This is a genomic window from Marinomonas sp. CT5 (genome assembly GCF_018336975.1).
In the GTDB taxonomy this organism is placed as follows: domain Bacteria; phylum Pseudomonadota; class Gammaproteobacteria; order Pseudomonadales; family Marinomonadaceae; genus Marinomonas.
The window spans coordinates 1,358,259-1,415,929 of the sequence record NZ_CP025572.1 but is presented as its reverse complement, the minus strand read 5'-3'; the positions used below and the strand labels follow the sequence as shown (position 1 = coordinate 1,415,929).

At 42.3% G+C, this 57,671-nt stretch carries 57 protein-coding genes (2 of these 57 cut by a window edge); 17 read left to right on the top strand and 40 right to left on the bottom strand.

Going from position 1 to position 57,671, the window contains the following annotated elements; all coding sequences use genetic code 11:
• The 6 genes from C0J08_RS06665 to C0J08_RS06640 all read right to left on the bottom strand — a co-directional run.
• Positions 1-601, bottom strand: the 5' end (the start) of a protein-coding gene (locus C0J08_RS06665) for a HEPN domain-containing protein (protein WP_212655318.1). The gene continues 677 nt to the left of window position 1, outside the view; 601 of the gene's 1,278 nt are visible here — the first part of the coding sequence; its start codon is at positions 599-601; the stop codon falls past the left edge of the window.
• A 125-nt stretch (positions 602-726) separates the two neighbouring features.
• Positions 727-2,541, bottom strand: a complete 1,815-nt coding sequence (locus C0J08_RS06660; protein WP_212655317.1) for a DUF4365 domain-containing protein — start codon at positions 2,539-2,541, stop codon at positions 727-729.
• Between the two features lie 374 nt (positions 2,542-2,915).
• Positions 2,916-3,710: a DEAD/DEAH box helicase gene (locus C0J08_RS06655; protein WP_212655316.1), complete on the bottom strand. Its 795-nt coding sequence runs from the start codon at positions 3,708-3,710 to the stop codon at positions 2,916-2,918.
• Positions 3,711-3,765: 55 nt separating this feature from the next.
• Positions 3,766-4,922, bottom strand: a protein-coding gene (locus tag C0J08_RS06650) for an IS3 family transposase (protein WP_374058263.1) whose coding sequence is annotated in 2 segments (ribosomal slippage) — positions 3,766-4,674 and positions 4,677-4,922 — 1,155 coding nt in all. Because the reading frame shifts where the segments join, the coding sequence is not laid out codon by codon here.
• Between the two features lie 57 nt (positions 4,923-4,979).
• On the bottom strand, positions 4,980-5,288 hold the full coding sequence (locus tag C0J08_RS06645; RefSeq protein WP_212655315.1) for a DEAD/DEAH box helicase family protein: 309 nt from the start codon (positions 5,286-5,288) through the stop codon (positions 4,980-4,982).
• Positions 5,288-5,815 carry a VspR family transcription factor gene (locus C0J08_RS06640; protein WP_212655314.1) on the bottom strand — a complete coding sequence of 176 codons (528 nt, stop codon included), beginning with the start codon at positions 5,813-5,815 and terminating at the stop codon, positions 5,288-5,290. Before C0J08_RS06640 ends, C0J08_RS06645 begins: the two co-directional genes overlap by 1 nt.
• Positions 5,816-5,915: 100 nt before the next feature.
• On the opposite strand from C0J08_RS06640, the gene C0J08_RS06635 reads away from it, so the two are divergent.
• The 6 genes from C0J08_RS06635 (at position 5,916) to C0J08_RS06610 (ending at position 13,447) form a co-directional block, all read left to right on the top strand.
• Positions 5,916-6,293, top strand: a complete 378-nt coding sequence (locus C0J08_RS06635; RefSeq protein WP_249344539.1) for a helix-turn-helix domain-containing protein — start codon at positions 5,916-5,918, stop codon at positions 6,291-6,293.
• Between the two features lie 162 nt (positions 6,294-6,455).
• Entirely contained in the window at positions 6,456-7,694 is a 1,239-nt protein-coding gene (locus C0J08_RS06630; protein WP_212655313.1) for an ABC-three component system protein, read from the top strand.
• The gene (locus tag C0J08_RS06625) at positions 7,675-8,340 is read left to right on the top strand and encodes an ABC-three component system middle component 1 (RefSeq protein WP_100187477.1); all 666 of its coding nucleotides are present in this window, start codon (positions 7,675-7,677) and stop codon (positions 8,338-8,340) included. The genes C0J08_RS06630 and C0J08_RS06625 overlap by 20 nt, the downstream gene beginning before the upstream one ends.
• Positions 8,315-10,648: an AAA family ATPase gene (locus C0J08_RS06620; protein WP_212655312.1), complete on the top strand. Its 2,334-nt coding sequence runs from the start codon at positions 8,315-8,317 to the stop codon at positions 10,646-10,648. The genes C0J08_RS06625 and C0J08_RS06620 overlap by 26 nt, the downstream gene beginning before the upstream one ends.
• Before the next feature lie 423 nt (positions 10,649-11,071).
• Positions 11,072-12,403 carry a sensor histidine kinase gene (locus tag C0J08_RS06615; RefSeq protein ID WP_212655311.1) on the top strand — a complete coding sequence of 444 codons (1,332 nt, stop codon included), beginning with the start codon at positions 11,072-11,074 and terminating at the stop codon, positions 12,401-12,403.
• Positions 12,404-13,447, top strand: coding sequence for a response regulator transcription factor (locus C0J08_RS06610; RefSeq protein WP_212655310.1), 1,044 nt, complete (start codon positions 12,404-12,406; stop codon positions 13,445-13,447).
• A 79-nt stretch (positions 13,448-13,526) separates the two neighbouring features.
• Here the strand turns inward: C0J08_RS06610 and cqsA are convergent, their stop codons facing one another.
• Positions 13,527-14,753: an alpha-hydroxyketone-type quorum-sensing autoinducer synthase gene (cqsA, locus tag C0J08_RS06605; RefSeq protein WP_212655309.1), complete on the bottom strand. Its 1,227-nt coding sequence runs from the start codon at positions 14,751-14,753 to the stop codon at positions 13,527-13,529.
• Positions 14,754-15,321: 568 nt separating this feature from the next.
• Between cqsA and aptA the strand changes: the two genes are divergently transcribed.
• Both aptA and C0J08_RS06595 read left to right on the top strand, forming a co-directional pair.
• A complete protein-coding gene (gene aptA, locus C0J08_RS06600; protein ID WP_212655308.1) occupies positions 15,322-16,647 on the top strand; it encodes an omega-aminotransferase AptA in 1,326 nt (441 codons plus the stop codon).
• Positions 16,648-16,824: 177 nt separating this feature from the next.
• Complete coding sequence (locus C0J08_RS06595; protein WP_212655307.1) at positions 16,825-17,151, top strand: hypothetical protein; 327 nt, start codon at positions 16,825-16,827, stop codon at positions 17,149-17,151.
• Between the two features lie 58 nt (positions 17,152-17,209).
• Here C0J08_RS06595 and C0J08_RS06590 read toward each other — a convergent pair whose 3' ends face one another.
• Positions 17,210-17,479, bottom strand: coding sequence for an RNA recognition motif domain-containing protein (locus tag C0J08_RS06590; protein ID WP_212655306.1), 270 nt, complete (start codon positions 17,477-17,479; stop codon positions 17,210-17,212).
• Between the two features lie 212 nt (positions 17,480-17,691).
• Between C0J08_RS06590 and C0J08_RS06585 the strand changes: the two genes are divergently transcribed.
• Positions 17,692-19,509 carry an amidohydrolase gene (locus C0J08_RS06585; RefSeq protein ID WP_212655305.1) on the top strand — a complete coding sequence of 606 codons (1,818 nt, stop codon included), beginning with the start codon at positions 17,692-17,694 and terminating at the stop codon, positions 19,507-19,509.
• A gap of 76 nt (positions 19,510-19,585) precedes the next feature.
• Here the strand turns inward: C0J08_RS06585 and C0J08_RS06580 are convergent, their stop codons facing one another.
• From C0J08_RS06580 to C0J08_RS06565, 4 genes are all read right to left on the bottom strand, one after another.
• Complete coding sequence (locus C0J08_RS06580) at positions 19,586-20,530, bottom strand: nucleoside hydrolase (protein ID WP_212655304.1); 945 nt, start codon at positions 20,528-20,530, stop codon at positions 19,586-19,588.
• Positions 20,531-20,567: 37 nt separating this feature from the next.
• Positions 20,568-21,461, bottom strand: a complete 894-nt coding sequence (locus C0J08_RS06575) for a ribokinase (RefSeq protein WP_212655303.1) — start codon at positions 21,459-21,461, stop codon at positions 20,568-20,570.
• Between the two features lie 186 nt (positions 21,462-21,647).
• Positions 21,648-22,880 (bottom strand): argininosuccinate synthase, encoded by a 1,233-nt coding sequence (locus tag C0J08_RS06570; protein WP_212655302.1) that lies wholly within the window; start codon positions 22,878-22,880, stop codon positions 21,648-21,650.
• Between the two features lie 201 nt (positions 22,881-23,081).
• The gene (locus C0J08_RS06565) at positions 23,082-23,972 is read right to left on the bottom strand and encodes a flagellar protein MotY (RefSeq protein WP_212655301.1); all 891 of its coding nucleotides are present in this window, start codon (positions 23,970-23,972) and stop codon (positions 23,082-23,084) included.
• 95 nt (positions 23,973-24,067) lie between these two features.
• Here C0J08_RS06565 and rnt point away from each other — a divergent pair, with 95 nt between their 5' ends.
• From rnt to C0J08_RS06530, 7 genes are all read left to right on the top strand, one after another.
• Positions 24,068-24,736, top strand: a complete 669-nt coding sequence (gene rnt / locus C0J08_RS06560) for a ribonuclease T (protein WP_212655300.1) — start codon at positions 24,068-24,070, stop codon at positions 24,734-24,736.
• Between the two features lie 67 nt (positions 24,737-24,803).
• Entirely contained in the window at positions 24,804-25,226 is a 423-nt protein-coding gene (locus C0J08_RS06555; protein WP_212655299.1) for a YbaN family protein, read from the top strand.
• A gap of 42 nt (positions 25,227-25,268) precedes the next feature.
• Positions 25,269-28,535, top strand: a complete 3,267-nt coding sequence (locus C0J08_RS06550) for a DUF748 domain-containing protein (protein WP_212655298.1) — start codon at positions 25,269-25,271, stop codon at positions 28,533-28,535.
• A 334-nt stretch (positions 28,536-28,869) separates the two neighbouring features.
• Positions 28,870-29,130 carry an HP1242/YdcH family protein gene (locus tag C0J08_RS06545; protein ID WP_212655297.1) on the top strand — a complete coding sequence of 87 codons (261 nt, stop codon included), beginning with the start codon at positions 28,870-28,872 and terminating at the stop codon, positions 29,128-29,130.
• A 218-nt stretch (positions 29,131-29,348) separates the two neighbouring features.
• Positions 29,349-31,457, top strand: a complete 2,109-nt coding sequence (locus tag C0J08_RS06540) for a TonB-dependent siderophore receptor (RefSeq protein ID WP_212655296.1) — start codon at positions 29,349-29,351, stop codon at positions 31,455-31,457.
• Between the two features lie 194 nt (positions 31,458-31,651).
• Positions 31,652-33,025, top strand: a complete 1,374-nt coding sequence (gene trhP, locus C0J08_RS06535) for a prephenate-dependent tRNA uridine(34) hydroxylase TrhP (protein WP_249344537.1) — start codon at positions 31,652-31,654, stop codon at positions 33,023-33,025.
• Positions 33,026-33,032: 7 nt separating this feature from the next.
• On the top strand, positions 33,033-33,290 hold the full coding sequence (locus C0J08_RS06530; RefSeq protein WP_012069238.1) for a YfhL family 4Fe-4S dicluster ferredoxin: 258 nt from the start codon (positions 33,033-33,035) through the stop codon (positions 33,288-33,290).
• A gap of 16 nt (positions 33,291-33,306) precedes the next feature.
• Here C0J08_RS06530 and trxC read toward each other — a convergent pair whose 3' ends face one another.
• The 19 genes from trxC to C0J08_RS06435 form a co-directional block, all read right to left on the bottom strand.
• The gene (trxC, locus tag C0J08_RS06525; protein WP_212655295.1) at positions 33,307-33,753 is read right to left on the bottom strand and encodes a thioredoxin TrxC; all 447 of its coding nucleotides are present in this window, start codon (positions 33,751-33,753) and stop codon (positions 33,307-33,309) included.
• Between the two features lie 150 nt (positions 33,754-33,903).
• Positions 33,904-34,593, bottom strand: coding sequence for a hypothetical protein (locus tag C0J08_RS06520; RefSeq protein ID WP_212655294.1), 690 nt, complete (start codon positions 34,591-34,593; stop codon positions 33,904-33,906).
• A gap of 397 nt (positions 34,594-34,990) precedes the next feature.
• Positions 34,991-35,395, bottom strand: a complete 405-nt coding sequence (locus C0J08_RS06515) for a GFA family protein (protein ID WP_212655293.1) — start codon at positions 35,393-35,395, stop codon at positions 34,991-34,993.
• Between the two features lie 128 nt (positions 35,396-35,523).
• Positions 35,524-35,859: an AzlD domain-containing protein gene (locus tag C0J08_RS06510; protein WP_212655292.1), complete on the bottom strand. Its 336-nt coding sequence runs from the start codon at positions 35,857-35,859 to the stop codon at positions 35,524-35,526.
• Positions 35,860-35,861: 2 nt separating this feature from the next.
• On the bottom strand, positions 35,862-36,584 hold the full coding sequence (locus C0J08_RS06505) for an AzlC family ABC transporter permease (RefSeq protein WP_212655291.1): 723 nt from the start codon (positions 36,582-36,584) through the stop codon (positions 35,862-35,864).
• Entirely contained in the window at positions 36,581-37,126 is a 546-nt protein-coding gene (locus C0J08_RS06500; RefSeq protein ID WP_212655290.1) for a helix-turn-helix domain-containing protein, read from the bottom strand. Before C0J08_RS06500 ends, C0J08_RS06505 begins: the two co-directional genes overlap by 4 nt.
• A gap of 147 nt (positions 37,127-37,273) precedes the next feature.
• Positions 37,274-37,663: an MAPEG family protein gene (locus C0J08_RS06495; RefSeq protein ID WP_212655289.1), complete on the bottom strand. Its 390-nt coding sequence runs from the start codon at positions 37,661-37,663 to the stop codon at positions 37,274-37,276.
• Between the two features lie 68 nt (positions 37,664-37,731).
• On the bottom strand, positions 37,732-39,306 hold the full coding sequence (locus tag C0J08_RS06490; protein ID WP_212655288.1) for a serine hydrolase domain-containing protein: 1,575 nt from the start codon (positions 39,304-39,306) through the stop codon (positions 37,732-37,734).
• 193 nt (positions 39,307-39,499) lie between these two features.
• Positions 39,500-39,784, bottom strand: a complete 285-nt coding sequence (locus C0J08_RS06485) for a GNAT family N-acetyltransferase (protein WP_212655287.1) — start codon at positions 39,782-39,784, stop codon at positions 39,500-39,502.
• Positions 39,785-39,794: 10 nt separating this feature from the next.
• On the bottom strand, positions 39,795-40,007 hold the full coding sequence (locus tag C0J08_RS06480; RefSeq protein WP_212655286.1) for a GNAT family N-acetyltransferase: 213 nt from the start codon (positions 40,005-40,007) through the stop codon (positions 39,795-39,797).
• A gap of 91 nt (positions 40,008-40,098) precedes the next feature.
• A complete protein-coding gene (gene dfrA / locus C0J08_RS06475; RefSeq protein WP_212655285.1) occupies positions 40,099-40,575 on the bottom strand; it encodes a trimethoprim-resistant dihydrofolate reductase DfrA in 477 nt (158 codons plus the stop codon).
• 105 nt (positions 40,576-40,680) lie between these two features.
• The gene (locus C0J08_RS06470) at positions 40,681-41,172 is read right to left on the bottom strand and encodes a DUF7000 family protein (RefSeq protein ID WP_212655284.1); all 492 of its coding nucleotides are present in this window, start codon (positions 41,170-41,172) and stop codon (positions 40,681-40,683) included.
• 37 nt (positions 41,173-41,209) lie between these two features.
• Positions 41,210-41,725 carry a hypothetical protein gene (locus C0J08_RS06465; protein WP_212655283.1) on the bottom strand — a complete coding sequence of 172 codons (516 nt, stop codon included), beginning with the start codon at positions 41,723-41,725 and terminating at the stop codon, positions 41,210-41,212.
• Positions 41,726-41,806: 81 nt separating this feature from the next.
• On the bottom strand, positions 41,807-42,436 hold the full coding sequence (locus C0J08_RS06460) for a hypothetical protein (protein ID WP_212655282.1): 630 nt from the start codon (positions 42,434-42,436) through the stop codon (positions 41,807-41,809).
• A 645-nt stretch (positions 42,437-43,081) separates the two neighbouring features.
• Complete coding sequence (locus C0J08_RS06455) at positions 43,082-44,749, bottom strand: amino acid ABC transporter ATP-binding/permease protein (RefSeq protein WP_249344535.1); 1,668 nt, start codon at positions 44,747-44,749, stop codon at positions 43,082-43,084.
• Positions 44,709-46,484, bottom strand: coding sequence for a thiol reductant ABC exporter subunit CydD (cydD, locus tag C0J08_RS06450; protein WP_212655281.1), 1,776 nt, complete (start codon positions 46,482-46,484; stop codon positions 44,709-44,711). The genes C0J08_RS06455 and cydD overlap by 41 nt, the downstream gene beginning before the upstream one ends.
• A gap of 6 nt (positions 46,485-46,490) precedes the next feature.
• The gene (gene cydX / locus C0J08_RS06445) at positions 46,491-46,601 is read right to left on the bottom strand and encodes a cytochrome bd-I oxidase subunit CydX (RefSeq protein WP_012069220.1); all 111 of its coding nucleotides are present in this window, start codon (positions 46,599-46,601) and stop codon (positions 46,491-46,493) included.
• A gap of 63 nt (positions 46,602-46,664) precedes the next feature.
• On the bottom strand, positions 46,665-47,801 hold the full coding sequence (gene cydB, locus C0J08_RS06440; RefSeq protein ID WP_212655280.1) for a cytochrome d ubiquinol oxidase subunit II: 1,137 nt from the start codon (positions 47,799-47,801) through the stop codon (positions 46,665-46,667).
• A 1-nt stretch (position 47,802) separates the two neighbouring features.
• Positions 47,803-49,377, bottom strand: coding sequence for a cytochrome ubiquinol oxidase subunit I (locus tag C0J08_RS06435; RefSeq protein ID WP_212655279.1), 1,575 nt, complete (start codon positions 49,375-49,377; stop codon positions 47,803-47,805).
• 429 nt (positions 49,378-49,806) lie between these two features.
• Here C0J08_RS06435 and C0J08_RS06430 point away from each other — a divergent pair, with 429 nt between their 5' ends.
• Positions 49,807-50,628 (top strand): alpha/beta fold hydrolase, encoded by an 822-nt coding sequence (locus C0J08_RS06430; RefSeq protein WP_212655278.1) that lies wholly within the window; start codon positions 49,807-49,809, stop codon positions 50,626-50,628.
• Positions 50,629-50,733: 105 nt separating this feature from the next.
• Here the strand turns inward: C0J08_RS06430 and C0J08_RS06425 are convergent, their stop codons facing one another.
• The 9 genes from C0J08_RS06425 to C0J08_RS06385 form a co-directional block, all read right to left on the bottom strand.
• The gene (locus C0J08_RS06425; protein ID WP_212655277.1) at positions 50,734-52,530 is read right to left on the bottom strand and encodes a bifunctional lysophospholipid acyltransferase family protein/GNAT family N-acetyltransferase; all 1,797 of its coding nucleotides are present in this window, start codon (positions 52,528-52,530) and stop codon (positions 50,734-50,736) included.
• 2 nt (positions 52,531-52,532) lie between these two features.
• Entirely contained in the window at positions 52,533-52,985 is a 453-nt protein-coding gene (locus C0J08_RS06420; protein ID WP_212655276.1) for a hypothetical protein, read from the bottom strand.
• A gap of 24 nt (positions 52,986-53,009) precedes the next feature.
• Positions 53,010-53,453 (bottom strand): YHS domain-containing (seleno)protein, encoded by a 444-nt coding sequence (locus C0J08_RS06415; RefSeq protein WP_212655275.1) that lies wholly within the window; start codon positions 53,451-53,453, stop codon positions 53,010-53,012.
• Between the two features lie 19 nt (positions 53,454-53,472).
• Positions 53,473-54,228 (bottom strand): NRDE family protein, encoded by a 756-nt coding sequence (locus C0J08_RS06410; protein WP_212655274.1) that lies wholly within the window; start codon positions 54,226-54,228, stop codon positions 53,473-53,475.
• Positions 54,228-54,785, bottom strand: a complete 558-nt coding sequence (locus C0J08_RS06405) for a hypothetical protein (protein WP_212655273.1) — start codon at positions 54,783-54,785, stop codon at positions 54,228-54,230. The genes C0J08_RS06410 and C0J08_RS06405 overlap by 1 nt, the downstream gene beginning before the upstream one ends.
• Positions 54,786-54,843: 58 nt before the next feature.
• Entirely contained in the window at positions 54,844-55,977 is a 1,134-nt protein-coding gene (locus C0J08_RS06400; protein ID WP_212655272.1) for a D-alanine--D-alanine ligase, read from the bottom strand.
• Positions 55,974-56,555 carry a DedA family protein gene (locus C0J08_RS06395; protein WP_212655271.1) on the bottom strand — a complete coding sequence of 194 codons (582 nt, stop codon included), beginning with the start codon at positions 56,553-56,555 and terminating at the stop codon, positions 55,974-55,976. The genes C0J08_RS06400 and C0J08_RS06395 overlap by 4 nt, the downstream gene beginning before the upstream one ends.
• A 174-nt stretch (positions 56,556-56,729) precedes the next feature.
• Entirely contained in the window at positions 56,730-56,933 is a 204-nt protein-coding gene (locus C0J08_RS06390) for a DUF1289 domain-containing protein (RefSeq protein ID WP_212655270.1), read from the bottom strand.
• An 85-nt stretch (positions 56,934-57,018) separates the two neighbouring features.
• Positions 57,019-57,671, bottom strand: partial view of an O-acetylhomoserine aminocarboxypropyltransferase/cysteine synthase family protein gene (locus tag C0J08_RS06385; RefSeq protein ID WP_212655269.1) — the 3' portion only. 625 nt of this gene lie beyond the right edge of the window; the window shows 653 of its 1,278 coding nt (coding positions 626-1,278); its start codon lies off the right edge, out of view; its stop codon occupies positions 57,019-57,021.

Sequence of the window (57,671 nt, the reverse complement as noted above, 5' to 3'; positions counted from 1 at the left end):
CCAAAACAGCAGAACTATCAGACTGTAGCTTGTATCTCCCGATAGGAATACGGCGCAAGTTTTTATCATCCTGTGCTTCTAAAGGATAGTTTATTCCAGTTCGCGCTCTCATATCGCCAAGTAGGTTTTCTATTTGACCTGAGCCATAAATACATAAGTTATTAGTGAACCTATGCACCCCGTCTGTATTAGCATACCGAATAGTGTAGACGTAAGGTTTAAGAGTTTTTTGAGAGTCGATGTGGTCTACAAACAAATCACTTAGAATATTGCGATGCTGTTGTGAGAATATGGTACTTACCGGCTCATCCAGACTAGTTAACGAAAAAAAATCCGCATCAATCGTATTAAATGCATCCGAGCAGAATTTTAGAAGTATCTTCTTTGCGCTCTGAATATTATTGACACCCAATTCATGACCTAGCTCTTTAATCAGTCTACTAGCACATCTGTTTACATCTTCATTATTATATTTGAGCCAGAAAACTATATCTCCAGCCATGGGTTTACCTACCTGAATAGATGGAACTCCATCCTTAGGACAGTAAAAGAAAGCGTTAGACAAATCGGAAGTTATGCTGCTAGCGAATAAAGTATCCAATGGTTAACCCCTATAAATTGTGACAAAAAGTCAGAAGCTGAAGTAGGAAGTAGACGCAGCTTAAATTGCCCATATAGAGGTGATCGCATCTCTATTTTGATTTCTAGATGGATTGCTTAAGTTGTTTAAAAGTCTATCTTATCAAGCCAATCGACATGCTTTGTGCGTTCTTCTTGATGCCATTTCAAATTCCAAACCCAATCATCTGCTCTTGGTGAGCAATCACAGCACTTATCACAATGGCTTTGCTTAAATCCTAACGCAAACTCTGATCCATCAGAGTTATCGAATGCCTTGATTAGCAAGTTACCAGTTCCAACAGTATGCTTATGCTTTAAGCAAGTCATGATAGACATACTTAGAGAGTGCATTCTTAACTGCTGGGCTATCATCCCTCTCGGTCGGTAATCAACAAACATATGCTCACAATGACCAATAACATTCGTAGGGTCATAGTTGGCTAAACCTATTGAGACGAACTGTCCCTCTCTCGAAGTAGGATCGTCTGGATCCATACCAAGGTTTTTAGCCATATCAGCAAAGAATTGCTTTTGCTCTTCAATGCTGGTTTCAAAAAGTGGCTCTGGTTTCTTCTGGTTAGCAATTATATGATCCAGACAGTCAAGGAACTCGTGTGAGTCAGGGAAATGTTCGAGAATCAACTTTCTCATATCAAACTGAACAATTTCTTTTAGCTCTTTTTGTATGCTAATGAATAGATACAAGTGTTCAATTTTTCCAAGATCTTTAACCATTGCCAGATAAGTTAAAGACATGTAGATCATGCTTTCAAACCACTCGTCTAGAAATGTAATCGCATCATCCGTACCCCGAGCCTTGTGAATCGACTTAAACATGCCAATAGACATTGTTAAGTCTTTCATCACATCAGCCAAAATGTTGAACTGACTTTGTCTAATCAAGCGATGGCACAAGTTAATGATTTTCTGTAAACGCACGCACGCTTCATGGTATTGAGTGTTAGCTGCTCGATTCATATACAAAAATTCAAAGCTATCTGTTTCGAAGTGATCACTTGTATGATGAAGTGCATTCAACTGTTCAATTTTAATAAAGAACACTGTACATCTGGCTTTAGCTATCGCAGTTAGACGGTAAGCTGACTCTCTTTGCTCTCTAGCGCTGCGTACAAGATAATCACATAGCTTTAGCTTCTCTAAAGCTTCATCGCTTTTAAGTTGTGTGTAGGGCTGAATATCAAAAGCAAAAAAGTAGTACAAAGCCGCAATGAATCTGTCTTTTGACGGTACGACTGGAGAGTTAATAAGATCACTCGCTTGTTTAAACACTTGGGAGTATGCCCCTCTAACCATCAACTGCTCTAACTTGATATGGTAAGCCTTGAACAAAGCATCACCAACTTGTTCGATACATGTATTTAAAGCTTCTGGTTGCAGGGTTTTACAATTGTTAACCGCAAGCTTAAGATCTCTTAAAGACAGAAAGTTCCAACATTCTTGAACAGCCACAAGCAATTTATCAAATGCTGTGGAATCGTTTCTTTCTAGCTTATTTTCAACAGGTAAATGAACAGTCAAAGTATCAGTTGATGAGTCTCTTACTTTCTCCAAGATCTCTTGATTGTCAGTCACAGAAACCCAGTAAATCTCTTCGCTAGACACTTCAACAACCACCAATATCACTGGAATATTGAACTTGAGATAATACTGAAGACGGGCGCGAGAGACCGAGAAAGACAGCTTCTGTCCGTCCTCAATAAATGAACAGTTCTCTTGACCTTTAAGCTGAATTTTAAACACGCTCTCTTGACCAAGAGCTTTACCGTTTGAATCTTTCAGCTCAATTTCACAATCAATACCATGATCATCCTGGTCTTCTTGACTGCGGATAATCCAATTAAGCGGCGCTTTGTAGTTAAATATTCGCCCTGCGGCTGCGCCAATCTCACCTGCATTCATAGTGAACCCTGATAATCTTGAAGGTTTTTACTCTAACAGGAAGCTACAATAATTCAAATTACATAGAGCAAATAATGCCGAGAGTTATGTCAGATTATTTTACCACTCGACTCATCCCTCTTTTAGTATACCAATTATATGCAATTATATTTTTTCTTATAAATTATATGTTTTCTTATAATTGGCTACTTTCCTATAGAGGTATGACATAAAACAACAAAGCTTCATCTTCTAAAAATTAATCATATAATTGATTTGTGAGGTTTTTTATTAAATCTGAGTTGTGGGGTAATGACCAAGTGAATTTTTGTCACAAGGGAGAAAGCACGATTTTTCGACCAAAAATGAGGCGGGATTTCAAGAGTGGCGAATTCCTATAAATAGTAAGAAATGATTTTCGATCTGAATGAAGACATTGTCAGTTCATTCAAGCATGTCTGTTTCAATAGATCATGATCGTTACTCAAGATAAATTCACCAAGATCAGTCTCGGGTTGCAAAACGTCGTCTCTGTATGAGTTTCGACTACCACCATTTTTTGAGTCTGGAGTGTCTATACTATTCAGCAATTCTTCTGTTTTTTGATAGTTGTAAGTGCCGGGGATTGCTTTGTTCAGCCGCTCTGCGAACTCCACCAAGTTTGGCTCTGCCAACATGTACATATTAGCGATAGGTGGCTGATCTTTGGTCATTCGTATGATGCGCCCAAGGATCTGACGGAAGTAAAGTTCAGTAGTGACATCGGTAAGACTACAGCAAACTTGCAGCCTTGGTATGTCTGTCCCTTCGCTGATCATGGCAATACTGATTATCCATTCGCTGTTGTTTTTACGGAAACGGTTAATAAGCTCTGGTGAGTCATCATGCCTACAGGATACTAAAGTAGACTCTTTATTGAAGAGGTCCAATAGAATGGATTGAATCTGTAAAGCATGTTCGTATGAAGATGCGACTATTAAGCCGCCAGCATTAGATGAGCTCTTTCTAAGAATATTCAGCCGATGAACGCTTAATGAAAGTAAGTGTTTGATGACTTCAGGATGTCTGATCACAGTTTGATAGCTTACTTCACCCTCGTTTAGCAATGACTGCAAACTAGTGTAGGTTTCAAATTTACCTAACCCTTTTACTGTTACTTTTTCAATATCAATTGCGGTGATCTGAGGCATCCGACAGACTTTGTCTTTTATTGCATCAACAAGATCATACGAGTATGAATCGCCACTAGTTCAGTAGACACTTCTCAATCATCTTTTCGAACAGTTTTTCATACTCAACAGGTGACAGCATATCATTGGCACTGTGGCGTCTGACAGGGTTATAAAACATTTCGATATAATTAAAAATGTCTTGTTTTGCTTCGCTCCTTGTCGAGTAAATCTTCCGCTTCACTCGTTCTCTCTTTAAAAGCTGGAAAAAGCTTTCAGCAACAGCATTGTCATGGCAGTTCCCTCGTCGACTCATACTGGCTTGTAAGTTGTGATCGTCCAAAAAACTGTGCCAATCATAGCTTGTGAACTGACTGCCTTGGTCTGAGTGAATCGTCACCCTATGCTTTGGCTTTCTTCTCCATACCGCCATTATCAGTGAATCAAGAACAAGTTCTTTCACCATTCTCGGGCCCATACTCCAGCCTATTATTCGACGCGAATAGAGATCGAGTACGACGGATAAATACAGCCAGCCTTCATGAGTTCGGATATACGTAATATCAGTAACCCAAGCTGTATTCGGGCTTTCTGGATTAAACTGCCTTTCAAGCACATTGCTAGCTATCGTATGTGTTTCTCCTGTACGAGCCCTAGGCTTGCGGTAACCCACTTGAGCCTTGAGTCCTGCTCTTCGCATCAGATAATGCACTCGATTAATACCACAAGATTCATTCAAGGATCTCAGGTCGTGATAGATCTTTCGATAACCGTAGACACAACCCGACTCCAGCCACAGTTGTTTGACAAGACCTGTTAGCCTCTCATTTTCCTTAGCCAGCTTTGATTTTGGCTCTTTCAGCCAAACATAATAGCCACTAGGGTGAACATCGAAGAGATTGCATAGTCGTCTTACTGAAAAATCGACACTGTGATCCCTGATAAAGGCGTATCTTAGTCTGGGTGGCTTGCGAAGTACGCCGCGGCTTTTTTTAACAGGTCGCGCTCTTCCGTTACTCGTTTGAGTTCTTTTCGAAGACGAAGAATCTCGCTCGACTCAGCAGAGGCCTCTGCAAAAGATTCTGCCTCTGGGCCATATCGTTTAATCCAAGCGTATAAACTGTGGGTGGTGGTGCCTAAGCGATTAGCGACTTCAGCAACACTAAAGCCTGCTTCTGTCACTTGCTTAACCGCTTCAATTTTGAATTGTTCTGGGTAACGTACTTTGCTCATAAATACCTCTCACTTAGATCATTTTATCTAACTAAAAGGTGTCTAGCTAACTAGTGGCTATTCAATTAGCTCAGCTGCGTTACTAAGAGAGTGATAAGTGCGAGATGCTCCGATTGCCCCAAGTCTGCCATTAAACTTTCGCTTCAATGTTTTTTCAAATGTTTCTTCGATACTCTGTGAAACGATTCGAGAAGGGGAAAAGCATACTACATAGTCGATATCTCCATTGTTGATAAGAGCTTTTGCTATATACGCAGCAAGCAGGGTTTTACCTGCACCAGGGGAAGCCAATACTAAGAATTGAGACTGTTTTCTATAAGATGTTTTAGCTTGAGAGAGGCACTGTTCTTGCCATGTCCTAAGCATTAGACATTCCCCTCAGGCTGAGTTGATTTAATAATTTTTTTGATGGCGTTTAATCGACCGTAGAACCTTGTCGCTTTCTCTCTAGACTCATCTAGCAATTTCAAAATAGCTGGTCGCTTATGTGGGAATAGTCCTAAATATTCCTGATAAGCATCAATCTCTCCCAACAGTAGTTTTAATTCAGCATTGGCTTTCTTTTCTTCATCTAGAAGATGCACCTCATTTGAGCTTTGACTTGTATCTATAGTTTCTTCGTCTGACGGCTCACGAGAGCTTCTGTTTAGCATTAAAATCAATTCAGAAGTAAGGTGGTAGGTTCGAGCGTTTCGCTCTCCACTGGCACTCAGGAGGCCTTTAGATGTCAGCCTGCTCACGTTCCTTGCTACTAGTCTAGTAGATTGGACTATGTCTAGGTCTGTTGTACTTGATGCTAATTGAATGAGTTCTTTTCGTCTGATGCTGGTTCCTTCCACGCGTTGCAAGAGTTCTTTGAACTGTTTATTCAAAGAAAATGGTTTAGATGTCATGTTTGTGTCTCAAAAACTAAATACTTAGGATTGCTAAGTATACAGAAATAAGTAAAACTTAGACAATCTAAGTACATGAGACTTTAAAGATGAAACTATTTTGTCAGATAACCCAATACCACGGCGACTTAAGCAAGCTCGCAATAAAATCGGCATATCCCAGAAAGAACTTGGGATAAAAATCGGTATGGACGAAAGCTCTGCCAGCGGCCGTATGAACCACTATGAAAAGGGACGACATGTTCCTGATGTCGAGACTTTGAGAAAAATTGCTCAAGAACTCAATGTCCCTCTGAACTACTTTTTGTGTGAGGACGACCTAAGTGCTGAACTGGCGTGCTTGATTTCCCGCTTGGATGATAATTCCAAGAAAGCATTAATCACTGAGCTGGAGAAGTTGGAAGACTTAGAGTTAGAAAAAGTCGTAGAACAGCGTAAAAACTCACATGAGATTGCTATAGATATTAAAGATTTATAGTTGCTTGATCTTTACTAGTGGTATCTTGTAGACAGTTTATTCAGTTGACAACTATTCCATTAAGGGTTTATCTAAGAACACTTCTCGTACGCAAATACCTTGAAATACTATAATATATAATTCCGCAACACTGGCTGCTCGCTAACAGTAAAAGGAGTTCATGTGAGTCAAGAAGATGATGAAAAATATCCAGCCAGCGCCGTATCCTCGTGGAGCGGCTTCGTTTATCAAGGGAAAATTGCGCTATATCACTCGCTTAAGCTTATTCACGATGGAGAATTAGATTTCGAACTTCAGCTAGACAGTAGTGACGACTTCGCTATTTATAAAAATGAAAAACTACACTCCGCCCATCAAGTCAAAGCAAAGATAAGTAAATATCGAAGTGGCTACACCGCAGCATTGGAACAATCCACTTTAATCGAACATGACAAAATAAAGGGGACGACTCGTTACTTTCACGTATCTGTCCAGCTAAACAATACTGATGATCATAAAGGCGCTAGCGGAGAAACAGTAAAATTCTACCGTTACGGAGACTACTATCATTGCGGGCTGGGTGAAATTGAAGGGCAGACCAAAGAACTCATAAAAAAAATATGCGAGAAACAGTTCATCACTGCCAGTGATAACCTTATCAATTTTAACTACTGTTTACTGTCAGAAAAAATAAGCACCACGGCAGTACATAACCACAAGTTAAATCAAGTTGATGGGCTCTCAGAAAATAAAGCCGCATACGAGGGCCGTATTAAGGCCAGAGATATTTTAAATGACCTGCTGACCGAAAATCCTTATCAGAATAGGGACTACTATGCAGTTGAATTAAAGGCCAGGCTCCAAACTCACCTAGAAGAAAGACTGGATCAGGCGCTACCAACAATGAGTGACGCCACTTATGAAAGAGCCAGGGGTCTGTGTGAGCACATTCGCGAAACGCACATCAACGAATTAAAGACCTTATGCCAGATGATGAAGCCATCCGAGCGGTTTCAAGACGTTCAGACTAACGATATCAGGCGATACACTAAGCTTATCCAGGCTATTTCAGCAGAGCCCATATTCAACCATAACTATCTCCCACACTATCTTGACGGAGAAAATCGATTCTACGTGCCTACCGCTCTTGACGTAGATGAAAGCGAAGAGTGTGAGTCTGATATGATCCGTGAAATGAAAAACAACGGGGATCTGCTGAGACTACTTTTTGAGTACAACCATCTAATTGCTAGTAAAGCAGAAGACTCATTCACCTTTAATACAAAATTCACAAACTCAGATGATTTCAATAACAAACCTGCCACTGAGAAGCTTGAAAGCAACATCACCAAGTCGCTATGCATTAGCGTAATGACAAAAGACGACGCTGAGGGACGACTGAATGATAAAACAGCTTATTGATGAAGCACTTGTTAGCCATGGCTTTGTAAGTAAATGTGAAATGGACACCACAAGCTTTTATGTTCGTGAATCTGGATCAGCTATCAGATTCGCAGTCGTACATAATCTTGACGACCTCCCTGACCCAGCCGAGCTGAATAACCGAATCAATCAACTTGCTCCTGAGGACTTTCTCAGGAACCCAAGCTTCAAGAAGAATTGCGATCTGATTTGCATTCATCGCCTTGACGTTCTGGCCGAGTTCAAGGATCACGAAGAAGAAATCTTCGCAATTGAGGAAGACCCGCATTTTTATAAAAAATATGTCCTCTACTACAGCATTGCGGAAGAAAGCGCTCTCTCCAATTTCACCTATGAAAAACTTGAGACTGTTATTGCTGACAAAAAGGAATTTCTTAATTACAAAGAAAACCCCCTTGTCGCCACACAATACAGCTTCGCTGCGAAGACCTTTATCAAACTTCCTTTCCTAGTGCTACCTAGCCATCAAGGAAATCTTGTGTCATTGAGGTTACAAGCAACTGAGGCCGTTGCTGAAGCCGACTTGAACGATACGTATTCGACTATCCAGAAAGTCACAAACAAAAACGCCGACGCAATTATCAAGGAAATGATTAACCATGAAATGGAAAATATCCAAGATTGAAGTCTCTAGCTTCAAAGCATTCAAGCATATCTACTTAGATCTTGGCGAATCGTCCTTGCTAACTCTGGATGGACCTAACGGCTATGGTAAAACAAGTATCTTCGACGCAATTGAACTACTGCTGACCGGCCAGATCAATCGAATACAAAACCTATTCGATACATTATTAACCAGTAACAAGAGAAATTACGCGGACAATCTATTCTGGAACAGTCGCTCCGGCGATAACGACCTATGCATTAAAATTGAATTCATTAACGATGATCGCAAACTTGCTTTGGCCAGACATTGCCCAGCCGCGATATTCAAAAAACCAGTAAACAATCGTGCGGACAAGTACGAAAACTTCAAACTTTACGAGTTACCAGAGTTCGAGTCGTCCGACTTCACGGAGATCAATCAGCGCGACAACAACTTCCTTGATGAAATTTTCGGAAAAAATTTCAGGGAGAACTTTTCCTTCCTTAACTATCTGGAGCAAGGGCAAAACAGGCTGTTACACACTCGGGTAGACGAACGTAAGGATAAACTAGGAAACCTCTTCAACATCAGCGATATCGAAACTGAGATCGAAAGCTGTAACACCATATACAATAAACTCACAAGGTACATCAACAATCCTGAATACGCGGCAAAAGCTTTATCACTTAAAGAAGAGATAGCCACACTAAAAGATACATTGCAGGCAGAGACTGGGATAATTGAGTACAAAAAACTCTCAACGACTGATGCCCAACCAATATGGGACAAGGAGATTCTATTCTCAACATACTCAGCATCAGATCATGCTGCCTACCTGGAATCAGTTCGCAAAATTATTGCCCTTTTACCGCTCAAAGCCACGATAAAAACCAGGGTTCACAACGAGGCAATTGATGCCGACATCGAACGTAACGAAGAATCTCTGAGAAGCTTAGCTCAGTTCGGTAAAGACCTTGAGAAGCTTGATGGGCTTGAAGTCATTAAGAAGGGGATCAATGAACTGAATCGTTCAGCGGCCACCATCAAGCGCGGAGCCTCGATGATCAAGGTCGAAGAAGCCCAATCACTACCAAACTGGGCGGATGGGCGCCTTGAGTGGTTTGAGTTACAAATTGAATCCCGAAACAGCCTAAGCGAAAAAAGCAGCGCCAATGCGAACGTTATAGCCGAGTTGGAACACCTGAAAAGGCAGCTGATTGATGAACACAAGAAGTCCTATCCAGATGATCAGTTGTGCCCTCTCTGTGGCACTGACTGGGAAGATCACAAATCGATGGTGGATGCCATTGAAGAAAGAACCAAGCAGATCTCTGAATCACTAAGCAAGGATGGTAAGGACCTAGTTAACCTAATCGCTGCTATGGACGCTGAGCTGAAGCTCATCGACATCCCTATCCAAGACAGATTGAAGGCTCTCAAGCCTACATTTAAACCAAATCTTCATGCAGAGCTGACCAAAATTAAGCTTCGGCTCCCAGCAATAACCCAGCTAATGGAGAAGTTGAAAAACGACAATATTCAATTTACTGACTCATTTACGGAAAGTGATGATGTAGTAAATGAGCGACTTGAAAAGCTCAAAGCGATTCTAAGGAATAAAAAACAGGTTGAAGCTGATGCTTTAGCACTGCCGGAGGACTGGCGAGAAACAACAAACAGCGCCTTCAAAGACCTGCAGGATTTCTACATAATAACGGCTGAAGATCTAAAGAACAAAGAGCAGTACATATCGATTAAAGCAAACGAGGCTCAAAACTCTCGGCTCCAAACCTGTATTTCCGATCTTAAGCTTATCGAAAAAGAAATCCTGGCGGCTCAAAAAGCACAAGGTAAAATTGAAAAGCTCCGCAGCACACTGAAGAAAACAGAGCAGAATTATACCGATCAGACAATTTCGGCTATCGAATTCATATTCCACATCTACAGTGGCAGGCTGATCCAAAACTACCAGCGCGGCCTCGGTCTGTTTATCGAGAGCCGAGAGGGTACACAGTTGAGATTTCTGACTGCCGAAAAATCTGAACACGACGCAGTCATGTCTATGAGTTCTGGCCAGGTGTCCGCTCTTAGTCTTGCCTTCTTTCTTTCACTTAATAAGGTCTACGCTAAGGTACCTCTCATCCTGATTGATGACCCGTCACAATCTCTGGATGAAATCAACATTGCTTCCTTGACAGACCTACTCCGTTGCGAACTCAAGCATTGCCAGTTGATTGTCTCTTCTCACGAGGATGATATCTCTGCTTATATGCGCTACAGGTTCGACAGAGCAGGCCTTAAAACAAGTTCACTCAACATGCAAACCTTAGCAAAACATGCTATGTAAAAGCGGCCTGTGGACTCATAGTAGAACTGCTTATTTAAGCATGTGAATCAGTTTTAACTTCCTGACATTTTGTAAAGAATAATGGGGTTGATTTTATAAAGATTTCAGCCGATAAAGGACTTAACTTACAAATCTTGAAATTTTCGTAAAGAATATTTAAGGATTAAAGGCATAACAATCCATTGTATAAAAGGGATCCCACTCACTCACCCACTAATTAAAATGGATTTTAGTAGGTATAAAGTTATTACAAAGACAAGACATCCAGTTAACTATCTCTAAATTCTTAAATAAACTAAGCCTTATCAATCGGTTTTCAAGCTTAAGAAGACAATAAAATAATTACACTAACTCGATACTAAAGAAGTGCAAAGCATGTATTATGCCTCTATGTAAATTTAATTGCTTTCAAGGAGGAAAAGAGTGCGATACATTAAGATGCAATTCCATGCCATCTATAGCTTTATCAGGCGATCATTTTCAGAAAGTGCTGAATATTCTTTTCCCTATGCTTTTTATATCGGCCTCGTTGGCGCAATTGGTTTCCCTTTGTACTATTACCTATGGACTTATGTTTTTCCACAACCCTATGAGAACTTCTCTCTACGACTTTTAGGTAGTCTTCTTTTTTTAGGAATTGCTTTTATTCCTGTTTGGCCTGCGGCACTACGCCCTTATAGTCACCTTTACTGGTTCATTACTATGACCTATTCACTTCCTTTTTTCTTCATCTATATGTTATTGATGAATAAAGGAAATATTGTTTGGGCAATGTCAACGATGGCGGGTTTAAGTTTACTAATATTGATTACTTATAATTGGATATTAACAATAACTATGTTTTTTATAGGGTCATTATTTGCCTTATTAGTTTATACATTAACAATAAATAAAATAGAGTTAAGTAACTACCTCATACAATTACCTATCTACCTGTTTCTAGTGAGTGCTGGAAGCATTTTTAACTATAAATCGATTCGACTTAAACAAGAAAAGCTCAAGGTATTAGCTTCGGTAGGAGCAGAAATTTGCCATGAGCTAAGAACCCCTTTAATGACTATACAAAACAATGTTTATGGATTAAATACAAACTTACCTAAACTAATACATGCCTATGAATTGGCTAAGTCACACAATTTGGTAACGGATCAAATCAGACCAGATATTTTTAAAGTTCTAGCACACTCGGTAGAACAAATTGAAAAAGAAACCATACACTCTAACACTGTGATCGATATATTTTTGATGAACTTATCAAAATCCAAAGTTGATACAGAGCAATTCAAGCGAATCTGGATGGCAGATGTAATCAAAGAAGCGATTCATCGATATCCATACGACTCAGACCGAGAGCGAAGAACTATCAAAATGAACCTAACCAAGGACTTTGAGTTTTTCGGATCAGATATACTGATGATGCATGTTGTTTTCAATTTAATAAAAAATGCCTTAGCATTTACGAAAGATGCCAAGGGAGCTACTATTGAAATTACTCTAAGTAAGGACGCCAAAGCAAACCACGTATTCTTCAAAGATAATGGTAAAGGAATCCCCTTACAGGATAGATTTTTGATTTTTGAAAATTTTTATTCTTCCAGTAACCAGAGCAGAGGTTCAGGTACTGGAATTGGTTTAGCTTTTTGCAAAAGAGTATTAATAAGTTTTAATGCCCAAATTAAGTGTTACTCTGAGCTTGGAAAATACACAGAATTTGTGTTGAGCTTTCCTAAGCAACTCAAAAAAGATGGAATTTAAATGATGCTTAACTCTGATAAAAAAATGATTGATGCCTATTACCATCCAACTACAGTGGTTTTTCTAGACGATCACCAAGCTTTTTTGAATAGTATCCCTTTAGCACTTGAAGCCAATGTGGCTTACAAACCTTTTATTGATCCTAAAGCTGCTATCAACTACATAAATGGTAGGACTCAATATCAACCTTTGGTTGAAAAAGATGACTCTTGGGCTGATAACCATGTTTCTTACCACTATAAACTCAATGTAGAATCTATTCTAAACAAAACCCATGATGGCAAACGTTTTTCCGAGCCTTCCATTCTTGTGACTGACTATGCAATGCCTAGTCATGACTACAACGGTTTAGACGTGTGTAAAGCTATTGATAACCCTTATGTAAAAAAAATCCTTCTCACTGGCGTAGCGGATGAACAGATAGCTATTGAAGCCTTAAATAATAAGGTAATAGATTATTATTTGAAAAAAAGTACTCAAAATGTTTTTACACAAGTAAATCAATTAATCCATCGTTATCAGCAAGAGTATTTTCATGATATGACTCGAGTCATCAGAGAAAGCCTAAAAGTGAGCTGTCCTTTGATTGATGATCCCGAAATAGTGGCATATTTTTTTGCCATTATTGAGCAAGAAAATATCGTAGAATATCATCTAAACATAGAATCAAAAGCGGCATCATTAGATTTTTTAATGGTAGACGAGCAAGGTAAATCCCATAGGCTACTGATACTAAATCAAGATGATTTAAGAGCACATAGGGACGTTGCAACGGATGTTAATGCACCAGAAGCATTACTGGACGCTTTACAAAATCAAACTAAAGTACCTCTCTTCTCAAGCGCAGATGGTTTTTATCATCCAGATATGCAAACAAACTGGGAAAAATACTTACACTCAAGCATCAGAATTGATGGTCGAGAATCCTATATTGCTTCTTTTATCAGTGAAGTAGATATAAACCCTACCTTAACAAACACTACTCGAATTTTTTCTTTCCTACAGTATTTACAGAATGATACTTCAGCTGGCTCTTTAACCTAAAAAAGTTCTTCAGGGCCTGTAATACAAAGCCCTGAAGATAAAAGTTAAATTAAGACCAAACCTTTATCTTTGCCCACTATCAATCGATAGAAAGCGAGAGAGGTATAGCAGATTGTTTTCTAGTTGAACGCCACTGACTTAACCCTACTGCTTCTCGAATACTTTTACATGCATCCACAATAAGGTTTAACTCACTATCAGTTAAACTGGAATTAACAGAAAAACGCACTAATGCACGCTTCTTAGCCGTTGCAGGGGCACAAAATACCGAACCAAATACCCCTTTTGATTCTAGTGCATCTTTTAATACCATAGTCTGTCGCTCCGTTCCTGATTCAAGCGCTATAATTTGCGATTGTGAATCATCCGTTTTGTAACCTAAATCACTCAGAGCTTGCCTCAAAAAATTGGCATTATAATGAAGTCGCTCACGTCTATCGTCCGCATCAATAATTAAATCCAGCGTTTTATTCAAACCTGCAATTTCATAAGGCAACAAAGCAGAGCTAAAAATAGATGGTTTAGCTGTGAATTTAAAGTATTCAGAAAACCCCTCAGGACAAGTGATAATACCAGCACGCCCAGCAAAGGCCTTAGCCAAGCTTGCTGTTCTAAACATCACCTTATCTTGTAAACCATAATCTACCACCATTCCTCGTCCATTCGGGCCATGTGTTCCCAATGAGTGAGATTCATCCACTAGCAATATGCAGTCTTTTTTATAGGCTTTCTCCACTAACTCTTTTAAAGGACATACGCTGCCATTGGTACTGTATACAGAATCCACCATCACCAAACCGGGCCCATGACGGTCAATCAAGGATATGAGGTGATCAACATTATTGTGTCGAAATTGATGGACGGAGGCTTTACTAAAATGAGAGCCATCCCAAAGAGACATATGCGCCATCATATCAATGTAAATAGGAGCATCAGTCCCTTCAACAATAGCCTGTATCAAACCGACATTGGCGTTATACCCAGATTGACAAAGAACGGATTCTTCTGCCTCCATGTAATCTGCCATACGACTTTCAAAATTGAGCTGCGGATTATCGCCATGCATAAAAATAGAAGACATAAGCACAAGGTTTTCTAAACTATTCAATACATCGTGCTGCGCTGCAACTATTTCTGGGTTATTAGCTAAAGCTAAATAATCATTACTAATCATCTTAATCGATGATTTTTCTGGATTAAGACCATGCATAATATGACGCCCTCCCCATTCTTGAGAATAACGCTTTACGTGCTTATTAACTTTTTCTGCTAGATAACTTGGGTATTTATTGGTATTGATCGTCATTAATCTTCTCCAAATACTAAATGGAACTTTTAATTTGAAAGCCCCAAAAAAGAAGAAAAAGGCACTTAACGAATTGAAAAACCAGATATCAAAACCCTGTCCACGAGCCTTATATAGAAAGAGGAAAGAAGCGGCTAAAAAGCATTATTGCTACTTCATAAAGTAAAAAATGAATTTAGGCTTCATCCTGATCCTTATTAGCGACAAGCTACAATAAAATTTATCAAAACTGATCTATAGCATCCGCAAGCAGCTTTTCAGTTTTTTGAGGAGTGTTGTGGCCTCTTACAAAGAAAGACCACAACTTATTGTAATGAGGAATTGATAGGGTTATTTACAAGAAGAGCCAAAAAACAAAAAATCAATATTAAATACACACGATAATATTTAATAAATAGTAAAAATGGCACACAGCAAATTTTCACGAAAAATCTAAACACATATGCTAGATCCAGAAAAATAAGTTAACTAAAAGATTAAGTAAGATTAAATAACATCACATTTACTAAACATTATTTACTCGGCACTCTTACTCTATTAAGACTTAACTTTATAGAGGGAAAATGCCATGAGTCACCGTTTAACCCAAGCCCAACTTGATGCACATTGGATGGCCTACACGGGCAATCGCCAATTCAAAAAAGATCCTCGCATTATCACCTCTGCAGCAGGAAATTATTACACCGACAGCGATGGCAGAAAGGTTTTTGACGGACTTTCTGGGTTATGGACTTGCGGCTTAGGTCATAGCGTTCCCGCTATTAACGAAGCCGTGGCACAGCAAGTCAAAACCCTCGATTACTCCCCTGCTTTTCAATTCGGTCATGAAAAATCCTTCTTGTTAGCAGAGCAAATTACAGAGTTTATGCCAGCTGGGTTAAACCGTATTTTCTTTACAGGCTCCGGCTCAGAATCGGTTGATACGGCATTAAAAGTCGCTCGCGCTTATTGGCGTAAAAAAGGCATGGGCACAAAAACCAAGTTTATTGGCCGTGCTAAAGGCTATCATGGTGCTGGGATTTCCGGTTTCAGCGTTGGCGGCATTCCAGCAAACCGCACGCTTTATGGACAAGGTTTAGAGTCTTATCACCTTCCTCACACCCAAGTTCCGGGCAGTGAATTTTCCAAAGGTATGGCTGAGCAAGGCAAAGAACGCGCAGATGATCTGCTTAACCTAATCATGATGCACGATGCTTCGAACATTGCTGCCGTTATTGTCGAGCCGATGTCTGGCTCGGCTGGTGTGATCGTGCCACCAAAAGGTTACTTACAACGTTTACGGGAGATTTGTGATCAGCATAATATCTTGCTGATCTTTGATGAAGTCATTACCGCGTTTGGTCGCATGGGGGCTAAAACAGGCTCAGAGGCCTTTGGGGTCACGCCAGACGTGATTACCATGGCAAAACAAGTCACTAATGGTGTCATCCCAATGGGCGCTGTGGCTTTTAAACAAGAGATTTACGACACCTTCATGGATAATGGTGGCCCAGACTACATGCTGGAAATACCGCATGGCTATACTTACTCAGCACACCCTATTGCCTGTGCCGCCGGATTGGCTTCTCTTGAGGAGATTAAGAAGCAAGGTTTAATCGAGCGCGTTAACAGCATGAGTTCAGTATGGGAAAACAGCGTGCATCAACTTAAAGACGCCAGTTCGATGATTACCGATATTCGAAATTATGGTTTTGCGGCTGGGATTAGCATTGCTCCAGTAGACGGCGAACCAGCAAAACGCCCATTCCAAATTGCTATGGCCATGTGGGAAAAAGGCTATTATGTTCGTTATGGCGCTGACACTATCCAATTGGCGCCACCTTTTACAACAGAAGCGCCTGAGATCGACAGCTTAATCAATGCGCTAGGAGATACAATCAAACAACAAGCTTAAATTATTCATTTCCTTTATACTGTCAATTCAAATCGAGATGCTGCACATTAAAAATCAACGGCATCTCGACTTGTATTCACCCTTTCAAGCTATCACTCTTCTATTCTATTGCACTATAATGACCGCCTAATAAAGTCATCATGACTCAATTATTTCATCATCTATAGGATAAACATTGTGTCTATTTCAAGTTCACCTTATGTCCGCTGTTTTTGGACAGGCTCCTTGTATCTTACTAATGGCGTGACCATGCCAATACATTGCACTCATATTTCAACCGACATGATAGAAATAGAAGCACCGGATGGTTTGCAAGGATCAAAAATAGTGAAGCTGGAATTAAAAGCCATACATGAGGGAAAAACCGCTACCCTTAAAATACTATGTGACCCCAAATTAGACGTCTTTAACGAACATAATAAACACTATATAAGGCTTAGTTATCACACTATTTCAAGTAAAGACCGAGCATTTATAAAAGCGTTTGCTGACGCACATTCCTAGCTCGTCACAAAACAGGCTAGAAATATAGCTGCTAATTCAACACCTAGATCAATTCCATTTATTCCGAATCACTTGCCGCTTTTTTGGCTGTGTCTTCCGCTTTTTTCACTCGCACTTTAGAGCCATCAAGATCCAAACCATTTAGAGCTTTGATGGCTAATTTAGCCTCTCCCACCTTTGGCATCTCAACAAAAGCAAAGCCCTTCGATTCTCCTGTTTCCTTGTCCAATACAAGAGTACAAGACTGCAAAGTACCATGAACGGCAAACAAGTTTCTTAATTCATCTTCCGTGGTATTACGAGCAAGATTTCTTACTAAAATTTTCATTATTATCTCTGTAATTAATTTAAAGACCCAGCTAGGACATGAGGCCTGCTTTCCATTTGCACCATTCTAGTTGCTTAAACCAAACTTGTCTCAAATAGTTTATGCCACTCCCTTAATAATAAGCTTTTGAATACCCTATTAGAGGTATTTATCTTTGTTTTTTAAACTCCTTACACTGGAAGACTTAATAATTAAACAAAAGGAACATAATAATGACATTTGCTCTAAAGCGATTAGCAACGTCACTTGCACTAACAAGCGGCATACTGCTTACAGCAGGTTGCAGCTCTATTGGCACAAGCACATCCACAGGCGCAGATACCGTCTTTATGGGCGGCCCCATTTACACATTAGATAAAACAAACCGCGTTGTTGAAGCCCTAGCCATTAAAAATGGAGCCATTATTGGCGTAGGTTCTAAACAAGAGGTAAACAAATTAATCGACTCAAACACAAGTATTGTTGATTTGGATGGAAAGACATTAATGCCCGGCTTAGTGGATGCACATATGCACCCAATGGCTGGCGGTGAACAGTTAAACACCTGCTCTCTTAATTACGCACCACTTTCTGTCGATCAAGTGTTAGCCAAAATCACGACTTGTGTAGAAGAAAGCAGTGAAAAAGATCCATCGCGCTGGTTAAAAGTGGGTGGCTGGTACCGTCAAGCTATGACACCTGAGGGAGCAGATTTAACCGCAAAAATCCTAGACAGAATTCCTACTGATCGCCCTATCTACGTGTTTGGTAGCGACTTCCATTCTCTAGTCACCAATACTGCTGCGCTAAAAGCAGCTGGCATTAATAAATCCACACCTTCACCAGAAGGTGGAAGCATTGAAAAAGATGCGAAAGGCAATCCAACAGGTATATTTTTAGACAGTGCCATGTGGGCACTAGCATCACATGTGCCACCATTACCAGAAGAGGAAGAAAAACAAAAAAACCTTAACGATATGCACATGGCTGTCAAAGCGATTTCAGCACAAGGCGTCACCACTATTTTAGATGCGGCCGCCAGTGAATCGTCTATTTCTGCATTTAGTCAATTAGCAGAGCAAGGCCAATTAAATGTACGAGCTAATTTAGCGCCTAATTTTGGACCAGAACGCTTAGAAGAGCCTGAAGGCATCGTCGCTGAAGTAAAAGGCTTTGCAGATACATTTAATTTGCAAAACACGGCAACTCAACCAGGCATTCAAGTCAATACGGTAAAAGTATTTATGGACGGCGTTATTCAGGCACCAGCCCAAACGGGTGCAATGATGGCCCCTTACCTTCATAACACAGGAAGCAGCAGTAACCCTGCTTGGAGTGACAGCGATAATGATGGTGAGCTTTATGTCAGTGAGGAAACCCTCTCTAACGCTATGATCGCTTTCTCTGATGCAGGCTTTAATGTTCATATGCACACCGATGGTGACCGAGCGGTGCACACAGCCCTAAACTCGCTAGAAACTTTAAAGGCAAATCGACCTGACTCGACCCTACGCCCAGCCCTAGCCCATTGTGAAGTGATGGTGCCTGAAGATTATGCGCGCATTACTAAATTAAACGCTTTGCCTGTTATCTCGTTCCAATGGGGTAAACCTGCACAAGACACCATTGATACAGTAAAAAATTATATGGGCGAAGAGCGCTTTAATTATGTGGAAACCGCGGGTAAGTTTAAACAAGCCAACGCAACAATCGTCTACGGCAGCGACTGGCCTGTTGACGCTTTGAACGAATGGTTTGCCATGGAAGTTGCGTTAACTCGTATGAATGAAAATGCCACGGAGCCAAAATACCAAGGTCGCCTTGGGGATGACCCAGGCCTAGATATTCAGACCGTACTTCGTGCCTTCACCATAAATGCGGCTTATTCACTAAACATGGAAGATAAAGTGGGTTCATTGGAGGTTGGCAAATACGCTGACATGATCATCATTGACAGAGACCTTTTGAATATTCCATCTGATCAAGTCAGTGAGACCCAAGTACTAAAAACCTACCTTGGTGGTAGAGAAGTTTACACAGCACCAATGTAACTTCTACAGAAAAGTAATACACAAAAAACGCAGGTAAAATACCTGCGTTTTTTGTTTTACTAAGCGCTTAATAATATTAAGACACCATAGCGGATTCAAATAGTGCGAGAAGACGATCGCTGTCTACTTCCATACATACCTGTGTCATTGGTACATCGTTCCAATGCGGCTCTGGGAAGGTCATGCCTTGTGGCGCAAAAATTGTTTGCCCAATACCAATACCGTCACAAGTAACACGAACCGCACCCAGTTCCACACCGAAAATGCTTGGATCCAAAATGTAAGCAATAGTCGATGCATCATGGAAGTAACAACCATCCATATCAAAGCGACTGCTGTAGAAGTTGATGTAATGCTGGGCGCAATCGTACAAGAAAGTGCCTTCTGTCGGATTGGCTTGTTTAATACGCTCTAGCACAGTGTTGTCCAAAAGCACCTGATGGGTTACATCTAGGCCAATCATGGTCACTTGCCATGCTGCGGTGAAGACTTTATCTGCCGCGTGAGGGTCGTTCATGATGTTGGCTTCAGCAACAGGAGACACATTACCGTACTCAATCGCTGTGCCACCCATCAATACCACTTCATCGACTAAATTAGCCACTTCCGGGTCAAGCTCAAGCGCTTTTGCTAAGTTACCCAATGGACCAAGCGCGATAATTGTTACTTCACCAGGATATTGGCGAACAGTGTCCACAATAAACTGTGCCGCACTTTTCTCGATTGCCTTACCTTGTGGTTCTGGCCAATTAATATTACCAAAGCCATCAGCGCCATGAACAAAATCAGGGTGCGGACGGGGTGCGATTTCGCTTGGAACCGCCACGCCTTTTGCGACAGGAACATTTACTTTGGCAATTTCCGTTAATCTGATGGCATTTTGCGTTGCCAAGTCCACAGACACATTACCAAATGTCGTTGTTAAACCTAATACTTCAAGCTGTGGGGCTTGGAAGGCAAAGAAGATCGCCATAGCATCATCTATGCCGGGATCCGTATCTATAATAATTTTACGAGCCATGTTTTATGTCCTCTTACTTATATCTATGCATTGTTCGCTAACTGTTTTTGGCAAGAAAGTCGCTTACTTCTTGCTGTGTAGGTATTGCTGAAGCGGCCCCTAATCGAGTGACACAAATTGCAGAGGCGGCACAAGCGCGCTTTATGGACTGCGTCATATCTTCACCCTTCATAATGGAAGACAAGCAGAAACCAATAAAGGTGTCACCCGCTGCTGTCGTATCTACGGCATCGACTGAAAAGGCGTCTACCTTCACGCTTTCCTCGCCACTAAAATAACAAACACCGGCTTTCCCAAGAGTCATCAATACTTCCAACTCAGGGTACGCTTTTGGGAACGCTTCAATCGTGCTATCAATATCTTTGGTGCCAATTAAATCCATGGCCTCTACTTCATTAACAATAAGCAGATCAACAAAACCAAGCACTTTCTTAGTCAGCTCTGCGTCCATTGGAGCTGGATTAAAAGCCACTTTGACTTTATTTTCTTGCGCCTTGCGCATGATGTATTCAATCAAGTTGGTTTCATTCTGTAGCAGCACCCAATCACCCGCATTTGCATTGGATAATACCTGATCCACTTGCTCTTCCGTCAGCGCATGATTGGCACCTTGATACAGAATAATGGAGTTTTCAGCTTCTTTGGTTAATTGAATAATCGCATGACCTGTTGGCACATCAATTCGGTTAATCAAGGCGGTATCCACACCAAGTGATTCCAGCTGATCAATGACCGCTTGATCACTATGGTGAACGGCTCCAACGTGTTTTACATCTGCCCCCGCTTTCGCCAGTGCAACAGATTGGTTAGCCCCTTTTCCGCCCAATAAACACTGATAGCTATCAGACGCCATGGTCTCGCCTGGTCGAACAAAATGATCTAACTGATAAAGGTGATCAAGGTTAATAGAACCAAAGTTGTAGATTGTCATAATTCTTTCCTTCAAGATCATTGCGCTCATGGCTCATGCGCATTGCTAGCACCACGGTTAGCGCAAAGCGACTGACTTTGTCACTGTCTGAATAAATACTGACCAAGTGTACAAAAAATAAAAAACGCCCCAATTCTGCAAGAATGGAGCGTTTATTGAAAGCTAATTTTCTAAATGAACAAGCAATTACTCGTTGTTATCTAGAAAACCACGGCCTTTTTGAGCAGCAATACGCATGCGTAGCGCGTTCAGCTTGATAAATCCTGCTGCATCTTTCTGATCGTAAGCGCCTGCATCGTCTTCAAACGTTGCCACTTTGCTATCGAACAAGCTGTTATCAGACTGACGACCAACAACGGTGATGTTGCCTTTGTACAATTTAAGACGAACAGTACCGTTTACGTATTTTTGAGATGTGTCGATCAAAGCTTGCATCATACGACGCTCTTCAGACCACCAAAAACCGTTGTAAATCAGCTTAGCGTAACGAGGCATGATTTCATCTTTCAAGTGCGCCGCTTCACGGTCTAGAGTGATAGACTCGATTGCACGGTGTGCTTTCATCATGATGGTGCCGCCAGGTGTTTCATAACAACCACGAGCTTTCATACCAACAAAACGGTTTTCTACAATATCAACACGACCAATACCGTTCGCACCACCTACTTTGTTCAAGGTTTCCAAAATAGTGGCAGGAGACATAGCTTCACCATTGATAGAAACTGGGTCGCCTTTTTCATAACCGATTTCGATGTAAGTCGCTTCGTTTGGCGCATCTTCTGGAGATACAGACCAACGCCACATATCGTCTTCTGGCTCTGTCCATGGATCTTCAAGCTGATCACCTTCAAAAGAGATGTGTAGCAAGTTCGCATCCATAGAATAAGGAGACTTTTTCTTCTTGGTAGAGAAATCAACTGGGATATTATGTTTTTCACAGTAAGCCATTAGCGTTTCACGAGACGTTAAATCCCATTCACGCCAAGGAGCGATCACTTTAACTCCTGGTTTCAATGCGTATGCACCAAGTTCAAAACGCACTTGGTCATTACCTTTACCCGTTGCGCCGTGAGCAATCGCATCAGCGCCTGTTTCATTGGCAATCTCGATCAATCGTTTTGAGATCAGAGGACGCGCAATAGACGTACCCAATAGGTATTCGCCTTCATAAATCGTATTAGCACGGAACATTGGGAAAACGAAGTCGCGGACAAATTCTTCACGCAAATCTTCAATGTAGATTTCCTTAATACCCAACGCTTGAGCTTTAGCACGAGCTGGTTCAACTTCCTCACCCTGACCCAAATCAGCGGTAAAGGTAACCACTTCACAGTTATACTCTTCTTGAAGCCACTTCGCGATTACGGAAGTATCCAGGCCGCCCGAATAGGCAAGCACTACCTTCTTCACGTCAGACATTATCTCTATTCTCCTCAACGAGCTCGCGCTCCCTCACCAGTGCTTTAAAACCAGAACATGGCGGCGCAAATAATTAAAAAAAGGGGATGTAAGTGTAAGATCTCGGTACTTGCTTAGCAAGTAAAAAGCCTTGTTTTACGCAATATTCTGAGTAAAACAAGGCTGTTTAATAGATAACAGAACACAAAAAGAATACCTGAATCAGCCAGACTCAGTGGTTCTCTCTAGACGGATGGTAACACGTCGATTTCGCTCACGTCCTTTTGCCGTATTATTGGTGGTAGAAGGATATCGCTCACCATGATATCGAGAGATGATTTTCCCTGCTGGCACGCCTTTTTCCAATAAATAAGAGGTCACCTTTTCGGCCCGCACTTTAGACAGTTCGCGGTTTTCTCGACGAGACCCGATGGAATCAGTGTGACCATCAATATAAATATATTCCACACTTGGATCAGAAGACACATACAAAGCGACAAGATCCAAGCGTGCTTTAATTCGATCAGTAAGATTCACGCCATTGGTGGGGAATAAAGCTGCGGTTCTAGCGATTTGATCATAATTAACCGGTAATAAACTCGACAAACAACGACGAAACTCATTATAGGCAGGAGCAAAGTTAATATTTGATAAACCGACCTCTACCGTTTCGCGCCTATTTTCCCAAGCCGTACCCGCGACAACGGGATGACGACCACGGTCCAAACTCGTTAACATTCGTTCAGCTACTTTCCCCCCCACTTCTACGGTTAAGCCGTAACCAGGATAAGGAAGAATTTCAAGTGTTTCAGGTTTTACCCCCGGTGACCAATCAGGTGCTTGAGAAATAATATATACCTGACCTGGACCCAACTTTTCATTTTGCGGCTGCAAAATGAATTTCATTGGCTCGCCCGCTTCTTTTATAAAGTGACCTTCACCGTAATTGGGTACAGGATGCGTTAAACTGCATGAAAAAATATCGCCCGAAAGTAACCACTTGGAGTCCGAAATACCGGATTGATAGTGGGTAATAGCGTATGCCTTCACAAATGGCATGCAAGCAGCCAATAAAAAAGTCGTACGAATTAAAAGTTGTTGGGCAATTCCCATTTAGACATCTCGTTCAAGCATTATCAAATGTGTTATGATCCGATCCTATTGTACACCGTTAATACTGTTCAAGCGGTAGAATTAAGGACCTTCTTTTGTCAAACCATGAAATCAAAGATAGATTCCGCGGCTTCCTACCTGTTGTTATCGACGTAGAAACCGCAGGCTTTAATCAAAAAACAGATGCTTTATTAGAAATGGCCGCCAGTATCCTAAGAATGGATGAAAATGGTGACTTGTATATCCATGAAACACTGGAGTTTTTGATCAAACCTTTTGAAGGAGCAAACCTAGAAAAAGCGGCTCTAGACTTTACAGGAATAGACCCATTTGCTCCTGACAGACAAGACATTTCGGAAACAGAAGCGCTAACTCAGATGTTTAGCAAAGTTCGCAAAGAACTGAAATCAGTAGGTTGTAAGCGTGCTATTTTGGTTGGTCATAACGCGGCATTTGACCATGGTTTTCTCAATGCGGCGATAGAACGAGCCGATATTAAACGAAACCCATTTCACCCTTTTTCAAGTTTCGATACGGCAAGCTTGGCAGGATTGGTGTTTGGTCAGACCGTGTTAGCAAAAGCTTGTGAAGCCGCTTCTATCTCGTTTAGTAATTCTGAAGCGCACTCAGCCAAATACGACACTGAAAAAACCGCTGAACTTTTTTGCGAAATGGTCAACCGTTTAAAACGTCTGGGTGGCTGGCCTCTAGTTGAAAATGAAGCTGAAAACAGTATGGCGGCTATTTTTAATTCTGGGAAATAGCCTAATTTGAAATCGCGTTTTTTCGTTAAAGCGCGCTTTTTATTTACCATTTTGAGAGTACCCTTACATGCAAGGAAAGCGAATTTTATATTTGATGCTAGGTTGGTTCTCTCTGATCACTGGCATTATTGGAATTTTCCTTCCCTTGCTTCCCACAACACCACTGGTGTTATTAGCGGCTTGGTGTTTTTCTAAATCATCCGAACGTTTCCACACTTGGCTCATTGAACACAAGTTCTTTGGTCCTATTGTGCGTGACTGGCAATCTTCAGACGGCATTCCACGTAAATCCAGAAATCGAGCTATCCTTTTCATGTGGTCAGGGATGTTGATCTCTATTTTTATTGTTGGTCGTTTCTGGGCGACGATTGGGCTTGTTATTATCGGAGTTTGTGTCAGCACCTATTTGTTACGTATGCCCATTCGCTCCGAAAGCACAACCAGCACACAAGCATTAAAAGATACCCAAAAAAAAGACAAAACACGTTAATCTATATTCCTTTATTTACTTATAAAAGCAGAAAGGCACTTCATGATGACACGCCGACATTTTCAATACTTTATCTTTTACCCTTTCGCCATTCTAACTGCTTTAATCACTGCGCTTTGGTTAGCGACCCCTTTTGTTGCTGAACACTACCTAACGGCTTTTGTCAAAGAGCAAGGACAAGAACTGACAATTGGAAAGTTATCTGTCGACTTTTTCCCCCCGAAAGTTGACTTAAAAAACATTGGGATAACAGACCAAGAACAAGACAAGCTCAACCTAAAAAGAGCTGTTATTGAGGTTAAAATATGGCCTCTTTTCACCAAGACATTGCACATTTCAGAAGCATACATTGAAGGCTTAAAATTAACCGTTGCGCAAAAGCAGAAGGATTGGATAGTAGCAGGCATCAACACCACACAATTCCTTAGCCCTGCTAACACAAAAAAATCAGATCCAAACGCCAATTCAGAAAAAGCATCAACGCCAGAAACAAACAGCACAGCATGGGCAATAAAGCTGCCATCATTCTCATTTACTGATAGCCAAGTTATTCTGACTCGCCAACCCAACGCAGATACTCCTACGCAGTCTGATACCTTTACGTTATCTAAAGCAACCATTGACGATCTATATGGCCAAGGCCTCAACTGGAAAGGCAAAGTGTCCTTATCAGCGATGATAAACAAAGCTTCCTTATCAGTTGATAGCAAATTTGATTATTCACCAAAACACACCAACGCCAACCTCAATATTAAAAATGCTGACCTATCCATTGAAAGCCTCCGTCATTTTATTCCTGCTCCTTACAATGAAGGCAAAGGACAATTGGCTCTGTCTGGAGGCCTTGTATTTACGCAGCAAGAAATCAATGGTGTAGCAAACTATAACATCAACAATTTAGTGTTAACGACGCAAGTCGATAACCTAAATCTCGCTCTAAATAAAGAAGACAAAGTTACCACTCAATCTACCTCATTCAACCTTTCAAAAGGCCGTATTCACTTTGCTTCTGTGAATGAATTAGCCGTCAATGGAACGCTAGCATTATCGTCCAAACAATCACTCTTTGCCCAAGGCAATAAGGTCATTCAATTTGATCAGCTAGATGTAAACTCCCCCTTCGACCTTAAGCGTGATGCAAAAAGTCTAACGGCTACGGGAAAAATGAATATAAAACTCGATAAATCTTCATTCTCTCAAGCTGAACTCAATGCACAAATTAATAAGCTAACACTAAATACGCCATTCGATATTAGTCAGAATGAACTTGGATTAAAAGCAACTGGTGACCTTGATATACAATTAGAAAAATCTCTATTTGCTCAAGCAAATCAGAAAGCGCAATTCGACAATTTAACGCTCAATACACCATTTGACATCAAACAAGATAAAAAACTTGGCTTGAATGCTAAAGTCGCATCAACAAAATTGGACATAAATGTTTTTTCTCTCGCTCTAGACACACTGGGCGTACAAAACCAGCAACTTACCGTTACACTGGATGATGTGTCGGTGACGATGGACCCACAAAAAGCACTAAGCGCTTCTTTACACACAGCCATTGAGAGCAATAATTTAGCCATCCAGCAAGCAGGAAATAAGGTAAATTACAAAAAGTTCAACCTAACAAATACTCTTTCTTTAAAAAAGCAAGGCTCTTCATTTTCAGCCAACAACAGTCAACTAGACATAGATATTGAAGGCTTAAAAGCATTATTAAGCGACGAAAAGCAAGTATCACTTGCGACAGTCAAACTCAATGCAGACCAGATAAATGTAGACCAAACGAATCAACAACCTCCAAGAATAAAAGGTACTAACCTAAATTTCACTAGTGAGTCATTAGACAGTTTATTAACGGATAAGAAGCGTATCGCTTCTTGGCAAAACGCTAATTTCAATGGCCTTTCTTTTACACAACAAGACCAAAATTACCAAGCCTCTTTAGACCAACTCAACATCGCAGATCTCGTTGTATCTGAGCCAAAATCAAGCTCTGACAATACACAAAATCTGCCTCCATTAAGCCATATCGGTAGCATTAAAATCGAGAAACTCGACCTAAATCAGGATGGTGCTAAAATCAATAAAATCACCACAGACTCGGTGAAAGTCAACTTGATTCTGGATGGGGAAAAACGCATAGAGAATTTGGTCTTTGTTGAATCGAAACCGCCCAAACTTTCAGAACCTTCACTACAAGGCTCAGCGACACCAAGACAAAAAGACGCACAGGATGCGATTAAAAACACCAAAAATGCTGAGCAAAACCCGGCCTTCAAACCACCATATTATGTGGTACTTAACGCATTCGATATCATTGGAAAGTCCAGCATTTATGTGCAAGACAAAAGCATCACACCAAATTTACGTCGCTCATTGAACATAGATACATTTTCATTACGTAACTTAAATACACAGGAAAAAAACCAAGCAACGGTTTTGAAATTAAAAGCACGAAGTGGCAAATACGCAACATTAAAAAGTGACGTAACCATCTGGCCTTTAGCCGACAAGCTCACGATGAAAAGTGATTTAATTATTCGTGAAGCAGAACTACCGCCCTACTCTTCTTATATCGCTAATGTATTAGGCTATCAAATAGATTCAGGACAACTTGATCTAGATCTAACACTCAATGCCGATGATGGAGTCTTAAATGGCAACTCTCATATTGTATTAAGAGAATTTGATCTTGGGGGACGAAAAGAGAGCAGCTCGGTTATCAAAGCAGGCGCCGTTCCGCTCAATATCGCTGTGGGCATATTAAAAGACAGCAACAACAACATTGATCTCGATATCCCTCTCTCTGGTGATACTGAAAAACCTGAGTTCGGCTGGCAAGACTTCTTGCTTCTGCCAGTTCGAAAAGCCTTATACAGCGCATCCAGCACTTATTTAATGCAAACTTTTATCCCTTATGCCAATGTCATTAGCATTGCGCAATTTGCTGGGGATCAGCTACTTAAAATCCGTGTTGAACCGTTAATATTTAACGCTGAAGAAAGTGAATTAAATGATTCTCAAAATGCCTTCTTAAAGCAACTTGTCGCGTTAATGAAAAACAAAAAAGACAGTCAATTGAAAGCCTGCGGTGTGGCTAGCTATCTTGATCTAGGGTTTGAAAAGCCCCCCGTATCGATTGATAACGATATGAAGGAATCCGCTAGAAACCTAGCCGAAAAACGTGCTGAGCATTTAAAAGACTACTTAGTAGCAGAAGGCATTTCCTCATCACGAGTATTCCTCTGCTCACCTGAAGTGGATCTTTCGAAGAGAAGTAAGCCAAGAGTAGAGCTGAACTTCTAAAGCCCTATTGAATTATCGATAACCAACGAAACAAGCCGTGATAGGAAACTATCGCGGCTTTTTTTCATGTCAAAAAAACGCAAAGAAACCCACGATATAGTGCAACATCGCCTAGGCTAATACACAGCCATTGAAAAATAGCTGAAACGAACCATAACTATTATTAGAGCGTTTGAAATACTTATGCGGAATATTTGCCGTAACGTGAAGATTCCTACATAGCAAAGTCATTCGTTGGTGTTTAGAAGACTCAACAAAACATGATCAACGTCAAGAGAAGACAAGCCTAACTAGGTTAGTCTTAAACAAAAGCTAGCAAGTATAGGAGGCAATTATGCCGATTGAAGACCATAAATTAGTCAATGAATTTCCAGAATTTAAAGACGATATCCACCAATTAAAAATGGACGATGCTCACTTTAGAAAGCTTTATGATGAATACAATCATCTAACCAAAGAAGTGGAAAAAATAGAGCAGGAAATTACACCCGCGCCAACAATGGAAGAAGAAAAGCTAAAAAAACAGCGTCTTCAGCTTAAAGATACTATCCAAGGCTACATAAAAGCTTCAAAACTTGCTGCCGAAAAAGCCTAACAAGATCAACAACTAGAGCGGTATTAGCCATTAATACCGCTCTACTTCATTTTTAACCGCCTTTGATTACATCCCAACATCTCCCTTCGACACCTCATCCTCCAAATCGGAAGCAGAAATTATCTATTTTGAAGCTTTTGTAAACCCATTCTCATTTGTAAATAAGTCTCATAAACACTAATATACGCAATTCACACACACTTCCATTTGGTCTACCTATGACACTAAGAACCACCATAATGATGATGCAAGCCTGTGGCGCACTTGTTTTTTCTACTGTGATTTTTGCTGAAGATGCTACAAATGAAATAAACGGATCCAACATAGAGCTGCAAACACTTCAGGTACAAGGCCGCGCTCTTTCTTATTACAAAGAAGATGAAGCAGCACTAGCCACTCGAACTTCCACACCAATCGATGTAACACCACAGTCTGTTCAAGTGGTTACTGAGGCTTTGATTGAAGACCAAGCGGCACGACAAATTACCGATCTGTATCGATCCATTTCAGGTATGTCGCAAAATAACGTTTCCACTGTGACCTTAAGAGGCTTTAGCCAAGACGAAGTACTCTATGACGGTCTGAAAGGCGATCCATTCGGTGATTTCTCTATTCCTCAGCTGTTTACCATAGAACAAATACAAGTCCTTAAAGGTCCATCTGGTGCAATCTATGGCGCTGGCGAACCTGGTGGCGTCATTAACTATGTGACGAAAAAGCCTACTTATGAAGAGAAGAACACTCTAAAAGTCAGCGCTGGCAATAAAGACTTTTTAAGTGGCAGCATTGAATCCTCTGGCCCAGCCAATGAAGACGCATCACAACGCTATCGTGTTGGCATTTACTCCGACGGTCAAGATTCCTACCGTAACAATGTCGAAGAAGAAAACCGAATTATCGATCTTGGTTACGCTTGGGACATCGATGAAAACAATACGCTGAATGTCCAGTACACAGACATTCATCAATACATTTCCGGTGCTCGCCTACGCGGCATTCCAACCGATGATGATGGCAACTTTTTGGCAGATACTTCTTGGAACAATAATGAAAAGTCTGATTACCAAGAATTAGACGCACAAGTCTTTCAGGCACGTTTGGACCACAGCATTAATTCATGGTTGGAAAGCAATGTCTTAGTTCGCTATTTCGATAATACCGAAACGCAGAAATACCATGAAATAAGCAAGCTTATCGACAGCAACAGCGATAAAGTGGAACGAGAATTTCGTGACCAAGTCCGCTCCCGAGAAGGTATCACCTTGGTAGGCAACCTAATCGCTGAATTAGGTGATCACATAGTGTTAGTCGGAAGCGATTATTTCCATCAGAAAAACGATTTTTTATATGATAAAACGACTAAAGGTGTTGCTGAACTTAGCCTAAGCAACCCAGTTTATGGGCAAGACGATACCAGTGCCTACGATATGGTTCCCCAAACAAATGAAAGTACCACGACAGATCAAATTGGCTTATACATTCAAGACCAATGGAAAGTTACCGATCAACTAGATTTACTCGCTGGTGCACGAATAGATCGGATTGAAGAAAAATACGATGGCTACAAGATAAAAACGGGGATTACAAAAGCAAACTACAAGGACACAGGCTACTCTACTCGCTTAGGTGCGACCTATCGAATCAATGACAACTGGAAGCCTTACACATCGTTTTCTACTGGGTTTGTTCCGCAAGGCGCTGAAGACCAACAGAAGTCGGCCGATGGCAGCTTGTTTGATCCAGAGGAAAGTCAGCAATTTGAAGCGGGTGTAAGAAGTTATTGGTTTAATAACAAGCTCAACGTGAATCTTGCCGCGTACCACATTGTTCGTGAAAACATTCTGCAAACAGACCTTAACGATGAAAGCTTGCTTGTAGCCGTCGGTAAAGTTCGCAGCCAAGGTGTCGAGCTGGATATTCTCACTGATATCACTCCTCACTGGGTTGCCAACGTAAGCTACGCTTATAACGATACTCGCGTAAAAGAATCCACAAAAGGCATTCAATATGCCAATGGAGATCGATTTGCCAACACGCCACATCACCAACTTGGAATGTGGACTCGTTATGACTTCCCAAGCATCACCTCTTCCATTGCCTTTGGTGCGGACTATGTGAGTGAGCAAATCAATCGACAGGGCCAAACAGTCAAACCCTACACGGTTTACGATTTGTCTTGGCAAACTCGCTATGACGACTGGAAGTTCCAGCTGAACATCAAAAACCTGTTTGATAAAGAATACGCGGTTAGCGGGTTCACCCAAAAAATTGGTTCATTCGTTGGCGAGCGTCGTCGAGTTTACCTATCCGCCTCCTACGATTTTTAGCAGACTCAACCTAATAATGACGTCAGATCTCTTTAATTAGAAATTCAAAATTAAAGGGATCTGACCACTTTTACAAAACAAAAATTGACCCAGATCAAAGACTGATTATTTAAGCATCTAAACGCCTCTACCCTCTCTTGAGTTGAGTCACTGGCTAGGTAAACTCCGCCCGTTTTGATCGATCGGTGAATCTCATGTCTCAAGAAAAAGCCTTCATGCCAGAATTACTCTCTCCAGCAGGTTCGTTAAAAAATCTGCGTTATGCCTTCGCCTACGGAGCAGATGCCGTTTACGCTGGCCAGCCACGCTACTCGCTGCGAGTACGTAATAACGAGTTTGACTTAGAAAAGCTGGGCATTGGCATCAATGAAGCACATGAGCTGGGTAAAAAGCTGTATGTGGTTAGCAATATTGCGCCTCACAATGCAAAGCTAAAAACCTACATTAACGATTTGGCACCTGTGATTGACCTGAAACCGGATGCGCTCATTATGTCCGATCCAGGGCTTATTATGATGGTGCGTGAAGCCTTTCCCGATCAACAAATTCACCTGTCCGTTCAAGCCAACGCAGTGAATTGGGCCACGGTGAAATTCTGGCAACAACAAGGCATTTCTCGTGTCATTTTATCTCGTGAGCTGTCACTTGATGAGATCGAAGAAATCCGTCTAAAAGTGCCAGACATGGAGCTAGAAGTCTTTGTTCATGGCGCATTATGCATGGCGTATTCTGGACGTTGTTTGCTGTCTGGATACATGAACAAGCGTGACCCGAACCAAGGCGCTTGCACCAACGCCTGTCGTTGGCAATACAACGCCCACGAAGCAACAGAAGACGAAACAGGTCAAATCATTGCCAGCAGCACAGCACCAACTTCTGCCGTGCAAATTCAGGAGCCAAGCGATCAACTCTTCTTACTGCAAGAACATGGCCGCCCCGATGAATACATGCCAGCCTTCGAAGACGAGCATGGCACTTACATCATGAACTCAAAAGATTTACGCGCCATTCAACACGTTGAGCGACTCGTAAAAATGGGCGTGCATTCTCTAAAAGTGGAAGGTCGTACCAAGTCTTTTTATTACTGTGCCAGAACAGCGCAAATCTATCGCAAAGCCATTGATGACGCCGTCGCCGGTCGCCCTTTTGATGCCAATCTCATGAACAGCTTAGACAACCTAGCCAATCGTGGTTACACAGATGGCTTCTTACAACGCCATCGTCATGTTGACCTGCAAAACTATGAAACAGGCAACTCCATCAGTGATAAGCAGCAGTTTGTCGGCGAAGTCATTGCCACCCACGAAAACTCACTGACCATTGAAGTAAAAAACCGCTTTAGTGTTGGAGATTCTTTGGAATTAATGACGCCAAAAGGCAATGTCACTTTTCCATTGGGCGAACTGAACGACAAACAAGGCCGCCCTATCGACGTAGCAAAAGGCAGTGGCCATGTGGTTTCTATCCCATGTCCAGCTGGTATCGATGCTTCTATGGGGATCCTAATGAGAAACCTATCGGAAGGACAAACCACACGCCAACCTCATAACAACGCAACAACGGCATAAAGACGATATGGCACTATTAATCAACGACCGCTGCATCAACTGTGACATGTGTGAACCAGAGTGTCCTAATGACGCCATCACCATGGGCGCCAAGATATATGTCATTGATCCAGATAAATGCACAGAGTGTGTTGGTCATTACGACCAACCCACCTGCGTGGCCGTCTGCCCGATCGACTGTGTTAAACCCGATCCAAACAGACGTGAAACAGAAGAAGCGTTATACGAAAAGTTTGTTGAAATGCATTTTGATACCAGCGTTTAACGTCCTCCAAAACATCTTAAACCGCTGGCAAATTCTGCGCTAACCATTGTTGAAACTGTGCTTTTGGCAAAGCGCCAGATAGACGCGCCACTTCTTTGCCATGATGAAAAATCATCAAAGTCGGAATGGATCGAATATTAAAGCCCCCTGCGGTCATTTGATTTTGCTCTGTGTCCAACTTCAAAAAACAAGCCTGTGTCGACATCTCGCTGGCGACTTGCGCAAAAATTGGTGCGAACTGCTGACATGGCCCACACCAAGACGCCCAAAAATCCACCACGACAGGAAGATCATTATCATTGATGAAACGCCTGAAATTTTGGTCGCTACCATTAATAGGAAAACTAGAAAGCACCGGACTCTTACACTTACCACAAAGAGGCTTGTTACCTAACTTATCTTTGGGAACACGGTTTTTTGTAGTGCAACTTTGACAAACAATTTGGATCGGTGAATTGGTCATTTTGAGCCTCGTGATTACGTGCTTTCATTCATAAACAGAACGAGATTAAATCGAAATACGGCGTGCTTGCCAACCTAGAAAAGCAAAAAGCGAATCATTTGATCCGCTTTTTTTCGTCTTAACTCACTCGATTCAACTCACGTCACTAATTTATTCTTCTTCATCCGCATGAGATTTAGTTTCAAAGCTTTCCACTTGCTCGAAGTTCTCCATCCAAAAATAGGAGCTCACCAAGCTAAACTGGCGAGTTGTGCCTTCGTCTGCCACTTGCTTAAGCTGCCAAACAAGCCCCGGCGCTTCAGGGAAGTACGTGCCTTTGATCTGATCTTCGTATAAACGATTAATTAACGCATCATCGCCCTGCCCATTTGCTAATAAACGTACAATAGATGAATGTAACGACTCATCAAAAATCGCCATATCTTCCGCATGACCCGCCGTTACTGTCAGCGCAAGCTCAACACCGGTAGGCTTCGCAAAGGTGCCATTAAAGGCTTCACGTAACAGTGCATAGGCACTAAAAAAGCGCTCATGAAACAGGCAATCTGGGTACTCTTCCCATGAGCGGTCATCCATCATATCGTGGCTAACTTGGTCTATTTTGCCTTCTGCCAAGTCTGGAAATAAATGCGTCAATACAGCCTTTGCCGCATCCGCTGGCTCAAGGTCATTTAACGACATCATGCACATCTCACGCAGCTCTGAGGCATCCATTTTCTCGACATCGTCTTCGAAATCCATAATGCTTAAAAGAGCACGATAATCGTCGTCAGACCATGCATTTGGAATCTTGCTAATTTTCTTAAAGGAATCGATTTGAACGGTAAACTTAGCTTGCATCGAGCACTCCTATATTGAACGCCAATATTGCAGAAAAACGCGGACAGGCTTTATCTAAAGCCAATAAGAACCTTAAAGAATGAACAGGTCGAATAACCAATGTACAGGGTATAGAAGCAAGATGATATAGAGAGAAAAAAATGTTTTGAGCAATGATTACACCTGAATCGAATTAGTAAAATATCAGTATGCATGCGAGCGACTGCACTAAAGGCTTACAAAGCCATTTAGCATCGAGAAAATCAGAAAATAAAAAAATTCACAAGAACGAGCAAAACCAGAGGAATGTTTTTTTACTCTCTAGGCCGTTGCTGTAGGAGTTGGAAAAGGGAATAAAAAACCCTAAAGCAAACTGGAATTTGGCCTAGTCAGACCAAATCCCAAACTTAATAAACGCTTAATACCCTTTGGACGGCGGAGCTTCCAAGTGCTGAGGAAGCCCATCGGTTAATTCTAACCAAGGCTGCTTAGAAGACACCCAAAAGTGCATATCTGGTTTAAACAGCGATGAATCATCCATACTGCCGACCGTCAAACCAATAACACCTGCAGAAGCTCGTCGAGAAAACACACTTGAACCACAATGTGAACAAGCCCCCCGTTCAAGCGTTTCAGAAGAATAATAGGTATTTATTGGCCCAGTGATAGACACATCATCAATACGCATTAACACGCGTGCATTAAAAGCCGCACCGATAGCTTTTTGACATTCATGACAATGACAGACTCGCTGATTCAACGGCTCCGCTGTTGTCTCATATCGAACCGCCTGACACAGGCAACCACCTTTAAAGGTAATCATTTTATAATCCTTCTTAGTATTAGACTAACTTTGATAACGCAACTCTATTTCCATACCAATAAAAATTAAAGCTAATTTCAGAGGTATTATGCAGAACTTAGTATGACTTTCACTCATTGACTGAAGAACTAAAACACCAAGGTCACCACACCAAATGCCATGACCCCAAATAAAATAGGTAAGCCCATAGAGCGAGTGCGCGTCCAAACACCATAAGTAACCAATAGACCAATGCCAGAGGCAAACCAAGACAAGGTATCTGCATGACTTGGCACCAAGGAAGTACCAAACATTGCGGCAATCATAGTTGGCCCCAATATGGTTAACCAAGTCGGCATGGAGCCAACGCCGTCCTCAGATTGTCTTTTTGCCAAGCTACGCTTCATCCAAATATATGGCACAAGGCGCAATAAATAGGTGCCAATAGCAATGCTAGCAAGTGCTAGCCACATAGAGGTTTCCATCTTTATTTCCCCCTCAATGCAGGTTGATTTTTTAAAGCATAAAAAAGTATCGAGCCACATATAGCAGCCAATGGAATAGCCACATTTGGGTAACCCAATACTTTTAGAACAACGGCAGCCACCGCGGACAAACCAATGGTCAAAGACCACAAGATATTATTGCAACGGGGAACCACCAGCACAAAAAACAAAGCCGGCAGAGCAAATGGCAAAACCTCATTGATTAATGGCCAGCGTTGCGTCAATTCACCACCCGCTATCGCCCCCAGTGCGGTTCCTGCAATCCAGCTTAACCAAGCCAATACCGCTGCCCCTGTGTACCAACCGATACGCGCCTGATCGGGAAGCAAAGGCAAACGAGCGTGAGCGAGAGCAAAGATTTGATCGGTCAAACCATGCATTAATGGCAGCCACTTTTTATCTTGGTTCAAATACGGAGAAAGGTTTGGCCCGTACACAATATGACGAGCGTTAATTAACAAAGTCATGATCACCACCAGCCATAGCGGTGCGCCAGAAGCAGCCATAGCCACAAAAAGAAACTGTGACGCGCCTGCATAAATAAAGGCTGAAATCAGGATAGTCTCTAACACACTAAAACCCGACTGAACGGAAATCAGACCAAACGAAATAGCCACTGGAATGTATCCGCCAAGTAGTGGAATCGCGTCTTTTATACCTTGCTTCCAAGGGGTGCCAGAAAAAGTTTGAGCGGCGGTATTCATAATTGTACTTCCTGTTTAGGATCAGACTGTTTTGCATAAGTAATGACCATCATCAGCGTCGCCCATTCATCCCCCGTTTGATAACGGTGGGGAACATCCGCAGCAAAGGTGCGCGCTTTTCCAATGTCCAGCTGGCGCAAGTCATCATTCTCTCCGGCCAACAAGGCACCGCTAATTAAAGTCAGGGTTTCTGTCGTACCAGCAATATGGGGCTCTGATTGCTTAATGGTGTTGGGCGCACATGACATCCAATAAACATCAATGCGCGGATTATCCAGACCTTGATCAATCAAGCGAACCTGAATCCCGTTTTCGCCCATCGTGGATTCCAAACTGGCCACCAAATCCCCAAACGGCGCATCCAGCTGTACCGCCAAACGCCAAATGGTTTCTATGGTTGGATTACCCTCACCTTGCTCAATACGCGACAAATTCGACTTCGCCAGCCCTGCATCCAATGCAAGCTGAGACAAAGACAATCCCTTTGCCATACGCAGTTTTTGTATGTTGCGACCCAGCGAGCCGAGAATGGGTTTATTCATCATGCACCTCAATTTGTTCTTTATATAGAACGTTCTATATAAAGAACAGCTAAATGTCAAATAATTTATAAAAATGGAAAAGCGGAATGAAGGGAAGAAACAGCCAACACCAAGATGGTATTAGCTGCGAAATGAAAGGGTGTGAGCTTAATTCCCAGCAATAGACATAACAATGCCAACGATAGCCAGAGCAATTAGAATAAAGGTTGGCAGAATAGATAACATAAAACCGAGTGCACGCTTTTCAGGAGAAGACACATACGCTCTCCAATAAATAAAGCGACCCACAATATAGACAACCCCCAAACTAGAAACCAATACCGGAGACCAATAGATGGCCGCGATAAACAAAGACGGAAGAAAAGCCACTAAGGTTTCCAATGTATTCATTTGAACACGATACATTCGCTCGAAACCTTCATGCCCCGTAACAGCAGGCGCTTTGAGTCCAGAGTTTCTTCTCGCCCTTCCCGTCATTGCCCCAAAAAAGAAAAACTGCAACACAGCGATAATCGCGACTAAATGTATATATTGCATGACATCCTCTACTTTTATAATAATTAACGTCGAAGTGAACGACGGCTTAATCGTTAATGGTATTCTCGCTATATTCTTTCGAAACGCGCTGGCCCATCATAAACAAGCAGTTCAACTTCCAATGTCTCGGCCTGTTCTTCTCCGCCCGAAAACCTGACGCCAGAACGAGAACCTTTCGGGGCATTTTCATTATCAACATCAAACACCATCATAGCACCATCCCATGCTTCCAAATGGAATACTTGCTGTTCTGGACCGGCTAACAAGACTAACCCACCAGACGTATCTTCGCGCACTTCAACCGTTCCATAATAAGGATGGCTATAACGACCAATGCAATAACTAGCTGGAGGCGTAGCAGCGGCAGCTTTCGGGAAAGGCTTTCCAGCGGTTTGTCCTAGTGGCTTATAAAATGCTGCAAACAAAGGTTCGTAGCCAGAAAACCAGTCGCGTCTAATCGCGCCAGTCTGCACAATATCAGTAAAACTTGCACCGATCGACTCAACAGCCCCAACTGGAGACGCGTTAGATAATACAACAATGCCAACATCAAGAGACGGAATCATAGTGAAATGAGTTGCCGCGCCTAGTATAAAAGCCCCCGAATGACTAAGGATAACCCGGCCACTCGGGTCTGTTCCTACAATAAAACCGTAGCCATAAAAGCTCGCGCGTTCATCTGGACTATTTGGTCTTTTCGAGAAACTTTGCGGACTAATAGCCGGTTGCAGAGCTTCTGGTCGGATAAGGTCACCACCATTAGCAAGTACCATCTTCATCCATTTCGCCATATCGTTAACTGATGAACTAACTCCACCAGCAGGCGACTGTGCATCGGGCTGACGATTATACAATGGAGCAAAACCATCGTCGGTTATAGCGTGGGGAATGGCTCGGTTTTCACGCGCGACAAAGTCTTTATAGCGTGAACTAGTATGCGTCATGCCAAGAGGCTTAAACACGGCCTCTTCAGTCAGATCACTCCATGGCATACCTGACGCTTCTGCAACCGCTTCCGCTGCTGCCGTTAGACCAAAGTTAGTGTAAGCGTAGCTAATACGAAACGGAGAAAGTGGTAAAAGCCTTAGCCGTTCAAGAATCATTTGACGATCAAAACCGAGAACCTCAAGTTCATCTCCAGCATGGTCTGGTAAACCTGACCGATGGCTGTAAAGATCCCCGATGGTCAACTTGTCTCTAATAGCCGTATCTGAAAGGGCAAACCAAGGAAGAAGATCTTTCATACGACTATTCCATGAAACCACACCTTCACTAACTTGCCGAGCAACGGCTGTCGCACCAACAGCCTTAGACAGCGAAGCCACCTGAAACACAGTATCCGGTGTAATAGGCAAGCTGTTTTTGTCACCGCGTACACCAAAACCTTTGGCGTAAATGGTCTTATCACCATGAACCACTGCGACAGCAATGCCCGGAATACCGCTACGAGCTTTTATGTCTTCAACAATCCTATCCAACGCGGCGACAGCTTCCTCTATCTGGCCTTCAGGAACAGAAATACCAGAGGTTCTAGATGGAGGAAGCTCTTCAGCAAACAAAGGAGAGGACAAAAATGTAAGCGAGGCCGAAGCCAATAAAGCGAAAGCCACAAAACGGTGACATGAAAGCCTAAAAGTTATCATGGGATACCTCATATTCTCATTTTATATAAACCGGCTCCGCCGGGACATCTCATCGTCAAATACTGACAGAGTCAAATCTGAACCAAAGCGGCCATCCCAGCCTTAAGAAAATCCTGAGCCCCTGACTAAATAATAGTCCTTACTACTACATTGAATTTAATAATACATAAGCATTTATTCAAGATTAAAATATCTATAAAACACCATTTATAAAATACCGCTGAACCACTTTACCATCCAAGGTCAATTCAGAATGCAACTCACCACCGTTCTCAATAATAGTACTGGCCGAAGCATAGTTGTCTTTATAACAATGCACATGAACACAACTTACCCCCATAGCATTTAGCTTTTCTATTGAAAGCTTCATTAACCACTTACCCAATCCTTTACCACGGTAAGAGGGACGAATCCCCAATCCAATATGACCACCGCACTCTTCAATAGCACTATTAAGGTAATGACGTAAATTCGTCACGCCAATTAGTTCATCCCCTTTCTACCAACCACATGGTCGTACTGGGTACAAAACCCTCAGGTAAATTTTTACCAAGCGCAAAATCAGACAGCTTAGCTAAAAGTGCATCGAAATCTTGATGATCAAAACCCATAGGGAAAGGATAACGAACTTCATCCCCCAACTCTTCGATGTATGCGTTATAGCTTGGGATATATTTTGAGGATGGTAAGACTAATTCCATTTTGTCTCCGGTTAGGTGTGTTTTTTTAAGGGTGTTTGAGATGGGTTAAAAGCCCTATTTCCAAAACTGCCACCGCTTCTTATGGCTGACCCTAAATCTGCTTTTGCCAAATGCGATACGTATAATCTAAGTTTGAACTAAATCGTTGTTTGAATACTTCACTATAGCCATCAGGAACTTGAGGAAAAAACACATCACCGTCAATATCTGTATGGACTGTCGATATGTGCAGTGTATCAGCGCGATGAATAAGTGCTTTATAAACTTCTCCGCCACCAGACACAAATGCATGGTCGGTAACATTTTTCAGTGTAGATAATGCATTATCAATTGATGAAAAATAGAATACATCTTTATCGTCTGATTTTAACTCAGAGCGAGTAATTACCGCATATTTTCTATTTGGGAGCTTCCCCATAGACTCAAAAGTCTTTCTACCAACAATTAACCATTGATTATATGTCATAGCTTTAAACAGCAACTGCTCACCTTTAACAGACCAAGATATATCTAAGCCTGAGCCTATTACACCATTTTCAGAAACTGCTGCGATTAACGATAATTTCATACGACTCCTGTGAGGGTTAACGTTTCGTGTAACCGGGCGCACAAAGGTACAGAGCGAAGCGGCGCAGCTTTGTGCGATCCATGTTCACGCGCTTGTTATGTGCCATTACTTACAAGACTCCAACATATTGAGAATTTCTTCTGTAAGTACCTCAAATTGATCATGAATAGATTCTGAAAGTTTATTTGTATTATCAAAGTCCGGAGTTGAAATAAGTGGAACTTCAAAAATTGAATATTCAGGCATAATTTCGCTGGTAACCCATTTAGTGCCTTTCAACTTCTCCCAATAGCGAATCTGTATATCTTTTGTTTGCCCAAGAAGCCAGAGTTCAAAACTGGCGTGTTGATGATTGAAGACAATAGCAATCTTCAGCTTGTTCTTCTTGAGATAATCGTTTTGCAAGTAAAAATAAGTAAAGTCAATATATCCATGCAATATGTTTGCGACGGAGAATTCACCTTTATATTTTTTTGAAAACTCAGTTCTCAGATTCTGAACGATACTGACCAATTTTTGATAGGTTTCTTGAATTTCTCCGCTAGCAAATGCCTTCTTGTATGCTGTTATCCGCGCATTTAAACCTTTAGTCGACATTACCCACGTCCTCTGATGTTTTCCAGCACATAACGCCTCAATAACCGGAGCAGCTTCGCTGCTTCCGGCGCAGGATGCGCGTAGTTGATTGATTTGTTAAGCATCTGCCCTCTAACTCTTCAGTCTGCTCATTCCAATGCTTAAGCATATTACGAAACGAATTATCAAACATCTCGTCAGCTTTCATCGGGTTATCACCGTCCCAACTAATATGCTCGTAATCATAGGCAAGCCTTACCTCTGGAATATCTAAACTTAACCCTCGGCAGGAACCCAACATCCAAGAAATAAATTTATCTCTTTCTTCTTTTAAGGACAAATCAAATATAGACGCTTTAATTGCGAATATTTTTTCATAGGGTAACTTGGTAGATCGTGGAAATTCGTCACTCGGAAGCTTAGTGCACACTTCAGGCCCTTCTAGGGATAAAGTGATCAAGTCATCGTCAGGCTCATCTACAGCCTTTATCTCTTCGTCAGCCCAAGCTATTACTTCGCGACTCGACATGAAGCGATAATTCCAAAAAGCTAAGATTAGTTTAATTGATTCCATTACTTTGATGCTTAACGCTTTGCTCACCGGAAAATTAGGAGCATAGCGAGTAATTTTTCCGTGTGCAGCAACTTGTTATGTTCACTCTTCAATGTCAGCTAATTTAAGAAGTATGTGCCGAGTTTCTTGCCCTTTCAGGTCAGCGTCCAATAGATACTCCGTCGCAGAATTTTTGGCATCTTCGGAGTCATCAAGATCCAACTCCTTAAGCTTGTTAATCGCAATTCTTGAATTCAGAGAGGATTCAAGCAAAGAGGCATTCAAACTCCACCCAACCAATCTAGACAGTTCTGTAAGACTTTCAGCCATTGAATCCAAGTGATTGAACAGCGCCCGATCATTTTTTACTAGCTCGTAAAAGTATTCTCGAACTTCAAGCTTGAGTGATTTTGGATTGCCATTGGACTTGACATATTCATCAATTATTTTCCCAAATTCATCCCTGCCAAACTTGGCCCAGCAGGTATTCAGAAAGTGATTGTGAACACCTGCAATTGCACTATTTGAAAGAACGAACAACGACTTTACAGCTCCTTTTCTAGCGTTTTGCTCCAGATAAATGTTCACTAATACGAGACCGATCCCCAACGCGATGAAGGATGTTCCTGTATTTATTAAAACTGCCTGCCAGAAACTTGGATTACTAAAATAAGCTCCAAATAGGAATGCTGCTGCTATTAGAAAGCAACCGACTACAAATTTTATTTTCATATAGATCCTCTAAATTCACCTGTGAACATAACATTTTAATAATGCGCATGCGCGTTTACACATTTTTAAATTCACTTAAAAACCCTTTTAACTTTCTGAAGAATAATACTTTTTAACTGATACCCACAAAAATCAAAACAGGAAAAACGAGCATGCGTGTTATTCCTTTTATCCACAGCGCGTTATTTCTACTCTATGAATCCTTATTCATTGATATTAGAGGACTTTCTTACTTACCTCCAGCACAAAACGAGCACAATTGGTTTTATTTAAAATGGCTAAACGCGCAAGAAAGTGACCATTTAAAAAATAAACTGTATATCTATCCATTAATTGCGTTTTGGTTTTCACCCTAAATAAGCCTGTTCGACTCGACGAAGTTGCGCGACTTTATGGAGTTTCAGGATCAGTTAAAAATACCTTTTCTAAAATCATCAAAAACAATCTATGCCTTACGGTAAAAGTCGTCTCGCTAAACCAGTATTAAACAACATGAATGAGACGTTTGGGCGATAGCCCGATAAAAGATTTTTTGCTTTCCCATTAAATGAAAGCGTTGCATCGATTGGCAAAAGTTACCCGCTCAGCAGAGCGGAATAAACCTGCTGCTAATAACAATTTAGAGGAAACAAATATAATAAAAATCTAAAGCTCTATGACTCTTGCGTTGTCGCCAATGCGACTGCCCACGTGGCTAACGAGGACTAGGATGTCTGGTTTGTAGTCGTTCTCTAATGAGTGACAGATGGTTTCGATAGTGGCTTTATCTAAGCCGTCGAAGGGTTCGTCTAGTAATAAGACAGGAGAGTTTCTTAGCAGTAAGCGTGCTAGGGCAAGACGTTTACGTTGTCCACCTGAAAGGTTACGCCCCTGTGGACTTAGTAAAGTCTCTAAGCCATTTGGTAAGTTCCGTGCCCAGTCACCGAGCGCTACGGCTTCTAGTACTGCCCAAAGCTCTTCGTCGCTGGCATTGGGGTTGCCAAGGTGTAAGTTGGCAGCAATGCTTTGCTGAAAGATATAAGGAGCCTGAGGCAAATAACTTAATTGAGCTTGATAGGTTTGGTTACTATAAATGTTCTGTGGTTCACTGTTGATAAAAGCTTGACCTGAAGACAAACAATCCCCAGCGATCGATGCCAATAATGTCGATTTACCAGAGCCACTTGCACCTCGAATCCAAACAAATTCACCCTGATTTATTTTAATATCTGTGGTTGGGCTGCCCATACCACTCGGAGCGTGATAACCGCGCCACTGCTTAAAGGTAAGTTGTTCAATTCTATTGATCGGCTGCTCAGATGGTGCTTGTTCATCTTGATGCAGTTGATTCAAACGACGTAAGCCCACTTGAGATTGACCTTGCGCAACAAAGGATTGAACCAACGGTAGCACCAATTCGTTCACCGCCAATATAGATAAAACAAACCCTACAACCCAAGTGCCCTGTACGCCAGTAATTAAGATCCAGCGGCCAGTTGTGTCGTCAGCTTGTCCAAGCAAATAGAAACTACAAGCCAATAAGAGAATGGTGACGCAGTAAGATAACAAACGCCCAAGGCTAACGGCTTGTTGGATGCGAATTTCTGTTTTTCTTTGGCGCTCATCCAGTTGACCAAGACGCTGAGAGTAATCTTCCCAACGTCCGCGAATAGTGAGCGTAATCAGTGCGGAGAAAAAGCTTACAAAGCGACTGCGGCGATGCACTCCAAGTATTTGACCAACGTGTACTTCATGGCTGGCAAAGCGTCCACATAGGTAAGGTACAAGGACAATATGCAATAACGCGGCAACACCTAATGGCAAGAGCAAGGTAGGCGAAATGAAATAGGCAAAAATAGACACGGCCACATAAGAGAGCAGTGCGTAGATCCAAGGTAGAAACACCACCAGCGGCCAACGAATGATTTGATCTAGGTCGCTTACTAGGCGTTGCAATAAATCGCCACGGCTTTGTTGATGTAGATTAGCCGCGTCTTTGGCAACGCGCTGATCCCAAACCCAAAGGCGTAAAATCCGTAACAATCCTAACAAGTGATTATGAGCAGTTACTTGTTCGCCATAACGCCCAGCGGTTCTTAAAATGGCCAAACCACGAACAATTGCACCCGGAGTGAGGTAGTTAAAGACCAGTGCCACGCCCATGGTGGTTGCCAACCCTGCTGCGGAAATAAACCAACCCGAAACACCCAACAAGGCAACACCGGCTAACGTCGCGGCGATGCCAGTAATCACAGGTATGACAAATCCCCATGGGTTAGCCAGTAAAAGGCGCTTAAGCGATAGCTTGGCAGTTTTCTTTGCGTGACTGCTCATGCAAACCTCCTGTGGTTAATGCCCAATGTTTGTCGACCCAACTGATAGGATGTGTATCGTGACTAACGATGAGTAGTGTTTTCCCTTTCGATGCCTTTTCTAACGTGTCTAGCACAGTCTGGGCAGTTTCTTTATCCAGTCCAGAACAGGGCTCATCCAGTAACCACATGTCTGCTTTTGACAACAAGGCTCTGGCAATGGAAAGGCGCTGCATTTGCCCACCAGATAAACCAGCCCCGAGCTCAGTTAATTTGGTTTCCAGCCCATCGGGTAACGCTTGAATAAATTCATCACATTGGCTTTCTTGCAATGCAGAGGCGATCTCGCTTTCGCTTGGCGGCTCGATGCCTAAGAGTAAATTTCGTCGAATGCTGCCATTTACCCATTCTGGTGTTTGTGGCAACCAGGCCAATTTTGCGCGCCAAGAGGCTAAATCTAGCTCACTAAAAGGCAGGTCATTGACTAGAAATCGCCCTTCATAGCCGTCTTCAAACCCCAGTAATAGATGTAATAAACTGGATTTTCCCACACCAGATTCACCACTCAGCCACACTCGCTCACCTACGCTGATATTGGCGGTGATGGGTGCTAATCGGTAACGCCCCTCTTCCGACCAACTTAGGTTTTCAAAGCCAATAGATTGCAATGACTCAGCTATGGCGGCTTTTCCAAAACGATTGGCTGTTTTTTGTTTTTCTTGTGATGACACAACATGCGCTGGCGCATCCAGAATGGCTAATAAATCGGTCGCCGCGGCTTCCGCTTTCTGCTTCGCATGGTAGTCATTACCTAGTTGACGAAGTGGCAAATAAAATTCCGGTGCAAGCAATAACAGAAACATAGCTTGCGTTAAAGTAACGGGCGAGCTACCTACCTGCCAAGGTAAGACTTCTAATAAGCCTAGCCCCAAGTACAAAGCAATCATGGCAATAGATAATGAGGCAAAAAGCTCTAAAGTAGCCGTTGATAAAAACGCTAATACCAAAACCCCCATGGTTGTTTTTTGGTATGACGTAGCGCTGTCAGACAAACGCTCCCGTGCTTCGCCAGTTCTGTTAAGACGTTTTAACTCTGCCAGCCCTTGGCTTAAGTCCATAAATTGGTTGGACAACATGGCTAAAACATTAAACTGTCGACGGTTGGCTTGTGCGGCTTTGTGACCAACAAAAATCATGAAGATGATAACCAATGGCGCGGTCATCATGAAAACAAAGAAGGCGATCCAAGAAATAGACACAACGGAAAGTAGGATCACACAAGGAATCAGGGTCACCATAAACACTTGCGGTTTATAGCGACTAAAGAAATCATCTAACGCATCTACCTGTTCGTAAACACGAGTAGAAAGCGCCGCATCTTCTTCGATTCTTAGGCGCGCAGGCCCAAGATTCGTAAGATGCGACACCAATTTACTGCGCAAGCGGTAACGAATATCACGGCTTGCACTAGTGCAAATTCGCTCTCGACCAAAACTGGCCAGAGCGCGAATTAAAAGAGCGAATAAACCTACAACGAGCAGAGATAAAGAGAAAGATTGCTGCAAGGCCATGTCTGAAAAAACATTCGCGAACGCCCAAGCTTGCAACACCAAAGACACCGCAAACAATACACCGAAGCCCTGAGCAATACGGTATTTTGCAGACTGTTGATTCGCTAACTGTCCTAAAAATACCGCTTCTGATGTTTTGATTCGACCTGGTCGACGTGCCTTTTTTGCTCCCTTCTCTCGCGTCATAAAGCTTTACTTTTGCTCCTCTTCACCTTCGTAACCTTTAAACTCTAACCAAACGGCGTTGATGATACCGAAAGAACACGCTAACAATACACCAAGAACCCAAGCAAAATACCACATATTCTGTTCCTCTATTTTAGCTAGAGGATAGCGCTCAAAGAACCCTACCCTCTTACCCAATAACTAGTAAAGTGAATGATTGTTTTCTTCGATGTGTTTCTTAGTCAAACGACCGTACATCACAAAGTAGTTCCACAATGTATAAGCAAGAACGATTGGCACAAAGATACAAGCCACAACAAACATGATCATCATAGTGTTTTCACTTGAAGTCGCATCCCACATAGTCAAACTCATGCTTGGGTAGCTTGAAGAAGGCATCAAGAATGGGAACATAGACCCACCCGCAGTGACGATGATACCTGCAATACCCAAAGATGAACTTAGGAAAGACAATGCGCCTTTTCTCATTACCGCCGTAATGGCAGCAAACAACATACCAGCAATACCAATGATTGGAGCTAACATAAGTGCAGGCACTTTGTCATAGTTAGCTAACCAGGCACCAGGCTGAACTTCAGCGGTTTTCATTAACGGAGTCATAACACTGTTACCGTCAACACTGCTAGTTAATACATAACCATCAATACCGTAGGCCAACCAAACACCCGCTAAGATGAACAACACAGCCGCTAGAGCACCAGTGATTGCCGTGATACGGCTGGCTTTTTCTAGCAAAGCATCATCTGTTTTCATTTGTAACCAAGCACCACCTTGAGTCATTAGCATTAATAGGCTAACCAAACCACAAAGGATCGCAAATGGGTTTAGCAGTGCAAAGAAAGAGCCTGTGTATGTCACACGTAAGTATTCGTCAAACTCGAATGGAACACCTTGCAACAAGTTACCGAAAGCCACACCGAAAATAATTGGAGGTACTGCTGAACCAAAGGTAATGCCCCAGTCCCAGCTATTACGCCATTTTGTATTTTCCAGTTTCGAACGGTAATCGAAGCCGATTGGACGGAAGAATAGTGCCGCCAATACCAACATCATTGCAAAGTAAAAACCAGAGAATGATGTCGCGTAAACCACCGGCCAAGCCGCAAATAAAGCACCACCAGCTGTGATAAACCAAACTTGGTTGCCATCCCAGTGAGGAGCAATGGAGTTAATCATCACTCGGCGTTCTGAGTCGTTGCCACCAATGATTTTTAGCAGGCTACCGACACCCATATCGAAACCATCGGTTACGGAGAAGCCGATCAACAAAACACCGATCAATACCCACCAAATGACTTTTAATAATTCGTAATCCATCTTACACCTCCTGTTTCAACTGAGACGTTTCTTGTTCAAGCGAGTAGCGACCTGTATGTAAACTAGAAGGTCCTTGCTTAGAAAAGCGAATCATCAAGTACATTTCAGCAATCAAGAACGCTGTGTATAGAACCGTAAAGCCAATGATTGTTGTCCAAATTTCAGCGGCAGTTAAGCCAGAAACAGCCACATGGATAGGTAAGATTTCACCAATCGCCCATGGTTGACGACCATATTCGGCAACAAACCAACCTGTTTCACATGCGATCCAAGGCAAAGGCAAGCTCATTAAGCATACTTTCAAGAAAGTACGGCTTTGACCAATGCGACGACGAGCGTTTTGGTAGAAAGCCACGACGAAGATCAACAGCATGATAAAGCCACATGCCACCATGATACGGAAAGAGAAGAACAATGGCGCCACCTGAGGAATAGAGTATTCAACAGCTTGGTCAATTTCTTCAGAAGTCACACGGTTAATATCTTCATTATAAGCCGTCACTAATAGACCGTAGCCTAGATCGCCTTTTACTTTTTCGAAGTTTTCTTTAACAAGTGGATCATCAGAACCATCGCGTAGTTTCTCAAGCAATTGATTTGCATAGATACCATTGATAATGCGTTGGCGGTTATGCTCTTTCAATTCTTTGATGCCTGTAACTTCATCACTTAAAGAACGAGTCGCAATGATCCCCATCAAGCCAGGAATTTTAAGGGCAAATTCGGTTTCCTGTAGCTCTTGGTTAGGGAAGCCAATCAAGGTGAAATCTGCAGGTGCGTCCTGAGTTTCCCATTCGGCTTCTACCGCAGCCAATTTCACTTTTTGAACTTCACCCAGTTCATAACCAGATTCGTCACCCAAAATGATAACGCTTAATACAGATGCCAAACCAAATGCAGAAGCAATAGCAAAAGAGCGGCGAGCAAACGCAAGGTCACGACCTTTAAGTAGGTAGTAGCTAGAGATAGCTAAGACAAAAATGGAGCCTGTTACATAACCAGCCGAAACAGTGTGTACAAATTTCACCTGAGCCACTGGGTTCAACAATAAAGCACCAAAATCAACCAATTCCATTCTCATGGTTTCGTAGTTGAAATCTGACCCTACTGGGTTTTGCATCCAGCCATTAGCAATCAAGATCCACAAAGCAGACAAGTTAGAACCTAGAGCCACACCCCAAGTAACCATTAAGTGCTTCACTTTGCTCAGACGATCCCAACCAAAGAAAAACAAACCAACCAGTGTCGATTCTAGGAAGAAAGCCATTAAGCCTTCAATGGCCAACGGAGCACCAAAAATATCGCCTACGTAATGTGAGTAGTAAGACCAGTTTGTTCCGAATTGGAACTCCATGGTAAGACCAGTGGTCACACCCAAGGCAAAGTTAATACCAAACAATTTACCCCAAAACTTAACCATGTCTTTGTAAACTTGCTTACCTGTAATTACATAGACGGACTCCATGATTGCAAGTAAAAAGGCCATCCCTAGTGTTAAAGGGACAAACAAAAAGTGGTACAGAGCAGTGAGTGCAAACTGAAACCGCGATAAATCCACTACAGCTTCGTTAATCATATAGCTTCAACCCATTCATTTGATTGAGAAAAAAGGCGATCGTAGACACGTATTCTGGCTCGTGTTCTTGTTATCCAACGCCCACCGAAGCCTTAAAACATTTCAAGGCTTACTATAAGTCCAGATTATGAGTGTTGTTGCGATTCGAAACATTGCGTTAGATCAAGATAAAGAGATTGAAAGAAATAAGTAGTAATAAAGATGCGTTTATTCAGCAAAATAACGCAAATGGCGTAGGCTGACTATAAAATGATCGGCACACTTGTACCTAGACAATGTATAATCGACAAAAGATGAGTCACTTTTTTATCCGTAAAGCCTTTTTCTTATTTTGGACCCGAGTTCATGAAATTCCTGTCGAACACCACATACTTTTACGGCAAGCTGTGTTTAATGAGTCTTTTGGCATTTTTCTTAGGCGCTTGCTCTATGCCAGAGGAAATCCAAGAAAATGAAGACATCGCTCAACAAGTCCTAAACACCCCAAGATTGATACAACACCATGTGTTGTATATAAAAGGCCCTGATGGTGACTTTAAACTCCATTACGTCAATAGCGACCCTAGCGAATCCGCACGTGACACCATTGTCTTTGTGCACGGCACACCGGGAGACTGGTCATCCTTTGCTCGTTATTACCAAGATAAAGCTTTAAAAAATGACTTTCGTCTTATCTCTATCGACAGACCCGGTTGGGGCAAATCGACATACGCTGGAAACTTCCCAACGACGCTACAAATTCAGTCTAATATGATTGGACAAATGTTGAAGAACATTTGGGAGCACAATGGTAAGCGAAAAGTTATCTTAGTCGGCCACTCTTTCGGAGGCTCGCTCGTACCAGTATTAGCAGCAGATTACCCTAAATTTGTACGAGGTGTCGTTATTCTGGCAGGAGACTTAGAGCCCAAACTAGCAAAAGCACGTTGGTACAATACGTTACTAGATTGGATACCTAGCTTTTTCATTCCAAACGAATGGAATCACTCTAATATGGAAGTGTTAGATTTGCGTAACAGCCTAGAAGAAGAACAAAACAAACTCAGTAAATTAACAACACCAGTTACTATTCTTCAAGGTACTGATGACAGCTTGGTGAATCCGGCAAGCGCGACTTTTGCCCCTAGTTTATTTAAAAGTAGCCAGTTAAAAGTAGAATGGCTCGAAGGTGCTGGGCACCTAATCAACTTACAATATCCAGATACGGTGATCAAAGCGATTCGCGAAATGAATATCCGTAGCAGCCAATAAAACCATTTTAATAAGAACCCTGCCTAAGAAAATAAAAGAGATTGATAGCGCTTAACAAACTATCAATCTCTTTTCATTTACCCTTGTGATTTTCATCAACACACACTAATTATCCGATAAATATTCTTCAGCCTCATTTCGTCCCATGTATTTCGCCAAAATGGCCAACGGCACGTCTTTTAAATTCACCACAATCAAACCATCCAAGGTGTTATGAAAGGCTGGATCCACATTGAAACACACCAATTTTCCGTTCATTTTTAAATATTGACGAATCAACACTGGAAGGCCTTTGCCCTGCTCCATTCTCGATAATACGTTAGATAGCAGGGTTACACTGGCTAATGACGATAATAAATTGGGTTGCCAAAACACGGAGCCACTGTTTCTAAGAGGAGTCGAAGGCATCACCAAGCTGGCTTTTTCTTTATCATAATAATGAACCGATAAGGTCGCCGCGATTAACTGGCGCGCGGCATGACTGTACTCATTGCTGATACTCACAGGGCCAAATAAATTCGTGTATTTGGGGTTGCGATAGGCAAAAGTCGCAATGCCTTTCCATAGCAACAATAAAGAGTTTAAGTTCTTTTGATACTTCCCTGCGACAACAGACCGACCCATTTCAATGCTTTGCCCTAAACTATCGATAAAGGCTTGGTCGTAATGAAACAGGCTGCGAGAGTACAAGCCTTTTAAACCATGTTGTTTAACCAGTTTATCCACCAGCCCCATTCTGTAGGCACCGACGACTTCTTTATTGCCATGATGCCAAACAAAAAGCTGGTGGTAATACAGGTCATATTCGTCGACATCACAGGCCAAACCACTGCCTTCCCCGACAGCACGAAAGTTCTCTTCTCGTATGCGGCCAATTTCTTGAATAAGCAAAGGGATAGATGATGTTGGGGCGTAATAAACACTGAACTCCCCCTGCTCCACGAGCTTCATTTCACTAGGAAGACTGGCGATTTCGCTCTCTAATAGATCAGGGTTTATAGCGGCAATAATGGGCAAATCAATTTGCTCTGTGTGAGCGACAGACTCTTGATCCTGCTGCGGGCTCATTAAATAGGTGTTTAAACGTAGATAACTAACAAGGTCTTGATTGTTATCAAACTGTTTGAGTTCTGAAAATGGCATCGCACTGCCAATGGAAATATCAATCACTGAAGACTTTTTGTTTAACAACTCTCGCCCCAGCATTGCCGTTCTCAATAAGGGGTGAATTCGACCTGCTTGATAAAACAGTTCGCTATTTTTGCCGTTGATAAAAATAGGAACCGTAATCGCCTCACTGCGCTTCAAGAAATTCGCAACAGACTGACTCCATTCAATGTCCGCCAATGCCTGTTTTTCTTTCGAATTATCTGATGATAAACCTTGTGATGGTTTCGCATAGGTAGACACTTCCCCAGCAGGAAAAACAATCAACACCCCGCCCTCGGCCAAATGTCGGTGGGCATCACGAACTGCCTTGCCATTCGTCCGCTGAGCGGTTTTGCCACCGAATACATCCACACCGATAAACAAATCACTGATTTCAGGCAAACGCTTGAGCAATTCATTGGCCAGCACTTTCACATCACTGCGCACTTGCCCAACCAAATCCGCCAAAACCACACCTTCAATCGCACCAAGGGGATGATTGGCGACGATCACCACAGGACCGTCTTTGGGGATCTGGTCGACGCTTCCTTTGGCAATCGAATAATCAATGTCCAAAGCTTCTAAGGTGTAACGCATAAACTCAAAAGAGTTTTGGCTACTTGGCCTTTGTTGATACAAACGATCTAATTTAGCGAGTCCTGTCGCCCATTCAATAACAGATTCCCCTACACCAAATGGTGTCACTCTTTTTAAGCGAAACGGACTTGGCAAACGAACAGGGCTGGCTAACATAGTTAGGCTCCTCTATTTACAAGCTTGTTTAACGTGCCTTGTGGTGCTCGAAGATCTCGCATTGATAAAAACAAAGCGCATAACCAAACCAAACACGCCATGGCGAACAGCAAACCACCATCGTTACCAACGATCTCACCCACTTCATTGAACTCAGGCATGACCACCCCCAATGGTGTGAATAGATGAAACAGAATGGCACCACTCATAATGCCCATTGCCATCAAAGCACCCAGTCCATGCCATCGACTAAACAACAAAATAGAAGCAATCAATTCAGCCACACCAATTATGTAGCCACCGTATTGACCAAAAAATGCCAATCCAGACCAAGCGCCCAGCACGCCAAAGATATGGTCGGTTTCATAGGAGCCGGTGAATTTAAAGAACAAGGACTGCACAAATACAAAAGCGATAAACACCGTTGGTACATATTTCACGATTTGCTTATTCATCTCGATTAACCTTATTTTTAAGTATTATTTTTTATGGATTAGCGTTGGCCAGTTGGCATCGGCTTGTTTGATGTGCAAAGCCGGATCTTGGTCCCACTCGCGCTTAACGTTTTCGTCGTAATTCAGGTAGAGCTTGCCATCGACAATCGCCCAATCTTTCGGGTCAGCTGACGCAAAATCGTTTTTTACAGACACCGCCCAAGCGCAATAACCGCCATATTGCGGCGCGTACTTTTCAGGTTCTGCTTTGAACATCTCGAGGTGTTCTTGAGAAGCGAAATACCAATCTGCGCCTTTGTATTCGGTAACAAATTCATCACTGCCTTTGATCGGTTTATGGTCAGTGAAATAGGCCACTGTGTCGTAACCACTCAGGGCTTTGTTACTAAAGTAGCCGGTGTAAATCTCATCTTGCGCTAGGGCAAAACTGCTTATAAACAAGGCAAAAAACATCATTAAACGTGTCATAACAACTCCTGGATTTTGATTAATAAGAACCACTAACGAGAGAAACCTTTTCTTGAAAACCATTGTCTTGAAAACCATGACTCTGAGACGCCAAGGCTTGTGGCGTTAAATGCATACACGGAGATCCCGCTACATAGGTCATCTGCAAATCGTTTTGACTCGCTTGAATGCGTGTGAAGCTCACGGTTTGAGCATCTTCTCTGTGCATACAAACCGAGAAATGAGACTGTTCTGGATGGTGCTGAGAATGAAACAGCAGCAAATCGTCAGCGCATGTGACGGTCAGTTCGTCATAGACGGATTGTCGATAGGCCGTGACACTGTCTAATGCCACTGCAGACGAAAAATGCGGTGATTGGGCATAAAGAATCGATGCGTTTTCACCATCCCATTGAAACTCTCTAACCTTGCTATTACCCAGTTCAAAAGCCAGCAAGGTAAAAGGGGCAAACTGTTGCAGGTCAAGCTGAGCAAACTGCCATTCAATTTGAGCAAGCCCTATGGCATTGGATAATTGCTTGACCAGTTGCCCACGGCTTGTCAGTTGGCCTGATGGCGTTTTGCCTTGATAGTTATTGAGCAAACACAAAGACACTCCGGCCTCGTTCAAGCTAATCCAGCTGCCTTTGCCCACAGGATCAATCGGCATGAGCACTTGGGTGCCTTGCAGAACAAAAGACTGAGGCGACAAGGCGGGAGTTCGTGTTTTTTGCTCATCACGATTAAAAAACAGCTGATAGCCAGATTCGTCAATCCACCAAGAAACCGAGCACATTATGATTGCCCTCGTAGAAATGTTGCGGTGGCTGGGGCAATACCAAAATCGTCATCGATGCTTTTATTCATTAAGCTGGCGGCTACTTTCACCATGGCAAAATGATGATTGGCATGCAGAGCAGCAAAGGTAATTTCACGCTCTAATGTGGATGACATAAGACAAGCCTGAGTGTGTGACACAGAGACTTCCGTCAAAATACTCACGCTTTTTTTCAGCTGTTTATCCGATAACCCCACCAACCAATGGTGTAAGCGTGCGATCTCTTCCAAGGCAACCGAGCGCGAGGTTTCCACCGCATGACCGCGACGACGCTGGTTATAATCAATCACGATTCCCGCTTGATACACGGCATGAAAGACATCTAACCAATGACGAAAATGCTCTCCAATAGAACTGTTCACCACAGGCTTTATCGACGCTTGATAAGACTCGTCATCTAGCATCTGTAAACAACGAGAAGCCTGATCAAACACCTCAAGACAGCCTTGCACCACGGGTGCGTAAGTTGCGGCTGGCAACTCACTTATGTCTCTTTTCTTTAATACCGGTTGCATCTTCTTTCCTTCCAATACGGCACTGAACCAAAACCTAGAATTCATTTAAAACGGCGTTTTAATCTGTGCTGGGGTAATGTTGAGTCAGGCTTTTTTCTTCACGCCATGCTTTTAACAGGGAGCGAATCGAGGGGGATCTAAAACCGCGTTTTTTCTGCAAAGCACCAATCTCGAATAAGATTCGGTACTGTTTTAAAAGGGTGCTAAAAATCTCTGAAAGCTTGGTATTGCGATCCCAAATATGGGTCGCTTCACTGCTGGCGCCATTCATTTCTAAAATGGAAAATTGCTCGCCTGCCATAAAGGATTCGATATCAGCAAACTTGATGTCTAAGCGCCCGTAGTAGTAACCCTCCACGTCTTTTAGAATCTCATCCAATTGGCGAGTTAAGGCTTCTGTGATGTATTGATTGCCATTGCGAAAGATCGATCCACGACTGTGGCTGCCAGCAAACGCTAGGGGGTACTCTTCCCCTTCGGCGGGGATCCAATCCAGCTTTTGCGTATGACGTGGGAAATACAGGTGGGTTAATTGCCCTGCACGAGGACAGCGCTCGATCAGCTGTTTCAAGCTGTGTGTGCCATCACCAACGACACTCGGAGCGTATTTCAATGTGATGGAAATAATTTCGCCCTGCTTACGCCCTGGGTATCGAACATAAAAAACACCCGCTTCCGCTTGGTAAGGCGCTTTTCTTTGCAAAAGAAACTGCGCAGAAGAAGGGAATGTCTCTATATAGTCCTGAAGCTGATCAACGGATTTCAGTAATTTGACGCCGACACCACGACAACCTAAGTCAGGCTTCGCCACGATAGGGAAAGACAACTGAGCCTCTGTCATGGCTTGAAGAGCGTTTTCTAACTGAATTGCTGAGCTTTGTTGCGTTTTCGTCAGAGTAATAAAAGGCTCAATCCATTGCTTAGCGAATGGACCTGCCAAATTCAAAATATCCGTTTTCGATTCGCCCACCATGCCACTGAGCTTGATGCTGGGATTGGCAATTAGTGGCAGGCAAACATCCCCGTGACGCAGCCCAAGAAGCAAACTCTGCGCTACCACAGGCGCATAAAAGAACCAACTTGGCATGAACTCATAAGGTGAAATACTCGTCTCTTCTTCTATTTGAAGTAACGGCATTCCTGCATTAATTTTATTCGGCGCAATGAACTGCCCCTTTACCATGACGCTCATGACATACCTCGTGTAAACGATTTATTGAGAAAACGATTCATTAAAAACAACAGGCCAAAAGCCACAGGAATTAGCAGCCATTTCAGCTCGGACAATGACATAAACACATGGCTGCCAACTTGATAAATCAAGGTGAAGACCAGCAAGGTCCAAATAGACGTTGCAAGCAAAACCGCGCTAAAAAAGACGGGTAATGAGATGGCCAAAAAGCCACTCAAGGTGAAACCAATGGTTCGTAAACCAGGAATAAAACGGATAAGAAAAAGGTTCGCAAAAGCCCGTTGGGTCAGCTTTTGCCTAATCACCTTAAAAGAAGAGTTGCTCAATGCCCGATAACGCAACCAGCGAACTTTTCGGGTATATCGCCCTAGCACATATAAACCCAAGTCTCCTGTCGCAATACCGATAAAAATCGACATTAAGGCCAGCGATGGCAGCAAATCCCCATTGGCAGACAACGTCGCTGCGGTGGCAATGGCTAGGTCTTCAAGTAAATAGGACAAGAGCACAATACCAACACACAATAATGTCAGCGATGTGTTGCCAGAGGTTAGCCATGTTTGAAGTTCTGCTATCAAGGTAAATCACCTACCCGCATTATCTAAAAACTTGGAAAGATCCAAGTGCCCTTAAATTGTTTCTGGGAATTAGACGTGGGTAGATATGGATTTATTACAGCAAAATTAAAAAACGTTAAATTAAATGGCGCAGAAAGTTAGAAAGAAATAATAGAAGATAGAAATGAAAGAACACTAAGAGTATTTGGCGTCGTGTTTCTGCTTTCGCAGAGCACAATTTGCCAACACGTCTTGCTTTTGAGCGTGTGTCGATTTTTGCCAATCCATGATTTCCGTAATACTTCGAAAGCACCCCATACAAATATCCTCGGCATCAAGACAACATTGTCGAATACAAGGACTTTGAGTAATTGGATCTTTATCCTGATTAACGGCCATGAATATCAACTTACTCTGGTGGAATGAAAAAAGGGCTACCAGAGTAGCCCTTTTAATTGTTAACTAATCAAAGTCAGCCTAGTTATTAAACAGTAACTTTATCTAACGCTTGGCTAATGTCGGCAATGATATCTTCAATGTTTTCAATACCAACAGAAATACGCACCAAGTCTCGGCTCACACCGGCTTTCGCTAGCTCTTCATCGTTTAACTGACGGTGAGTGGTGGAAGCGGGATGACAAGCCAATGATTTTGCATCACCAATGTTCACTAGGCGCAATACCATTTGTAGTGAGTCAATGAACTGTGTACCTGCTTCGATGCCACCTTTAATGCCAAAGCTTAGTACACCAGACGCTTTACCATTGGTAATGCGTTTGCTCATTTCGTTGTATTTGTTATCAGGCAAGGCCGCGTAATTCACCCAATTCACTTTATCGTGATTCTGTAAAAACGCCGCCAGTTTTTCCGCGTTAGAGCAATGGCGCTCCATTCTTAGACCTAGCGTTTCCAGACCTTGCATGATCAAAAATGCACTGTGCGGAGACAAGGCAGAACCCGTGTTACGTAGTGGTACAACACGGCAACGACCGATATAAGCCGCTTCGCCTAGTGCTTCTGTGTAAACCACATCGTGGTAAGAAGGATCTGGCTCATTCAACATTGGGAAACGTTTTTTATTCGCTACCCAATCAAACTTACCAGAGTCAACAATAATGCCACCTACGGTCGTACCGT

Bases quoted from the DNA above. Each gene is read 5' to 3' on its own strand.
- C0J08_RS06550 (WP_212655298.1), top strand. From the start codon at position 25,269: ATGATGACACGCCGACATTTTCAATACTTTATCTTTTACCCTTTCGCC.
- C0J08_RS06500 (WP_212655290.1), bottom strand. From the start codon at position 37,126: ATGAATAAACCCATTCTCGGCTCGCTGGGTCGCAACATACAAAAACTG.
- C0J08_RS06610 (WP_212655310.1), top strand. From the start codon at position 12,404: ATGATGCTTAACTCTGATAAAAAAATGATTGATGCCTATTACCATCCA.
- C0J08_RS06655 (WP_212655316.1), bottom strand. From the start codon at position 3,710: ATGCCTCAGATCACCGCAATTGATATTGAAAAAGTAACAGTAAAAGGG.
- dfrA (WP_212655285.1), bottom strand. From the start codon at position 40,575: ATGAAATTATCGTTAATCGCAGCAGTTTCTGAAAATGGTGTAATAGGC.
- C0J08_RS06520 (WP_212655294.1), bottom strand. From the start codon at position 34,593: ATGCAAGCTAAGTTTACCGTTCAAATCGATTCCTTTAAGAAAATTAGC.
- C0J08_RS06425 (WP_212655277.1), bottom strand. From the start codon at position 52,530: ATGTTAGCCAGCCCTGTTCGTTTGCCAAGTCCGTTTCGCTTAAAAAGA.
- C0J08_RS06510 (WP_212655292.1), bottom strand. From the start codon at position 35,859: ATGGAAACCTCTATGTGGCTAGCACTTGCTAGCATTGCTATTGGCACC.
- cydD (WP_212655281.1), bottom strand. From the start codon at position 46,484: ATGACGCGAGAGAAGGGAGCAAAAAAGGCACGTCGACCAGGTCGAATC.
- C0J08_RS06505 (WP_212655291.1), bottom strand. From the start codon at position 36,584: ATGAATACCGCCGCTCAAACTTTTTCTGGCACCCCTTGGAAGCAAGGT.
- aptA (WP_212655308.1), top strand. From the start codon at position 15,322: ATGAGTCACCGTTTAACCCAAGCCCAACTTGATGCACATTGGATGGCC.
- C0J08_RS06530 (WP_012069238.1), top strand. From the start codon at position 33,033: ATGGCACTATTAATCAACGACCGCTGCATCAACTGTGACATGTGTGAA.
- cydB (WP_212655280.1), bottom strand. From the start codon at position 47,801: ATGGATTACGAATTATTAAAAGTCATTTGGTGGGTATTGATCGGTGTT.
- C0J08_RS06435 (WP_212655279.1), bottom strand. From the start codon at position 49,377: ATGATTAACGAAGCTGTAGTGGATTTATCGCGGTTTCAGTTTGCACTC.
- C0J08_RS06480 (WP_212655286.1), bottom strand. From the start codon at position 40,007: ATGGAATTAGTCTTACCATCCTCAAAATATATCCCAAGCTATAACGCA.
- C0J08_RS06585 (WP_212655305.1), top strand. From the start codon at position 17,692: ATGACATTTGCTCTAAAGCGATTAGCAACGTCACTTGCACTAACAAGC.
- C0J08_RS06455 (WP_249344535.1), bottom strand. From the start codon at position 44,749: ATGAGCAGTCACGCAAAGAAAACTGCCAAGCTATCGCTTAAGCGCCTT.
- C0J08_RS06545 (WP_212655297.1), top strand. From the start codon at position 28,870: ATGCCGATTGAAGACCATAAATTAGTCAATGAATTTCCAGAATTTAAA.
- C0J08_RS06465 (WP_212655283.1), bottom strand. From the start codon at position 41,725: ATGGAATCAATTAAACTAATCTTAGCTTTTTGGAATTATCGCTTCATG.
- C0J08_RS06565 (WP_212655301.1), bottom strand. From the start codon at position 23,972: ATGGGAATTGCCCAACAACTTTTAATTCGTACGACTTTTTTATTGGCT.
- C0J08_RS06515 (WP_212655293.1), bottom strand. From the start codon at position 35,395: ATGATTACCTTTAAAGGTGGTTGCCTGTGTCAGGCGGTTCGATATGAG.
- C0J08_RS06470 (WP_212655284.1), bottom strand. From the start codon at position 41,172: ATGTCGACTAAAGGTTTAAATGCGCGGATAACAGCATACAAGAAGGCA.
- C0J08_RS06415 (WP_212655275.1), bottom strand. From the start codon at position 53,453: ATGACACGTTTAATGATGTTTTTTGCCTTGTTTATAAGCAGTTTTGCC.
- C0J08_RS06620 (WP_212655312.1), top strand. From the start codon at position 8,315: ATGAAATGGAAAATATCCAAGATTGAAGTCTCTAGCTTCAAAGCATTC.
- C0J08_RS06410 (WP_212655274.1), bottom strand. From the start codon at position 54,228: ATGTGCTCGGTTTCTTGGTGGATTGACGAATCTGGCTATCAGCTGTTT.
- C0J08_RS06400 (WP_212655272.1), bottom strand. From the start codon at position 55,977: ATGAGCGTCATGGTAAAGGGGCAGTTCATTGCGCCGAATAAAATTAAT.
- trhP (WP_249344537.1), top strand. From the start codon at position 31,652: ATGTCTCAAGAAAAAGCCTTCATGCCAGAATTACTCTCTCCAGCAGGT.
- C0J08_RS06660 (WP_212655317.1), bottom strand. From the start codon at position 2,541: ATGAATGCAGGTGAGATTGGCGCAGCCGCAGGGCGAATATTTAACTAC.
- trxC (WP_212655295.1), bottom strand. From the start codon at position 33,753: ATGACCAATTCACCGATCCAAATTGTTTGTCAAAGTTGCACTACAAAA.
- C0J08_RS06645 (WP_212655315.1), bottom strand. From the start codon at position 5,288: ATGCTTAGGACATGGCAAGAACAGTGCCTCTCTCAAGCTAAAACATCT.
- C0J08_RS06495 (WP_212655289.1), bottom strand. From the start codon at position 37,663: ATGCAATATATACATTTAGTCGCGATTATCGCTGTGTTGCAGTTTTTC.
- C0J08_RS06460 (WP_212655282.1), bottom strand. From the start codon at position 42,436: ATGAAAATAAAATTTGTAGTCGGTTGCTTTCTAATAGCAGCAGCATTC.
- C0J08_RS06420 (WP_212655276.1), bottom strand. From the start codon at position 52,985: ATGAATAAGCAAATCGTGAAATATGTACCAACGGTGTTTATCGCTTTT.
- C0J08_RS06625 (WP_100187477.1), top strand. From the start codon at position 7,675: ATGATAAAACAGCTTATTGATGAAGCACTTGTTAGCCATGGCTTTGTA.
- C0J08_RS06390 (WP_212655270.1), bottom strand. From the start codon at position 56,933: ATGGCCGTTAATCAGGATAAAGATCCAATTACTCAAAGTCCTTGTATT.
- C0J08_RS06430 (WP_212655278.1), top strand. From the start codon at position 49,807: ATGCCAGAGGAAATCCAAGAAAATGAAGACATCGCTCAACAAGTCCTA.
- C0J08_RS06490 (WP_212655288.1), bottom strand. From the start codon at position 39,306: ATGATAACTTTTAGGCTTTCATGTCACCGTTTTGTGGCTTTCGCTTTA.
- C0J08_RS06405 (WP_212655273.1), bottom strand. From the start codon at position 54,785: ATGCAACCGGTATTAAAGAAAAGAGACATAAGTGAGTTGCCAGCCGCA.
- C0J08_RS06570 (WP_212655302.1), bottom strand. From the start codon at position 22,880: ATGTCTGACGTGAAGAAGGTAGTGCTTGCCTATTCGGGCGGCCTGGAT.
- C0J08_RS06575 (WP_212655303.1), bottom strand. From the start codon at position 21,461: ATGACAATCTACAACTTTGGTTCTATTAACCTTGATCACCTTTATCAG.
- C0J08_RS06540 (WP_212655296.1), top strand. From the start codon at position 29,349: ATGACACTAAGAACCACCATAATGATGATGCAAGCCTGTGGCGCACTT.
- C0J08_RS06590 (WP_212655306.1), bottom strand. From the start codon at position 17,479: ATGAAAATTTTAGTAAGAAATCTTGCTCGTAATACCACGGAAGATGAA.
- cqsA (WP_212655309.1), bottom strand. From the start codon at position 14,753: ATGACGATCAATACCAATAAATACCCAAGTTATCTAGCAGAAAAAGTT.
- C0J08_RS06580 (WP_212655304.1), bottom strand. From the start codon at position 20,530: ATGGCTCGTAAAATTATTATAGATACGGATCCCGGCATAGATGATGCT.
- C0J08_RS06640 (WP_212655314.1), bottom strand. From the start codon at position 5,815: ATGACATCTAAACCATTTTCTTTGAATAAACAGTTCAAAGAACTCTTG.
- cydX (WP_012069220.1), bottom strand. From the start codon at position 46,601: ATGTGGTATTTTGCTTGGGTTCTTGGTGTATTGTTAGCGTGTTCTTTC.
- C0J08_RS06555 (WP_212655299.1), top strand. From the start codon at position 24,804: ATGCAAGGAAAGCGAATTTTATATTTGATGCTAGGTTGGTTCTCTCTG.